Raw genomic sequence first — 56686 nt, 5'->3', positions numbered from 1 at the left:
ATGTGCTGGTACTTCCACCGGACGGGGTCGTGCAGCGTGTGCGTCCGCGCATCGCGCCAGAACCGATCGAGCCTCGTTCCGGCTGCGGCACTGCGGGTTCCGCTGACCTCGAACAGTGCCGACGCCACCGGCGTCGCGACCCGGTCGGCCACGGCCTTGGCACGCGCCACCGCGATCGATGCCTCCGCGACGAGTTCACGACTCGGCGCCCCGGCCGAAGCCTCGATCGCCTCGTCGACCTTGCGACCGGCGGCGACGAGCATCGCCTCGGCGGTCGCGACATCGACCTCGAGTTCACCGAAACGCTGGACCACCAGCGGATCGTCGACGGCGCGGTCGACGCCGGCCTCGAACCACGGACGGGCCTTGGTTCGCACGAACTCGACGGCCTCGGTCAGCGCGCCGCGGGCGATCCCGGCGTCGATGGCCACGTGCAGCAGCCGCGCATACGCCCCGTAGGCGGTCGGCGCGGCAGTCGCCGACGCACGGGCCACGAGATCGGCGGCCATGACCTCGACACCCGAGAGCCGTACGGTTCCCGAGCCGGTGGTCCGCTGCCCCACGGCATCCCAGTCGTCGACGATCTCCACGCCCGGCGAGTCCGCGGGGATGAACGCCACGTACTCGCCCGGCGCGAGGTCGACGGCCGGCGCATCGAGCTTCGCCAGGACGGCGAGCGTGTGCGCGAACAGCGAACCCGTGCAGTAGAACTTCTCACCGTCGAGGACGAACCGGGCTGCGTCGCCGTCGGCCGGGGTCAGCCGCGTCGAGATGTCCGCAATGGTCTTCCCGCCGCGCTCCGACTGGGCGTTGGCCACCCGGCCACCGGCGAGAACGTCGGTGAAGATGCGCTCCTGCAAGGCCTCTCCCGCGGAGAGGCGCACCAGGTTTAGATAGACGAAGTGGCTGTGCGGGATCTGCGCGATGCTCGGATCGGCGGCGGCGAGGATCGAGATGACCTCGGCCAGCACGCTCGGCGCCGCGTCGAGGCCGCCGAACCGTGCGGGCACGGTCAGCGCGAGAAGACCCGATTCCGACAGGCGATCGATCTCGGCGAACGGCAGCCGGCGGTCGCGATCACGCTCGACGGCACCTGCGGCGAACGACACGGCCAGTTCCCTTGCCACGGAGAGGGCTTCGGCGGTCGATCCGATCCGGCTCGCCAAATCGGGTCGGGCCTGACCGACAGTGGTCACGAAACCGCGACCGGGGTCTGCGATGCCTCGATCTCACGCACGAGCGGGAGCACCTTCTCGCCGAAGTACTCGATCTCCTCCTGGAAGTGGAGGAAGCCACCGAGGATCAGGTCGACGCCGAGGCGCTTGTAGGCCACGATGCGCTCGGCGATCTGCTCCGGGGTACCGATCAGCTGCGTCTTGAAGCCGTCGTTGTACTGCACGAGATCCTCGAATTTCGAGTCCGCCCACATGCCCTTCTTGTCGCCGGTCGAGTTGCCTGCCTGCTGCACGGCATCGCGGAAGCCTTCCACCGCAGGACGATTCGCCTTCTCGACGATCTCGCGCAGGGTGTCGCGGGCTTCCTTCTCGGTGTCGCGCGCGATGATGAAGCCGTTCAGACCGAACTTCACCGAGCGGTTGTGTGCCTGGGCGACGGCGCGCAGGTCGTCGATCTGCTCGGTGACGCCGTCGAAGTCCTTGCCGTTGGAGAAGTACCAGTCGGCGAAGCGGCCGCCGTTGTTGCGGGCCGCGGTCGAGTTGCCGCCCTGGAAGAGCTCCGGGTTCGGACGCTCGGGGGTGTTGAGCGGCTTCGGTTTCAGGGTGAAGTCGTGGATTCGGTAGAAGTCGCCGCGGTAGTCGACGTTGTCCTCGGTCCAGATCTTGCGGATGACCTCGAGGAACTCGCCGCTGCGGCGGTAGCGCTCGTCGTGCTCGAGCCACGGCTCACCGAGGTGGGTGAACTCGTCCTTGAACCAGCCGCTTACCACGTTGATGGCGAAACGACCCTTGGACAGGTGGTCGGCGGTGGCGCCGAGCTTGGCGAGGACCGCCGGGTGCCACAGTCCGGGGTGAACGGCGGCGATGACCTTCAGCCGCTGCGTGGCGAGGAGCAGCGCGAGGCTGAAACTCGTCGACTCGTGCTGGTTCTCGGCGCCATAACTGGCCTCGTAACGGACCTGTGAGAGGGCGTATTCGAAGCCGTTGTCCTCGGCGGTCTGGGCGAGCTTGATGTTGTAGTCGTAGCCCCAGTCGGTGCGCTGTTCGATGGTGCTGGTGACCAGGCCGCCGCTGACGTTCGGCACCCAGTAGGCGAACTTGATCTGGTCCGCGATGGATTCGGTGGACATGGTGTTACCTCCGGAGGTGATTTCTCAGGTGGAGCGTGGGTCGATCAGGACGATGCGGCCTGCAGGCGCGGCAGGAACGCGGTGCGGACCTCTTCGCTCGGGCGGGCGTCGGCCGCGTCGAGCAAGCCACGTCGGGCGAGCGCCGGCCGGACGCCTTCACCGAAGTGGTAGGCCTCCTCGAGATGCGGGTAGCCGGACAGGATGAAGTGGTCGAGACCGAGTGCGGCGTACTCACCGATGAGTTCGGCGACCTCGTCGTAGGAACCGACGAGCGCGGTGCCGGCACCGCCGCGCACCAGGCCGACGCCCGACCAGACGCCCGGATGGATCTCCAGCGAACGCGGGTCGGGCGAACCCTCGAAAGCGGCTCCGCGGCCATGCAATTCGGACATACGACGCTGCCCCTCGGACTCCGACTGGGCGAGGTTCCGCTGCGCTGCGGCGACCTGTTCGGGATCGAGGTTGCCGAGGAGGCGTTCGGCCTCGGCCCAGGCCTGCTCGGAGGTCTCGCGGGCGATGACGTGGAAGCGGATGCCGTGATCGAGGGTGCGGCCCTGGGCTGCGGCGAGTCCGTTGATCCAGGCGATCTTCTGGGCGACGGCCTCGGGACGCTCACCCCAGGTGAGGTAGGTGTCGGCGTACTTGGCGGCCACATCACCGGCAGCAGGCGACGATCCACCGAAGAAGACCGGCGGGGCCGGGGTGGGGCGACGGCCGAGCAGGGCGTTCTCCACGCGCAGGTGCTTACCGACGAAGTCGACGGGCTCGTCCTGGGTCCACAGCCGACGGATGATCTCCAGGTATTCGCCGCAGCGCTCGTAGCGCGCGTTCTTGGCCAGGAAATCGCCGAAGGCACGCTGCTCGCTCGACTCACCGCCGGTGACGACGTTGATCAGCAGACGACCCTCGGAATGCCACTGGAAGGTCGCCGACATCTGCGCGGCGAGCAGCGGCGAGATGAGGCCGGGACGGAAGGCGATCAGGAACTTGAGGCTCTCGGTCGAATCGATCAGAGCCGCGGTAGTCAGCCACGCGTCCTCACACCACAGTCCGGCCGGGGTCAGGACGGCTTCGAAGCCGTTCACCTCGGCCGCACCGGCGAGCTGCTTGAGGTAACGAAGGTCGGCCGGCCGGTCCCCGTTCATCTGGCTGCCGTGCCCGCCCGCGATCAGGTTGCGGGAGTCACCGTAGGTGGGCAGGAACCAGTGGAAATGCAGAGACACCGCGAAGGCACCTTTCGTCGTAGAGCATCGGGGGTGGAGCGGCAGGCATGATCGGCAGTGCAGGTCGAAACCCGTGCTGCGACACACATGTCGGCCCCAAGTGTCTGGCACCGGCGAGACACGAGGCCACCATTGAAATCTCCGTGACGCCAAGTGGACATTGGTCCGCCCGGTTCGGTAGAGGCACCGTTTCCACAGGTCGGCATCACGACGGGGAGTCGGCAGGCGGCGTCGTATCGCACGCGCCGCCCATGGATCCGGCGAGCAGATCCCGATCACGCCAGACCCCGTCGCACTCTTCGGAGGGGCCCGGTCGGGACCCGTTCAGCGGGTCGAGCTCACTCGGACGGTCGCCACTGGCCCATTCCGAGGAAGACCATCACCAGTTGGCGTTCGGTGCGCTCGACGATCTCCTGCTCGGCACCGCGTCCGCGGTACTCGCCGTCGAGGAGATCGGCCACGGCGGTCAGCATGATCGTGACGATGAGCTCGGCCGCGATCTCGAGGTCTTCGGGCTGCCACGGGGCGAGGTCCGGGATCCGGGCGAGGTCGATCGTCAGCTCCTTGGAGAAGAGCCGGAGTTCGGTGTCGATGGCACGCCGGATCTCCGCGATGCCGCCGTGCTGTTCGCGGATGAGGAATCTGAACTGCGACTCGTTCTCGCGGACGTGACGCAAGAGGATGTCGAGGGAGTTCTTCGCGGTCGGCATCGCCTGACGCGCGGCGAGATCACGCCGACCCTCGCGGAGTGCGCGTCGCAGGACACGCATCGAGTCCTCGACGACGGTGACGCCGAGATCCTCCATCGAGGCGAAGTGTCGATAGAAGGCCGTGGGGACGATGCCCGCGCCGCGGGCCACCTCGCGCAGGCTGATGCTGCCGAAGCTGCGCTCGCCGACGAGGGACCTCGTGGTGTCGAGGAGCGCCTGCCGCGTCTGGTTCTTCTTGTCCGCACGCGTCTGCGCATCGCGCTGGTTCGAACTCCGCGTGCGTGTCACAGACCCGAGTGTATTCGCCACGACCTCCGGTCCCGGCCACGACCTCCTCGAAGACAGTGACAGCCGTCACACAGATCCACGCTTGACGACCCAGGGCGCCGTCATGTCACACTCGTTTGTGTACACCTGTACACCGAAATCATGTGAACGGAGCCCTTCCATGAGCATCCGCACCTCCCACAACCCGACCCCGCGCACCTCCGCCGGCAGCCCCGGCCGCTGGAATCGCCTGGTCGGCTCGATCGTCGAGGCGGCACTGTCCCCGCATCCGGTCGACCGTTATCTCGAACTGCTCGACCCGATGCTCACCTGGCGCGACCTGCGCGGCGAGATCGTCCGGGTCGAGCACCCGACGCCCCGCACGGTGCGTCTCACCATTCGTCCGACACGACAGTGGCGCGGACACCAGGCAGGACAATACGTGCAGCTCAGCGTCGTCATCGACGGCGTACGGCACACCCGTTGTTTCTCGCCGGCCAACGCCGCCGCCGGCTCGGACGGCGCCATCGAGCTGACCATCACCGCCAACGACGACGGCCTCGTCTCCAAGTACCTTGCCGCCGAGGCCCGGACCGGCGACGTCGTCGGACTGTCCCAGGCCGACGGCGACTTCGCACTACCGGAGACCGACCCGACGTCGGCCGTCTTCATCAGCGGGGGCAGCGGAGTTACACCTGTGCTCTCAATGATGAGGACGCTCGTGGCCCGAGGCTACGCAGGACCGATCACGTTCGTGCACTACGCACGCACGGCGTCGGAGGTGGCGTACCGGGACGAGCTCGCCGCCCTGGCGGCCGGGCATCCCAACCTCGACCTCCGGATGCACCACACCCGCGAGGCCCACGACGGCCACTTCACCGCCGCGCACCTCGACAACATCCCCGGCCTGGCCGACGCCGACGTCTTCGTCTGCGGACCGCAGGCCTTGATGGATGCCGTCGCCGAGGCACATACCGAGCTCGGCATCTCGCAGCCATTGCACAGCGAGGCGTTCACCCTGGCCGCACCGACGGTCGTCGACCCCGATTCGGTCGAGGGCGAACTGACGTTCTCACGGTCGGGGGCAACGGCGACCAACGACGGTCGTCCGATCCTCGACCAGGCCGAGGCCGCCGGACTCACCCCGGAATCCGGCTGCCGCATGGGGATCTGCTTCTCCTGCACCGCCGTGAAGAAGTCGGGCTGCACCCGCAACGTCCTGACCGGCGAGACCGACACCGAGTCCGACACCCAGATCCAGCTGTGCATCAACGCCCCGGTCGGTTCCGTCGACATCGAGATCTGACGGTCGGCCACCACACGCCGACCTCCACCCAATCCACTCTCCTAACTAGCAGGAGGCACACCATGACCATCGACATCGCCAAGGACACCCGTCCCGCGCCCACCGAGAACCTGCCGGCCGTAGTCGAGGCCGAGAAGATCAACACCGGAAACACCGACCCCAACACCGTCGTCCTGTCCTATGAACAGGTCGAGGCGCTGGGGCGTGACCTGGACGAGCTGCGCTCCCGGATCGTCGCCGACCTCGGCCAGAAGGATCGCGACTACCTGTACGCGGTCATCCGCGCCCAGCGCGGCTTCGAGATCGGCGGCCGCGCGCTCATGTACCTCGGGTTCTTCCCGCCGGCCTGGATCGCCGCCGTGGGGGCGCTCTCCGTGTCGAAGATCCTCGACAACATGGAGATCGGCCACAACGTGATGCACGGCCAGTACGACTGGATGCGCGAGGACACCTACAATTCGCGCGAATTCGAGTGGGACACCGTGTGTCCGGCTGACCAGTGGAAGCACAGCCACAACTACCTGCACCACACATTCACCAACATCGTCGGCGAGGACCGCGACATCGGTTACGGCATCCTGCGGATGGCGCGCGACCAGAAGTGGAATCCCTACTACCTGGGCAACCTCGGCTATGCGACCGCCCTCATGCTCCTCTTCGAGTGGGGTGTCATGCTCCACGATCTGGAGGCGGAGAACGTGATCCAGGGCAAGCGCAAGTGGAGTGACATCAAGGGCCTGGTGAAAGGTATGTGGCGCAAGGCCGGTCGACAGGTCCTCAAGGACTACGTCGTCTTCCCGGCGCTGACCGGTCCGCTGTTCGTGCCGACCCTGATCGGCAACGCAACCGCGAACCTGGTGCGCAACGTATGGACGTACTCGATCATCTTCTGCGGCCACTTCCCCACCGGTGCACAGACTTTCACCCCTGAGGAATGCCAGAACGAGACCCGGGGCCAGTGGTACCTGCGCCAGATGCTGGGTTCGGCCAACATCACCGGCAGTCCGCTGTTCCACATCATGAGCGGCAACCTGTCCCATCAGATCGAGCACCATCTGTTCCCGGACATCCCTGCCGGCCGCTACCCGGAGATGTCGGCCGAGGTGCGCGAGATCTGTGATCGCTACGGCCTCCCGTACAACACCGGCTCACTCAGTCACCAGCTGGCGTCGACCTGGAAGAAGATCGCGAAGTTGTCGCTGCCGAACTGGATGACCCGCGACGACGACGACCTCACCGTCATCGTCGAGCGTGAGAAGCCCGCGTCGGTCGCCTGATCAGCTCCTCTCCGCACCGTTTCGCCGGCTGGTCCCGGGGGTATCCTCGGGACCAGCCGCGTCGGACGGGCGTGCGCACACTCTCATGTGGGGGCAACACCCTTCAGGAACCCAGGGGGTCTAGATGGTCGACAGCATCGAACGGAACAAGGATCTGATGCAGGAGCTGATCGAGTCCACGGCAACACACGTGGGTCGCATCGCCACGATCATCACCGGTGCCGTCGCCGGGGTGACCCGCGAGATCGGCGAGATCGTCACCGACGGGTTCGAGATGCGGGAGGCCGCCCGCAAGGCGAAGGCCGACGAGCTCGCCCGCGACCCGGAGTGGGGAATCATCGACGCCGAGTTCGCCTATGCGGAGTCGATCAACGACGTCGACCTGTCCGAACCGTTCTCCGAATCCGAGCAGGCGCGAGAAGTGACTGGAGTCGACATGGACGAGATCCCCGATCGCATCGACGTCGGTGAGCAGGCCGGCATCGACCAGGAGGGAGAGGTCTCCCGAGAGGCCGAACTCCCCAGCGACGGCGGCGTGACCGACCAGGACGAGCCCGACGTCGACGACCCGCGGGAGATCGCCGCGGAGGAGCCCCGGATCGCACCCGACATCGATCACTTGTGAGACCGCGCTCACCCTCTTGAGATCTGGGTGGATACAACCTTTGCCAAACGGCGGACTCACCCGTAGCTTGGTCCTGGTTTTCCTAGTTCATGGAGGTTCTGTCGATGTCGGTGCGTGAGGTTCTCACCTTTCCCAACCCCGTGAACGACTATGCGGCCCGCACGACTGCCGGCCTGGTCGTCGCCTTGGCCGTCATCGCGGTCGCGGTCAACAACCCGATCCTCTACGGCGTGCTGGCCCTCGGTTTCGCGCTGCGCGTGGCGTCGGGCCCGACGCTATCCCCGTTCGGACAGCTGTCGGTGAAGTTCATCGTCCCGAAGATCGTCCGCAAGGAGAAGCTCGTCCCGGGTCCGCCGAAGCGTTTCGCCCAGACCATCGGCCTGGTCGTCAGCGGCACGGCGTTCGTGCTCAGCCTCTTCGGTTTCGGTCTGGCCGCACAGATCGCCACCGGCATCCTGATTTTCGCTGCGACTCTCGAGGCCGTGTTCGGATTCTGCCTCGGCTGCACCATCTTCGGATTCCTGCAGCGTGCAGGCATCATCCCCGAGTCGGTGTGCGAGGCCTGCAACAACATCTCGCTGCGCAATCCCGCGGCCGTCTAGCGCCGACAAACCCTCCCTTTTTCCGTAGACCCACCCACCCGCGCGGGGGTGGGTCTACGGAAAAAGGGAGGGTTTGCCTTGCTCCCTGAGGAGCCCGGAGCTTGCGGAGGGCGTCTCGAAGGGTCAGTCGGACTTCACCGCGCGGTCGGGCACGGTCATCGCCATCATCATGATCTCGGTCTCGCTGTAGTCCCGGCCGGGGTGTTCGGCCGCGAGGTGGGCCTGGACCTTGGGGACGAAGTCGTCTTCGAGGGCGGTGATGGACTCGCCACAGGGGCAACGCAGGTTGTATGCCATGCGTCACATCCTATCGGGGCCGGACGGTCAGTCCAGGATTCCCAATGCGATCCCGTCCAGGATGTCGTGCTCGCTGACGACGAGTTCGGTGATGCCCGCACGCTCGGCCAGCACCCTCGCCAGTTCCAGCGTGACCAGCGATCCCCCGCCGATGACGTCGACGCGACCGGGGTGCATCGGCCCCAGGGCGGCGCGGTCGGCGCGCGTCATGTGGACGAGGTCCCAGCACACGCGGTCCAGGTCGGCCAGCGAGATGCGGGAGAGGTGGATCTTCTCCGAGTCGTACTCGGTCAGCCCGGCGCCGAGCGCGGCGAGCGTCGTCATCGTCCCGGCGACGCCGACCCACGTCCGTGCAGGTTCGACGGGCACCCGCGAGAAGGCCTCGGCCAGCCGCTCGGCGGCGAACGCCCGGGCGGCGGCGATCTCCTCGGCGGTCGGCGGATCCGACGGCAGGGTGCGTTCGGTCAGGCGCACGCACCCGATGTCCGCCGAGTACGCCGCGTGGACACCGTCGGTGTCGCCGAGCACCACCTCGGTCGAGCCGCCCCCGAGGTCGGTGACCACGAAAGGTCCGGTGGCAGGGTCCAATTCACCGACAGCCCCGCGGAAGGACAGCCGCGCTTCCTCGTCCCCGGAGATGACCTCGGCGATGGCGCCGTCGGAGACACAGCCCAGCAGGTCGGCGGTCATCGCGAAGAACTCGTCGCGGTTCGACGCATCACGCGTCGCCGATGTCGCGACCATCCGAACCTTCACGACGCCGAGCGATTCCATCGTCTTGACGTAGTCGGCGAGCGCGATGCGGGTGCGTTCAATCGACTCCGGTGCGAACTGACCCGTGGCGTCGACGCCGTAACCCAGTCGTACGACGCGCATCTCGCGATGCAGGTCGACGAGGCGACCGTCGTCGCCGGCCCGGGCGACGAGGAGACGGATCGAATTGGTACCGCAGTCGACGGCGCCGACGACCGTCACGCGTCGTCTCCGGTGGCCTCCGTGGGCGGAAGCGTGTCGGGCCAGTCGGTCGGGATCGCGGTGCCCCGCAAGCCGTTTGCAGCGGCGAGAGCCACCGCCTCGTCGCCGAACGGGTTGAGACCCGGCCCCTTGGCGAGCGAATGCGCGATCAGCACGTGCAGGCACTTCACCCGGTCGGGCATCCCGCCGCCGGTGAAGTCGGTACCCAGCGACTCGATGGCGTCGCGTTCGGCGAGGTAGTCCTCGTGCGCACGACGATAGGCAGCCGCGAGCTCCGGATCGGACGACAACCGGGCGGTCATCCCTCGCATCACGCCCGCCGATTCCTGACGGCTGGCCTCGGCGGTGAGCCGCGGATCGGTCAAGTAGTACAGCGTCGGGAACGGCGTGCCGTCGGGCAGCCGCGGCGCGGTCTTGACGACGGCCGGCTGCCCGTCAGGTGTGCGGTAACTGATCTCGATGACGCCCCGCGGTTCGCGCCCCAGCTGGGCTGCGACGGTGGCGAGGTCTTCTTCTGACACGCTCACGGTCTCTGACCTCACTGCGCGGCGGGCGGAGTCGACAGGGTGTCCCAGAGGTTGCCGTACCAGGGTGCGCGGGCGCGCTCCTCGGCACGTTCGGCGGCCTCGCGGCGGGCCTGGTCGGCGGGGAACAACATCACGAGCGGGATCTCTCCTGGCTTGACGAACTGCAGACGCGTCCGCGCCTGGGCCTCGATGTAGGCGGGGTCGTTCTGCTCGTTGACCTTCTGCTGGTAGTCGGCGACCTCGCGCCGCAGCTGTTCGTTCGACGCGGTCAGTTGACGGAACTCCGACCGCTGAGTGAAGTAGGTCCGCAGCGGCATCGCCAGCGTCAGGGCGACGACGCAGACCACGACGACCGTGATGACGAGTGTCGCCACGGTCGCCGGGGTCATCTCGAAACGACGCAGACGAGCACTCAAACCGGACCGCATCCGGCTGCGGGACGCGTTCGGCCGGGGACGACGAACCGGTTCGGCCGGCGGGGCGGCTGTGTCGGCCGCGGTCCTCTGGGCTTCGTCGGCGGTGTCCTTGGTGGCGTCGGTGATCAGCTCCTGCTCACCGGTCTCGACGACCGAGGCCGGTGCGACAGGTCGGGCCGGACGTCCGGACCGATCGTGCCGTCGCGTGCGACGGGCGTCGCGTACGCGCGGATCGGCCTTCCGATCACGCGCACGCTGACGCCCGTCACCGCGGTGACGTCGCTCCGAACCCATGAAGACAGCTAATCACGAACCAAACGAGAAACGCGGGAAGGCGAGGTCGCCCGCGTAGCGTGCCGCATCGCCGAGACCCTCTTCGATGCGCAGCAGCTGGTTGTACTTGGCGACACGCTCGGAACGAGCGGGCGCGCCGGTCTTGATCTGGCCACAGCTGCAGGCGACGGCGAGGTCGGCGATGGTGGTGTCCTCGGTCTCACCGGACCGGTGGCTCATCATCGACTTGTAGCCGTTGTTGTGCGCGAGGGCGACGGCATCGAGGGTCTCGGTCAGCGTGCCGATCTGGTTGACCTTGACCAGCAGGGCGTTGGCGATGCCCTTGGAGATGCCCTCTTCGAGGCGCTCGGGGTTGGTGACGAACAGGTCGTCGCCGACGAGCTGCACCTTGTCACCGATCGACTCGGTCAGCTTGGCCCAACCGGTCCAGTCGTCCTCGGACAGACCGTCCTCGATCGAGACGATCGGGTAGTCGGCGATGAGCTTCTCGTAGAACGACACCATGTCGTCGGCGCCGAGCTCCTTGCCCTCGAGCTTGTAGGCGCCGTTGGAGTAGAACTCGGTCGACGCGGCGTCGAGCGCGATGACGACGTCACGGCCGAAGTTGTAGCCGGCCTTGCCGACGGCCTCGCCGATCACGGCGATCGCAGCCTCGGTGTTCGGCAGGTCGGGGGCGAAGCCGCCCTCGTCGCCGAGCGCGGTGTTCAGGCCCTGCTTGTGCAGCACCGACTTGAGCGCGTGGTAGACCTCGGCGCCGCAGCGGAGGGCTTCCTTGAAGGTGGGAGCGCCGACCGGGGCGATCATGAACTCCTGGAAGTCGATGCCGTTGTCCGCGTGCTCACCGCCGTTGATGATGTTCATCATCGGGACCGGCAGGATGTGGGCGTTGGGGCCGCCGATGTAGCGGAACAGCGGCAGACCGGCCGACTCGGCCGCGCCCTTGGCCACCGCGAGCGACACACCGAGCAGCGCGTTGGCGCCGATGCGGCTCTTGTCGGGGGTGCCGTCGCAGTCCAGGAGTGCCTGGTCGACGAGACGCTGTTCCTCGGCCTCGATGCCGATCACCGCGGGTGCCAGCTCGCCGAGGACACCCTCGACGGCCTTGGTGACCCCCTTGCCCAGGTACCGCTCGCCGCCGTCACGGAGCTCGACGGCCTCATGTTCGCCGGTGGAAGCGCCCGACGGAACGGCGGCGCGGGTGAAGGTGCCGTCGTCCAGGACGACCTCGACCTCGACCGTCGGGTTTCCCCGCGAATCGAGAATCTCGCGCGCACCTACCTGCTCGATGATTGCCACGGCTGAACCCCAATCTCGGTGGACGTGCCGGCTGTGATGCCGGTCGGTAGGTCAAAGAGTAGTGGCTGCACCCACGGTCCACGAGACAAGGTCTCGTGCCACGGCCGGAACCGTCCGGCTCCCGGGTCAGAAACGGACGTTGATCGAGTAGGCGTTGGCGTGATCGCGCACGTCGAGGACGTAGGCCATCGAATTGTTGTACCTGCGGACCGCCTTCTCCCAGCCCTCGGCGACGGTCATGTCGTTGCCCGAGGAGACGCACAGGTAGCGGGCGGCGGACAGCGCCGCGTCGTCGATGTTGTCCGGGTCGGGGACGCCGTCGCCGCTGGCGTCCACGCCGTAGCGCTTCCACGTCTCCGGAATGAACTGGAACGGTCCCATGGCGCGGTCGTGGGTGGAGTCGCCGTCGAGGCTGCCGCCGTCGGTGTCGCGGATCTCCATGTTGCCCTTGGTGCCGTCGAGCTGAACCCCGCGGATCGGCGGGCTGACGTCGCCGTTGGCGGCGACACTGGAACCCCGATAGTGCCCGTGCTTGCTCTCGACGCCGGCGATGCCGGCCAGCGTCGTCCACGCGATGCCGCATTCGGGGTGCTGCTGCCGCTGGATCTCCGCGGCGTTGCCGTATGCCTGCAGGGACACGACGGGGATGCCGGTCGACTCGGAGATGGGGTCGGCCCACTCGCGCATCTTGTCGGCGGTGCGGCCCGGTGCGTTGATGTCGATGTAGGGCTGCGGCACGCCCGCGCCGGGCGGGATGCCCTCGGGGATGTCGGGCCTGTTCAGCGACGGGAGGTCGATGCATGCGGAGAGCAGCACCGTCGAGGCGACCGCCACACAGCCCGCCACCAGCCCGTTCCTCCACGAGCGACGGTTCCGCCCCCGGCCCAACACACGCATTCCCCGTTCACTCCTGTCTCAGGTCTGTCGAATAGATCTGGGGCGAGCCGATGCCCGCCCGAGCGACCACGATCGCACATGCCGCGGCGTGCTCGCCTCGGCAACACACAGCGACCCGGTCACAGGGGACAACTGCCGGCGGTCGCCTTCGGTTCCCGATGGTCGGTCGGGACTTCGACGCGGCGTCGCCCACCGTGCGGAATCCGATGCTCGACGCCGATCCCGACATACCGGTCACGGCACCGGCGGAGGTCTGGAAATCACAGTGCGTCGAATCCCGCTGATCAGGCCCCCTCTGGCAGGGATCCGGCCCACCGGTGGGGCGATGTGCCCTATGCGACACACCCTCTCCGGTCTAACGTTCCTATGGCTAGCCTCACCACACACGTCGCCGCTGGGCGTCGAGGAGATGGACCACCGGGAATGTATTACGTATCGGCACTCGCCTCGAGCGGCATTGCGGTCCTGGCTGCCGACGGACCGTCGGTCTGGACGCAGATGGTAGGGAGCGCGCTCATCGGTCTGCGCGAAGGCCTCGAGACCGGGATCGTGGTCATGGTCCTGATCGCCTTCGTCGTCAAGACCGACCGCCGAGACGCCCTCAAGTGGATCTGGGCGGGCGTGGGTGCGGCGGTGGCGATGACGCTCGTGGTGTTCCTCGTGATCCACTTCGGCACATCGACGATGACGCCGCTCGCGGCGGAGACCATCGCCGGCGTCGCGTCGCTGGTGGCGGTCGGGATCGTGACGTTCATGGTGCTGTGGATGAGCGAGGCCTCCTCCCACATCTCCGCCGATCTCAAGAGCGGGATGTCGAAAGCGCTTCTCGCCGGCGGCGCCTCGGTGCTGGGTCTGGCGTTCCTGGCCGTCGGCCGCGAGGGCTTCGAAACGGCGCTGCTGATGGTCGGTTACGCCGAGAGCGTGTCGGGCGGACTGTGGCCGTTGCTCGGACTCGTGATCGGCATCCTCGCCGCCGTCGCGCTGACAGTGCTGATCTACCGCGGAGCGATCCGCATGAACCTCTCGGTGTTCTTCACCTACACCGGCCTGTTCCTGATCGTCGTCGCCGCCGGAATCCTGACCTACGGCATCCGGGCCTTGCAGACGGTCGGCTGGCTGCCCGGCCTCGGCAACACCGCCTTCGACATCTCGGCGACCTACGACGCCTCCTCCTGGTACGGCACGATCCTCGGCGGCATCTTCAACGTGCGCCCGGATCCGACAATCCTGCAGGTGATCGCCTGGATCGTCTACGTGGTGGTCGTGACCACGATCTTCTTCCGTCGACAGCGCGCCGGCCATCGGGCCCCCACCTCGAAGACCCCCGCCGCCCGGAAGAGCGCAACGCCCGACGAGAGCTCCGCGCCCGCGGAGCCCGCCCCCGAAAGGAATCCTCAGTGACTCGTAGACCCGTGGTGGCCGCAGCTGCGGCCGCGGTGGTGATCTCCCCTGTGCTCCTCGCCGGTTGTACCGAGAAGGGCAGCTCCGAGGGCGCGATCGCGGTGACCTCGACCGCCGACGCCTGCGATCTCGCGACCACCGAAGCGACGACCGGCAACGTCGATTTCGCGATCACCAACTCCGGCGACAAGGTCACCGAGTTCTACGTCTACGGCAACAACAACCGCGTCCTCGGCGAGGTCGAGAACATCGGCCCCGGACTGTCCGGCAATCTGACCGTCGAGATCGTCGAACCCGGCACCTACACGGTGGCGTGCAAGCCCGGCATGGTCGGCACCGGCATCCGAACCGAACTCAACGTCGGCGGCGAGCGCAAGGAGAAGGCCGACGTACCCGCAGACGTGACCGCCGCCAAGGCGCAGTACCTCGAGTACGTCCGCAATCAGCTGAACACCCTGCACGCCCAGACGACGTCCTTCGTCGACAGCGTCAAGAAGGGCGATCTCGACGCGGCGCGTGCGCAGTTCGGTCTCACGCGTACCCCGTACGAACGGATCGAGCCGGTCGCCGAGTCCTTCCCCGATCTCGACCCCGCCATCGACATGCGATGGGACGATACCGAGGACGGCACCCAGCCGTTCACCGGCTTCCACCGTCTCGAACGGTTCCTGTGGCCGCCGCAGCCCGCCGAGATCGGCGATGCAGCCGGCCAGATCACGCCGTCGGATGCCGCGAACGCCAAGGCGACCGACAATCCGCAGGCCATCGCCGAGATCGCCGACGGTCTGCTCGCCAACGTGACCAGGCTCCGCGACTCGGTCAGCAAGCCGGACTTCGAGTTCGAGACCCTCTCGTTCGTGAAGGGCCCGCAGGCCCTCATCGACGAGGTCGCCGCCACCAAGGTCGACGGTGAAGAGGACCGGTACTCCCACACCGACCTGTGGGACATCGCCGCCAATCTCGACGGGTCGGAAACCGCGATCGCGACGATGCAGCCGATCATCTCCGCCAAGAACCCGGCACTGATGGACAAGATCACCGCGCAGTTCACGACCGCGCGCGACTCGGTGAACAGATACCGTAACGGCGACGGCTACGTGTCCTACATCGAGGTCACGCCCGAACAGCGCAAGGAGCTGTCCACTCAGATCGACGCGCTGTCGGCCACCCTGTCCCAGGTGCCGGGAATCGTGTTGCAGCAATGAGTGATCCGGCCCGCCACCCCGACGACGCGCAACCAACCGAGCCCGTAGGCCGCACGACGCGACGTGGTCTCTCGCGTCGTGCGATCCTCGGCGGCACCGGTGCCGGACTGCTCGTCGCCGCGGGCGGGATGGCCGTCGGCCGTGCCACCACGCAGGCCCCGGCGACCGACCACATCGTCGAATTCCGGGGTCCACGGCAGGCCGGGATCATCACCGCCGCACAGGATCGGCTGCATTTCGCGAGCTTCGACGTCGTCACCGACAACCGAGACGAGCTCGTCGCGGTGCTGCAACGCTGGACCGACGCGGCCGACCGCATGACCCGCGGCGAGGAGACCGTCCCCGACGGCGCCACCGGCCTCGGTGAGTACACACCACCCGCCGATACCGGGGAAGCGTTGGGGCTGAGCGCTGCTCACCTCACGCTCACGATCGGCTTCGGTCCCGGGCTGTTCGGTCCCAGCGCGTCGGCTCCCGACCGCCCCGACCGGTTCGGTCTCGCCGACCGTCGACCGCCGGCGCTCGTCGACCTGCCGATGTTCGCCGCCGAGAAGATCGACCCCGCACGGTCGTACGGCGACATCTGCGTGCAGGCCTGCGCCGACGACCCGCAGGTGGCGGTCCACGCCATCCGCAATCTCGCCCGAATGGCGGTGGGCGTCATGGCCGTCCGCTGGTCGCAGCTAGGGTTCGGCCGCACGTCGTCGACGACGCAGTCCCAGGACACTCCCCGAAACCTGTTCGGGTTCAAGGACGGCACCGCGAACCTGCGCGCCGAGGACACCGACCTCCTCGACCGCTGGGTCTGGGTCGCCCCGGAGGACAATCCACCGTCGGCGCAGTGGATGACCGGCGGGACCTACCTCGTCGCCCGGCGGATCCGGATGGACATCGAACCGTGGGACCGCGCCAACCTCTTCGAGCAGGAACAGATCGTCGGACGCACCAAGCGATCCGGCGCACCGCTCGGGAAGGCCGGCGAGTTCGACGACCCCGACTTCGCGATCACTTCCGGTGGGACCCCGATCATCGCGCGCAACGCCCACGTGCGGCTGGCACATCCGGACAACCTCGGCGGGGTGCAGATCCTCCGCCGGGGTTACAACTTCACCGACGGGACCGACGGCTTCGGCCACCTCGACGCCGGGCTGTTCTTCATCGCCTTCAACCGCGACACCGGCAAGCAATTCGTGCCCATGCAGCAGGTCCTGTCCCGGCAGGACGCGATGACCGAGTATCTGATCCCCAACGGCTCGGCGAACTTCGCCATCCCACCCGGCCTCGGACCCGGCGAATGGTGGGGGCAGCGGCTCTTTGAGTGACCTTCCGCGACGGCGGTCGCTCACCATCAGTCCGGGAGCACGCTCTCCCAAGCTGCACGCGAATCCAGTTCGATGCCCAGCTCTTTCGCGCGCGCCTCGGCGTCCCGGACCGACGCCATCAGCGCCAGGGCCTTGTCTCGGGTCTGCGCCTCGACGCTGTCGTCGCTCGGGGCGACGGTGACCGTCCACGTCTCGGCCGGAATGGTGTCCACCGGATACGACGCCGCGGTGAGCCGTTCGAAGATCTTCTGCAGCAGGGCGAGCGACGGCTGCGTGGTGGCAACGCCGTCGAGGACGGAGCCGCGCTTCTTCTCCGCGGCCTTGCGTTCCTCCCACTCGCGGATCTGGGTCTCCAGGTCGGAGTGGGCGCCGGACAGCACGCCGGGGGTGCGGCCCATCACCTTGGAGGTGAAACTGCGTGCGACGTCGTCGATGTCGAACGGCGCGTCCGGGTCGTCGGCGGCGATGCGCGCGTGGAAGAGCACCTGCAGCAACAGATCCCCGAGTTCTTCCTTGAGCTCGAGCTGATCACCGGCCTCGATGGCGTCGAGCAGCTCGTAGACCTCCTCGAGGAGGTAGCGACGCAGCGAGTGATGGGTCTGGGTGCTCTCCCAGGGGCCGTCGCGGCGCAACGTGTCCATGAGCGCGACGGAATCGAGGAGCGCCATCCCCGAGACCTTCTGCGTGGCGATGACCTGCTCACCGCGGGCGGCGCGGGCACGCACGAGGGGGTGATCGGCGTCGGTGCTCACCAGCACGGAGTCGACGGGCGTCTCACCGAGCACCTCGTCGAAAACCGGTTCGACACGGTCGAACTCCCAGAGCAGGGCAGCGGGCACGTCCTCGGTGACCTTGACCGATCCGGTGAGCCAGGCGCGCGCCCGGATGGGGATCAGGTCGGGCCGTGCCGGGTCCAACAGCACCACCGTCATTCGTTGTACGCCCTCTCTCGACCCCCGTGGATTTTCCTGCCCCGCTGAGTGGTGTTCTAAGCGTTCGGCTCCGGCTTGAGCTGCGTGAGGAACGTCGTGAGGTACTCGATGAGCTCGTCGTCGCGCAGACGTGCCGAACCGACTCCCCCGGTCCGCGGAATCGGGAGCGTGACCACCGACGTCGTCGCGCGGAAGGTCGCCGAGGAGTAGAGCCTGCGGAGACGCACCTGCTCGCTGTCGAGGAGCGGCAGCGGCGAGATCTTGACGCCCTGTCCGGCCAGTCCGATCTCGGTGATGCCGCGCTCGCGGCAGCGCAGACGCAGGCGGGCGATCGACGCCAGACGCGTCGTCTCGACCGGCGGCGGACCGTAGCGGTCGTTGAGTTCGACGAGCACCGCGTCGACCTCGGCGTCGTCGGTGGCCGACGCCAGCTTGCGGTACGCCTCCAGACGGAGACGGTCCGAGTCGACGTATTCGACCGGGATGTGCGCATCCACCGGCAGGTCGATCCGCACCTCCCCGGTCTCCTGGGTCTCGACGGGCTTGCCGTCGGCCGCGGCGCGATACGCCTCGACGGCCTCGCCAACGAGCCGCACGTAGAGGTCGAAACCGACGCCCGCGACGTGGCCGGACTGTTCGGCGCCGAGAACATTTCCGGCGCCACGCAATTCGAGGTCCTTGAGCGCCACCGCCATACCGGCGCCGAGTTCGTTGTTCTGCGCGATCGTCGCGAGCCGGTCGTAGGCGGTCTCGGTCAGCGGCCGGTCCGGGCTGTAGAGCAGGTAGGCGTAACCGCGTTCACGACTACGTCCGACTCGTCCGCGCAGCTGATGGAGCTGCGAGAGACCGAGGTTCTCGGCGCGGTCCACGATGAGCGTGTTGGCGTTGGAGATGTCGAGACCGGTCTCGATGATGGTCGTACAGACCAGCACGTCGTACTCGCGGTTCCAGAACCCCGACACCGTGCGCTCCAGCTGATCCTCACCCATCTGACCATGCGCGACAACGACTCTCGCCTCGGGGATCATTGCGGCGATGTCCTTGGCCGTCTTGTCGATGGTCGAGACGCGGTTGTGCACGTAGAAGACCTGGCCGTCGCGGAGCAACTCACGACGGATCGCCGCGGCCACCTGTTTCGGCGCGTAGGCGCCGACATAGGTCAGCACCGGGTGGCGCTCCTCGGGTGGGGTGAGGATCGTCGACATCTCGCGGATGCCGGCCATCGACATCTCCAGGGTGCGCGGGATCGGCGTCGCCGACATGGTCAGCACGTCGACGTGGGTGCGCAGCGACTTGATGTGTTCCTTGTGTTCGACGCCGAATCGCTGCTCCTCGTCGACGATCACGAGGCCGAGGTCCTTCCACGTGATACCGGTCTGCAGGAGGCGGTGGGTGCCGATGACGATGTCGACCTCGCCCTTGGCCATCGCCTCGGTGATCTCGCGGGATTCCTTGGCATCGGTGAAGCGCGACAGTCCGCGTACCCGCACCGGGAAACCGCTCATCCGCTCGGTGAACGTCTGCAGATGCTGTTGCGCGAGAATGGTCGTCGGCACGAGGACGGCGACCTGTTTGCCGTCCTGCACCGCCTTGAACGCGGCGCGCACCGCGATCTCGGTCTTGCCGTAACCGACGTCGCCGACGATGACGCGGTCCATCGGGACCGGACGTTCCATGTCGGACTTGACCTCGGCGATGACGGTCAGCTGATCGACCGTCTCGGTGAAGTCGAAGGCGTCTTCCATCTCCTGCTGCCACGGGGTGTCGGGCCCGAAGGCGTGGCCCGGGGCGGCATGACGCGCGGCGTAGAGCTGCACCAGCTCGCCGGCGATCTCGCGAACGGCCTTGCGCGCCTTGCGCTTGGTGTTCTGCCAGTCCGACCCGCCCAGCTTGGACAGCGACGGCTGCTCGCCACCGACGTACCGGGACAACTGGTCGAGCGCGTCCATCGGCACGTACAGCCGGTCGGCGGGCTGGCCGCGTTTGCTCGACGCGTACTCGAGGACCAGGTACTCGCGACGCGCACCCGAGACGGTGCGTTCGATCATCTCGACGAACTTGCCGATGCCGTGCTGGTCGTGCACGACGAGGTCGCCGGCGGCCAGCGCCAGCGGGTCGACCTGGTTGCGGCGCTTGGCCGGGAGCTTGCGTCCGTCACGGACGTTCGCGACGCGCGTACCGGTGAGATCCGCCTCGGTGACCACGACGAGTCCGGCGTCGGCACAGACGATTCCGGCGCGGAGCGTGGCCCCGAAGACCGTGACCTCGCCCGGTTCGGGACGATGCCCCGGCTCGGCGATCACGTACGGCACCTCGGCCTCGGACAGCCGCTCGCCGACTCGCTGGGCGGTGCCCTTGCCGGTGACGACGATCGCGGCGGTCTTGCCGTCGGACACATGCGCCCGGAGCTGGGCGAACGTGGCCGCGATCTCGCGCTCGTCGCCGCGCGGTGCGGGTCCGGGGGTGAGGTCGAGTTCGAGTTCGTTCCCGCTGCCGGTGGACAGCGGTGACAGCGTCCACCACGGGCGTTTGGCCTGTAGTGTCGCTTCGCGCACGTCGCCGAGCGAACGATAGGCGCTGGCCTGCAGGTCGATGCCGGTTCCTGACCGCGGGTCGATCGGGGCGTTCGCGCCCATCGCCGCGGCCGTCCACGACGCCTCGAGGAACTCCGCACCGGTCTTGGACAGGTCCGCGGCGCGGGTCCGGACCTTCTCGGGGTCGAGGATCAGCACGCGTGTCCCGTCGGGGACGACCTCGGTGAGGAGTTGCATCTCGCCGTCGACGAGCGCCGGGATGAGCGCTTCCATTCCCTCGACGGGGATGCCCTCGGCCAGTTTGCCGAGCATCTCGGTGAGTGCGGTGTCGTCGGGGTTCTTCGCCGCGAGATCGCTTGCGCGCGTGCGCACCTTCTCGGACAGGAGTAGTTCACGACCCGGGTGGATGCGTACCTCGGACGCGTCGACCTCGGGCTGGCTGCGCTGGTCGGCGACCGAGAACGCCCGGATCTCGGTGATCTCGTCGCCCCAGAACTCGACGCGGACCGGGTGGTCGGCGGTCGTCGGGAAGACGTCGAGGATGCCGCCGCGGACCGCGAACTCGCCGCGGCGTCCAACCATGTCCACCCGTTCGTAGGCCATCTCGACGAGCTGCGCCAGCAGTCCGTCGAAGTCGACCTCGATGCCCTCGCGCAGCGTTACCGTGGCGACCTCGCCGAGGCCCGGCGCCATCGGCTGCACGAGCGAGCGGACCGTGGTGACCACGACCCGCAGCGGGTTGTCGCCGGGATTGGCGAGACGGTGCAGCACCGCCAGTCGCTGGCCGACGGTGTCCGCGCTCGGCGACAGCCGCTCGTGCGGGAGGGTCTCCCACGAGGGGAACTGGGCCACCGAGTCGGCGTCGTCGAGGAGTTCGGCCAACTCGGCCGTCAGGTCATCGGCCTCGCGACCGTTGGCCGAGACGACCAGCAGCGGGGCCTCGGCGCCGGCGGCCAGACAGGAGACGAGGAACGGCCGGGCGGCGTCGGGTGCGGTGATGTCGAGGCGACGTTCGGCACGGCGTTCGTGCACCTCGCGGAAGGATTTGTCCGCACACGCGAGCGCGGCCAGACCGGACAGGGCACGGGGCGTCGACACTCCGCCGATTGTATGTGCCGCGCCTCGTGCCCCCTCAGGCCGGTCGATCAGCCCAGCAGGCCCTGCCCCAGTACCTCTCCTCGACGAGCCCCGGGAAGGACGGCGTAGACCGCCGATCCGATGGGCGTCGTCCATTGATTCAGCGCGTCGTGTTCGGCCAGCCGCGCCTGGACCGGCACGTATTGGGCGTCGACATCGCGCTGGTAGGCGGCGAACAGGAGGCCGCTGTTGGAGATGGGGATGGTCCCGTCGGCATCGGGTTCCGGCGGGTCGTCGTAGTTGTAGCCACGCCGCAGGAATCGCTCCGTCGGTGTCCGGTGACGGGCGCGGGCGATGTGCGACGACGCCGGGATGGCGGGCAGCCCGTCGACGATCTTGTCGAAGTCCGGGTCGTCGTGTTCACCTCCCCCGCTCAGCGGCGCACCGTCGGTGAGGGTGCGTCCCACCGACAGTTCCTGGCTGCGCGGGTCGACCTCCTGCCATCCGTCGAGATCCATGGCGATCCGACGCAGCACCATCGACGTCCCGCCGGCGAACCACGGCTGTTCGGCGCCGTCGTCCCAGACCAGGGTGTCCGAGTCGGCGGGCCCGAGGTTCACGGTTCCGTCGACCTGCCCCATCAGGTTGCGCATGGTCACCTTCTCGTCCTGGCTGCCGCGGGAGTTGCGGAAGCCGCGCTGGACCCATCGCAGTCGGACCCGTCCCGCCACGTTCGCCGTCAGGACCCGGGTCGCGTGGGCGACGGTGACCGGGTCGTCGGAGCAGATCTGCAGCAGCAGGTCCGTCTGTCCCCAGCGCCGCTCGTCGAGTCGGTCGATGGGGTACGCCGGAAGCGGATGCAGCCACCGGGGCCGTCGGCCCTCCAGTCCCGTCGCGGTGAAGGCGCCGGGGCCCAGGCCGACCGTGACGGTGAGCCTGGCGGGCAATCGGGCGAGTTCCGGTTCGCTGTCGGCCAGCGCCGGCGTACCCCTCGTGAGCCGGGCGGCGTCCTCGGTCCAGACCCGGAGAATCCCGGCGAGCGCCTCCCGCGCCTGCGGCCCCCGATCTGCCGAGAGATCGAGTCCGACGTAGTTGACGTGCGCGGTGGGCGGGGTCGTCACCCCGGCCTGGTGCACGCCGTGGAACTCGACGACGTCGCCGCCGTGCGTGGCGTCCCCGGCTGCGTCCGTGGACCGCGCTGCGATCGCCGTGGCTCCGACACCGAGACCGGCGGCTCCCGCGACGCCTGCGATCAGGCTGCGTCGCGAGAGGGCCGGGCCCCGGCCCCGTCTTCTGCCGTCACCGTGGCTGGTGGACTCAGCCATCACTGCCGGTGTCCGACGAGCCGTGGCCCGGCGTGTACTCCTCGTTGGCTCCACGGAAATCGCGTGCGTGCGCGACCATCTCGCGTGTGGAACCGTCGCCGAAGCGCAAGGTGATGGTGACCGTCTGACCGGCCTCGATCGGCCGCTTCAGGTCCATCAGCATGATGTGGTTCCCGCCGGGTTCGAGCGAGACCGTCTGACCGCCGGCGATCTTCAGGCCGCCGTCGACCTGGCGCATGGTCATGGTGCCGTCGCCGGCCGGGGCCATCTCGTGCACCTCGACGCGGTCGGCGACATCGGTGTCACCACCGGTGAGGGTCACCTCGCGGTCGGAGGTGTTGGCCACGGTGCCGAACGCACCGGTCATCTGCTTGTCGGATGCCTTTACCCACTGGTCGGTGATGGTCACCGAGTCGGCCTGGGTGGCGGGGGTGTCGTCGGAGGAGCATGCGGTCGTGACGGCCAGCGGAAGTGTCAGCGCGGCGAGGATCGCCAGCGGGCGACGAGCCCGGCGGGTCGTGGAAGTGCTTGAGAACATGGATGTTTCGCCTTTTCGGGTACGCGAGTCACCACCGGGGCTCCTGGGCGCCGGCGGGAAATGGAGGAATCAGGGGTCAGACCGGGAGGACCGGCGGACCCCGAGTCCAGATACCCCTGCGACCGAACAGCGGTCGCAGCGGATCGACCGCACCCGCGACCACGAGGACATCCCCGACCGCGATCAACGGAGGCGTCGTGGACGCCAGGATGCGTGAGCCGACACGGCGTGCACACTCCTGCGCGCCGACGAGCAGACCTGCGGAGATCAGCAGCGCCGCAACGTGAAAACCGATCATCGTCGGGCCGGGTAGCAGCGGCGTCGACGCGTGGTGGCCGCCGGTGTGCATCGCCAGATGCCCGAGAAGCTGCGCGACGGTGAGTGCCGCACCGACGGAGAGGATCTCGGTCGCGCGTCCCCGCGTCCCGCCCACCGCCCCGCTCACCCAACCGAGTCCGGCACTGATGGCGACCAGAAGGACAACGTGCGACGACGTCGGGAGGCCTCCCCCGGCGAGCGCGTGCGCCCCGACGCTCAGCGACCCGGACGTCATGGCGGCGACGACCGACCAGTGCACGCGCACAAGTCGTTCGGCCGGATCGGACGCCACAGGCATACCCCCGAGCGTACGCCCGCTATTACGCGGAGTAGTAGCCAAGTGGTGGCCCACACACCACTAGTCTCGTCAGAATGCAGGGAGCCCGGACCGACGACATGGGGGTGACGGTGCGCGACGCCGTCGAGACCGACCTCGCGGGCGTGGCGGACATCTACCGCCACTATGTGGAGAACACCGTCGCCACCTTCGACTACGTGGTCCCCTCGCACACCGCTTGGCTGGCGAAGTACCGCACGATCCGCGAGGCGAACAGGCCCTTCGTGGTCGCGACACTGTCTGCGGAGTCCGACCAGCACATCGTCGGCTACGCCTACCTGGGCACATTCCGCGCCATGCCGGCCTACGACCGCTCCACCGAGGACTCCATCTACGTCCGCCCCGGCCTGGGGGGCCGCGGCGTCGGATCGGCGCTCATGGCCGGGCTGCTCGATCGGGCCGATCCTGAGAACGTGCGACAGATCGTGGCGGTGATCGCGGCGACCGGTGGCGAGGGATCGGTCGCCCTGCACTCGCGGTTCGGGTTCACCGAGGTCGGTCGCCTGCGGTCGATCGGCCACAAGGCCGACCAGTGGATCGACTGCGTCTACATGCAGAAGGACCTCTGGGAGCCGTCCTCGTAGTCGGATCTCAGCGGTCGAGGCCCGCGGCCTCGGCGGCGGCGTCGGCCAGACCGACGCCGGTGCCCTCGTAGATGTGGAAGGCGACGTCGGCACCCCGCCCGAGCAGTTCGTCGCGTTCGTCGTCGTACTGCGCGACGACGGCGATGGTCCCCTCGAATTCACGCTCCTCGACTCGATCCAGTGCCACCAGGTTGGACCCGTGGAACGGCATGGCGAACACGAGGATGTCGAGGTCGGAGACGCCCTCGCACCGTTCCCAGAACCCCGTCTCGGTCGCGTCGGCCTCGATCACCCGTAGTCCGCGCGCACGAAGATCGGCGACCTTCAGCGGATCGTTCTCGACGCCGACGACATTCAGCCCGTACTCGTCGACGAGACGGTTGTAGACCGAACTGCCCACCCGGCCGAGACCGAAGACGACGGCACGGGCGGGAGCGAGGTCGATCGCCGCGTCGTCGGGATGGGCGCTCGCGGCGGCTGTTCTCGGGACGTAGGCCGAGAGCCGGGCCACCAGCCCGGACCCCCGACGGTTGACGAGGGTCGAGAACACGAAGCTCGCCGCGACCGCGACCGAGGTGACCACCAGCCAGTCGTCGTCGAGCAGGTCGTTGCTCACGCCGTTGGAGATGACGATGAGGCCGAACTCGGAGAAGTTCGCCAGCGCCAGACCTGCCAGGATCGAGGTGCGCCGACGTAGGCCGAACATGGCCAGCACGAGGGTGAACAGGGCCGCCTCGAGCGGCAGGAGGACCACGAGGACCAGGCCGAGGAGCACGGTGTCGAGGGTGGGCGTGACGTGGAGTCCGATCGAGACGAAGAAGCCCACCAGGAGCAGTTCTCGGAGACCGAACAACGTGCGGGACAGCTCTCCGGCACGCGGATGCGAGGCCAGCAGCACGCCGACGACCATGGCACCGAAGTCGCCTTTGATGCCGACCGATTCGAACAGCCAGTATCCCGGTACGAGCGCCATCGTCACGCCGAAGAGGGTCTGGAGTTCGCCGTGTCCGAGGCGGTTCCACAGTCGCCGGACCACCCAGGCACCCGGGATCAGCAGGACCAGCGCGAACGCCCAGGGACTCGGCGGTTCCCCGCTCATCGACGTGAGGTAGGCGACGGCGACGACGTCCTGGAGGACCAGGATGCCGATCGCGATTCGGCCGTACAGCGAGCGGGACTCCGAGCGTTCGTCGAGCACCTGGACCACGAACACCGTGCTCGAGAAGGACAGCGCGAAACCGAGGAGCGCGAGCGTCTGCCAGCCCTCACCCATGAGCATCCGGACGCCGATGGTCGAGAGCAGTCCGAGGAAGCCGGTGGTGAGACCCATGATCACCGCGAGGTTGATGGCGGTGGTGAGGAAGACCTCGCGCCGGAACAGCATCCGGAGGTCCAGCTTGAGGCCGATGGTGAACAGCAGGATCGTCACGCCCAGATCTGCGAGCGTGTCGATGATCGGCAGGTCGTCGATGCCCGGGGCGTGCAGGATGAATCCGGCCGCCAGGTACCCGACCAACGTCGGCAGACGGACCAGTCGAGCGAGGAATCCGCATCCGAAGATGACGACGAGATAGATGCCGACTGTCTCCACGCGCCGGGAGTCCCTTTCTCTCTGGGCCGCGAGCGGCCGACGGGGATGTCTGGAACGTTATAGCCGCACGCGAGACGACGTGCGGCGGCCACGCCGATTGCCCGACCAGAGCGGGCATCCTGGGCCTCGGGAACAAAACGGACCACAGTCCGGTTAAGATCGGGTATGTCCAGCTCGAACTCCCCCACCCGGCAGCCGGCCCTGTTCCTGTCCCACGGCGCCCCACCCCTCGTCGACAGTCCCACCTGGGTCCGCCAGCTGAAGAAGCTCGCCGGCGGCCTCGCACGGCCGACAGCGATCCTCATCGTGTCGGCGCACTGGGAGGCGGCGCCCCTCACCATCGGCTCCACCGACTCCCGGACGCCGCTGACCTACGACTTCGGCGGCTTCCCGGAGAAGTACTACCGCGTCCAGTACCGGTCGCCGGGCGCCCCGGACCTGGCCCGACGCGTCGCCGCGATGATGCCCGACGGCGAGACGATCGCCCACGACCCCAACCGTCGCCTCGACCACGGCGCGTACGTGCCGATGACCGTCATGTACCCCGAGGCGGACATCCCGGTCCTGCAGATCTCCCTACCGACCCTCGACCCGGAGCGGCTGCTCGACCTCGGTCGACGCCTCAAGCCGCTGCGCGACGAGGGCGTGCTGATCATCGGGTCCGGTTTCACCACCCACGGCCTGCCGTTCCTGCGCGACTGGCGACCCGAGGCGACTCCCCCGAGCTGGTCGGCCGAGTTCGACTCGTGGGCCGCCGAACGATTTGCCGCGGGAGATGTGGAGTCGCTCATCAGGTTTCGCCAGACCGCGCCCGGGATGCCGTATGCGCATCCGACGATCGAACACTTCGCGCCGCTGTTCGTCGCGCTCGGTGCCGGCGACGACGTCGAACAGCGTCCGGATCAGGTCATCGACGGGTTCTGGATGGGACTCTCCAAGCGGAGCCTGGTACTGGCTTGACTGCTGCCTCAGGTGCGAGGAAGCCTCGAAGCGTCAGGAGTCCTCGGCGGTGGTCCGTTCGCGGGGCTCGACGTAGTCGGGGCCGACGAGATCGGGCGACGGGTCGAGGCGGGTGAGCCCGTTCCAGCAGAGGTTCACGAGGTGGGCGGCCACGACCTCCTTCGACGGCTCGCGGACGTCGAGCCACCACTGCGCGGTCGACGACACCATGCCCACCAGGGCCTGGGCATACAGCGGGGCGAGGGCGGGGTCGAAGCCGCGGCGCTCGAAGTCGCCGGCCAGGATGTGCTCGACCTGGCTGACGGCATCGTTGAGAAGGCTTGAGTAGGTGGCCGTCTCGCCGGTCGCCGCGGTGCTGTCGCCGCGGACGAGGATGCGAAACCCGTCCGTGCGCTCCTCCATGTAGGTGAGCAACGCGAGCGCGACCTGCTGGATGCGGTACAGCGACCGGTTCTTCGACAGCGAGGCGGTCACCATCTCGAGCAGCGTCTCCATCTCGCGGTCGACGACGACCGCGTAGAGACCCTCCTTGCCGCCGAAGTGCTCGTACACGATCGGCTTGGAAACGCCTGCGCGCTGCGCGATCTCCTCGATGGAGGTGCCCTCGAAACCGCGTTCGGCGAACAGCCCGCGCGCCACCTCGATCAGCTGTAATCGCCGCTGCGCACCGGTCATCCGCGCCCGGGGCGCGCGCTGCACCTCGGTCGCACCCTCCGCCGGACGTCCGATCGCCATGGGCCCAGCCTAGGACGAGTCGTCGCGGAATCAAGAATGTTGCGCCATTTTTCGCTCCCTGAGGTGCGAGGAGCGTAAGCGACGAGCCACGAAGGGTCCCCGCCCTCAGTACAAGCTCGACCAGTACGACCAGAACCGGATGGCGATGAGCACGATCACGAGCCCCACGGCGAGGACCAGGATCAGGGCGTGGCTACGGGCGACCGCGAGCGCCGCCCCGGATCGCGAGGTCAGTCCGCTCGCATGGAGGTTGCGCACGCTGACGAAGACGAAGATCGGCAGGGTCGCCGCCCACACGACCATGCAGTACGGGCACAGTGCGCCGATCGAGTAGAGGCTCGAGTAGATCAGCCAGCAGATGAAGGCCATCGCCAAGGTCACACCGACCTGCAGACCCGCCCAGTACCAGCCCGCGAGACGTGCACCCGCGAGGATCGCCACGCCGGTGGTGATCACCACCGCGAATCCCGCGATGCCGAGCAGCGGGTTCGGGAACCCGAACAGGGCAGCCTGCGGCTTGGCCATCACCGAACCGCAGCTCAGGACCGGATTGAAGTTGCACGACGGCACGTAGTCGGGGTTCTTGAAGAGTTCGATCCGTTCGACCGTCAGCACGAACGACGCCACGAACCCGATCGCGCCGCCGACGCTCAGGACCCAGGCGACGATCCGCGTCCAGGAACGGACGGCTTCGGCCAGAAGGGCCCGGTCGTCCGGATCGAGCTCTGCTGTGGTCGGTGTTGCATCGGCGGGGGCGCTCTCACTCACCCATCCAGGATGACACTGCCCGACGTGGTCACCGACGGTCGGCGTGCACCGAATCGTGCCGACTCTGCACCGGCCGCAACCGGTGGAGGGTTATCCGCCCACGGTGAGGGTAAAGGCACGCGTGATCGGACAAACGTCGGCACCGGCCCACGCCGATGCGTAATGTCGGATTCACCAACGGGGATGGGAACACAACCGTGCAATTGTGGGATTACATCGGCGACAACGCTCGCTCTCTCACGTTCTTGACATATCAACACGCGTCGCTGTCATTCCAGACCGTGCTCGTCGGCACCCTCGTCGCCATCGCGGTCGCCGCGCTCGTCTACCGGCTTCCGCTGGCCGCCGCGCTCACGCTGACGTCTAGTCGTGTGGCACTGACGATTCCGTCGCTCGCCCTGCTCGCGCTGCTGATCGTCCCGTTCGGGCTCGGCGTGACACCATCGTTCCTGATGCTGGCGTTCTTCGCGATGCTGCCGGTGATCGGCAACGCGGTGGTCGGCTTGCGGTCGGTGCCGCCCGCGGTCGTCGAATCGGCCCGCGGGATCGGGCTTTCGCGGTGGCGCATCCTGCTGACGGTCGAACTACCGATCGCCTGGCCGGTGATCCTGACCGGAATCCGGGTGTCCACACAGATGATCGTGGGCGTCGCGGCGATCGTCGCCTACGTCCTCGGCCCCGGCCTCGGATCACTGATCTTCAACGGGCTCGCACGGCTCGGCGGCGCAAACGCCCTCGAATCAGCGCTGGCCGGAACGCTTCTCATCGTCGTCATCGCGCTCGTCTTCGACGCTCTCCTGGTTCTGCTCGGCCGACTCACCATCTCCAAGGGACTCTCATGACCGACTCCACCACCGCCCCGCCGTCGAAATCCTCGGCAGGCCAACCGTCGTCCGGCGCGAACGGTCGCGTCGTCACCGGCGAATCGATCCGTCTCGAAGGCGTCGTCAAGCGCTACCGGGGCCAGACCAAGCCTGCGGTCGCGCAACTCGACCTCGAGATCGACGCCGGTGACATCGTCGCCTTCGTCGGCCCGTCGGGCTGCGGCAAGACGACGACCCTGAAGATGATCAACCGGCTCATCGAGCCCACCGAGGGTCGTATCTACATCGGCGGGCGTGACGTGACCGCGGAGAACCCGGACAAGCTGCGCCAGTCCATCGGTTACGTCATCCAGTCCGGCGGGCTCTTCCCCCACTGGTCGGTCAGCAAGAACATCGGCACCATCCCGCGAATCCTCAAGTGGGACAAGAAACGCATCGCCGAGCGCACCGAATACCTCATGGACCTGGTCGGACTCGACGCCGCGACCTTCGCCGACCGTCTGCCCAAGGACATGTCGGGCGGTCAGCAGCAGCGCGTCGGTGTGGCCCGTGCTCTGGCGGCCGACCCGCCCGTCCTGCTGATGGACGAGCCGTTCGGTGCCGTCGACCCGATCACGCGAGCCCGCCTGCAGGACAAGCTCATCGCCATCCAGCACGAACTGGGCAAGACGATCGTCATCGTCACCCACGATTTCGAAGAGCCAACCAAACTCGGCGACAAGGTCCTGATCCTCTCCGAGGGCGGGCACATCGAACAGTTCGCCCCGCCAGAAGAGATCCTCGCCAACCCGGCCAGCCCGTTCGTCGAGGAGTTCGTCGGTTCCGGTGCGACACTGGCTCACCTGACCCTCACCCGCGTACGCGATGTCGAGATCCGCCAGGTGGTCACCGCCCGCGTCGGCGAAGGGTCCGGCACCGTGGTGAACCGCGCCCGAGCCGCCGGCGAGGACTGGCTGGTCGTCGTCGACGAACACGGCCGGCCGCGAGCCTGGCCCAGCATCGCGGAGGTCTCCGCCAAACCCGAGGTGTCGGATTACCTCGACCCGCGCCTACCGGTCGTCGCACAGTCGTCGACGCTCAACGACGCGCTCGACTCGATGCTCGCGACCAGCCAGGGCGGCGTCCTCGTCACCGACGGACGCGGCGCGGTCATCGGCGCGCTGAACATCGCGTCCGTGATGGAGGCCATCCGCGGACAGCTCGCGGATGTCCGCGACGACGACCACGTCGGCTATCTCGACCACACCGAGGGGTCCGCACCTGTCGACACACCGGTCATCGCAGCCGAGGACGAGTCGTCCGCCGCCGACACGGCCGACGAACCGAGCGCCGAACGATGACCTCCGTCGCCGACGAGTCCGCGCGGGTCACCGCGGCAGCAGAGGCACCGGTCCAACCACCTCGGAGCGGTTTCCGACGCCGGTTCGCGAAGCTGCCCATCGACGTCTGGTTCGAACCGCTGGTCATCATCGTCATCGGCGTCGGGTTCCTGATCTGGTATCAGCGCACGACGTTCACCTCCACCGAGAGCGCCTCGATGGCATGGCCGGCGCTCCGAGCGACCATCCTCGACCACATCGAGCTCACGCTCGTCGCCACCGTGATCGTCGTGTGTATCGCCATCCCGCTCGGCATCGCACTGACCCGACCATCCCTCAAGTGGCTCAACCCGATTGCGGTCAACATCGCCAACATCGGGCAGGCCGCTCCCGCCATCGGCCTGCTGGTGCTGTTCACGTTCTGGCTCGGCACCGGTTTCAACACGGCGGTCATCGGTCTCGTCGTCTACGCGGTGCTCCCGATCCTGCAGAACACGATCGTCGGCCTCCGGCAGGTCGACCAGCGCACGGTCGAGGCCTCCCGCGGCATCGGATTGTCCGCGGTGCGAACGCTTTTCCAGGTCGAGTTGCCGCTCGCGGTGCCGGTCATCCTGAACGGTGTGCGCACGGCGCTGGTGATCCTGGTCGGCACGGCGACCCTGAGTACGTTCATCGGCGCGACGAGCCTCGGCACGCTCATCACCACCGGTATCACCCTGTTCCTGCCGAAACTGCTGGTCGCCGGCGCGGTGCTCGTCGCACTGCTGGCGATGACGATCGACTGGCTCGGACGGCTCGTCGAGTTGGCCGCGACACCGCGGGGGATCTCATGAGAAAGTCCGTCCTGGCCGTCTTCACGGCGATACTCATGGTCGTGGTCGCAGGCTGCGGGCTGGTCAGCTCGTCGGGCACCTTCCGCGAGGCATTCCTCGCCGACGGCTCGACGCCCTTGGAGGGTACCGAGATCCGGGTGACGTCGAAGAATTTCAGTGAATCGGTGCTGCTGGGCAAGATCACCGCGACCTACCTCGGCGCGGCGGGGGCGTCGGTCAAGGATCTGACGAACGCACCGGGTTCGATGTCGTCGCGCCAGGCACTCCTCAACGGCGACGCCGACATCCTCTGGGAGTACACCGGAACCGCCTGGCAGACCTACCTCGGCGAGACCGAGACGATCTCCGACCCGAACGAGCTGTGGAAACGGGTCCGCGACGCCGATCGCGCCAACGGCGCCGAGTGGTTGCCGCCCGCGGCGTTCAACAACACCTACGCGTTCGCGGCGTCGGCACCAACGGCCAAACGTCTCAACGTGAAGACGATGTCGGACATCGCGAACCTGCCGGTGTCGGAGCGGACGTTCTGCATCAACGACGAGTTCCTGAGCCGCGCCGACGGAATGATCCCGATGCTGGAGGCCTACGGAATCCCGCTGGGCACGCCCGATGGCGTACCGAAGGACAACGTGACAGTCATGGACTCCGGGGTCGTCTACACCTCGACGGCGCGCAGCGAACCGTGCAACTTCGGCATGGTGTATTCCACCGACGGCCGGATCAAGAACCTCGATCTCGCGGTACTCACCGACGACCGGAAGTTCTTCCTGCCGTACAGCGGTTGCGTGGTCTTGAGCACGCGCCTCAACAAGGAGGCTCCCCAGATCGCCGAACTCATGGCACCGGTGTCTGCGAAGCTCACCGACTCGGTGATGCAGGAACTCAACGGCCGCATCGACATCGACGGTGAGGACCCCGCCGACGTCGCCTACGACTGGTTGCAGGCCGAGGGCTTCGTCGCCTAGCGGCGCACACACTTCGCAAGAGCTCCCCCACCAGGACTCGAACCTGGAATGCCTGAACCAAAATCAGAAGTGTTGCCGATTACACCATGGGGGAATACTGCGCTGACGATTGTGCCACAGCGCTCCGGCGGCGACGTGACGCCACCGGTCGACCTCATTCCGACTCCCAGACTTCGATCGAAGTCTGGGAGTCGAGACGACGTCTGTAAGTCGTCAGTCCTTCGGGCCGCCGGCGACGTAGACGACCTGACCGGAGACGAAGCCCGCACCCTCGCTGATGAAGAACGACGCGGTGTGGGCGATGTCCTCGGGGACGCCGACGCGGTTCACCGGGATCTGGCTGGCCGCGGCCTTCTTGAAGTCCTCGAAGGGCACGCCGACACGCTCGGCGGTGGCGGCGGTCATCTCGGTCTCGATGAAGCCGGGAGCGATGGCGTTGGCGGTGACGCCGAACTTGCCCAGCTCGATGGCCAGCGTCTTGGTGAAGCCCTGCATGCCGGCCTTGGCGGCCGAGTAGTTGACCTGGCCGCGGTTACCGAGGGCCGAGGTGCTCGACAGGTTGACGACGCGGCCCCAGCCGGCGTCGACCATGTACTTCTGGGCGGCCTTGGTGACGTTGAAGGCACCTCGCAGATGGACGGCCATGACGGCGTCCCAGTCGTCGACGGTCATCTTGAACAGCAGGTTGTCGCGGGTGATGCCGGCGTTGTTGACGACGACGGTCGGCGCACCGAGCTCGGCGGCGACCTTCTCAACGGCCGCGTTCACCGACGCCTCGTCGGCGACGTTCGCGCCCACGGCGATGGCCTTGCCGCCCTTGTCGGTGATGGCCTTGACGGTGTCGGCGCAGGCATCGGCGTCGAGGTCCAGGACGGCCACGGCCAGGCCGTCGTCGGCGAGTCGCTTGGCCACGGCAGCACCGATGCCCCGTGCCGCGCCGGTGACGATCGCGGTCTTCTGCGTGCTCATTAATACCTCCGTTGGTCAGGTGTGCGGGCCGGGTCACCCGGCCCGCGCTGGTCCGCTCCCCGCCTGCGCGTCGAAGCCGAACGCCCATGGCGCACCGATCGAACGCTCGGGGAATCGCGGTCCCTTGTGTTCTATCAGGTGACGTCGACAGACGTGTGTTCCATCACGTGACAGCGTCGCATTCAGCGAGAACGGTACGGCGCGTTATTACACCGCCGTACCGGTGCGTAGGATCGCACCCGACGTGAACACCGATGAAGGAAGAGGGTGGGCATTCGATGTCGGGAACGTCGCCATCTGTGGCCGTGATCGTGCTGGCCGCGGGTGCCGGTACCCGGATGAAGTCCAAGACCCCCAAAATCCTCCACACGATTGCCGGCCGATCCCTCCTGGGTCACTCACTCCACGGCACGTCGGGTATCGATCCCGAGCACCTCGTCGTCGTGGTCAGCCATGAGCGTGAACGGGTCTCCGCGGCCGTCGCCGACATCGCCGCCGCGCTGGGCCGCGACATCGCGATCACCGAGCAGGACGAGCCGCGCGGAACCGGCGACGCCGCCCGCGTCGGACTGACCGGACTCCCCGAAGACTTCGCCGGAACCGTCATCGTCACCGCGGCCGACGTCCCGCTCCTCGACGCCGACACCCTCCGCGGGCTCATCGACACCCACACCGCCGACGGCGGCGCCGCGGTCACCCTCACCAGCTTCATCGCCGACGACCCGACCGGCTACGGGCGGATCATCCGCGCCGACGACGACTCCGTGCGCGCCATCGTCGAGCACAAGGACGCGACCGAAGAACAGCGTGCGATCACCGAGGTCAACGCCGGTGTCTACGCCGTCGACGCCGCCGCGCTGCGGGACGGGCTCTCGAAGCTGTCGACCGACAACGTGCAGGGCGAGTTCTACCTCACCGACATCGTCGAGATCGCGCGCGACGCGGGCCAGGCCGTCCGCGGTTTCACCGTTGCGGACCCCGTCCTCGTCGCCGGCTGCAACGACCGCGCACAGCTCGCCGACCTCGGCGCCGAACTCAACCGCCGGATCATCCGCCGCCATCAGGTCGACGGCGTCACCGTCGTCGATCCGGCCACCACCTGGATCGACGTCGACGTGACGATCGAGCCGGATGTGCGGATCGAACCCGGCACGCAGCTCTACGGCCGCACCCACATCGCCGCCGACGCGGTCGTCGGGCCCGACACCACGCTCACCGACGTCACGATCGGCGAAGGCGCCCACGTCATCCGCACCCACGGCAGCGACGCCGTCATCGGCGGCAACGCCTCGGTCGGCCCGTTCGCCTACCTGCGACCGGGAACCGTGCTCGGCGTCGCCGGCAAGATCGGCACCTTCGTGGAGACCAAGAACTCGACGATCGGCGACGGTTCCAAGGTCCCCCACCTCACCTACGTCGGCGACGCCACGATCGGCGAGCACACGAACATCGGCGCGTCGAGCGTCTTCGTCAACTACGACGGCGTGAACAAGTACCGCACGGTGATCGGCGACCATTGCCGCACCGGCTCGGACAACATGTTCGTCGCCCCGGTGAGCATCGGCGACGGGGCATACACCGGAGCCGGAACCGTCGTGCGGCAGAATGTACCGCCGGGAGCCCTCGCGGTCTCGGCGGGAACACAACGTGTCATCGAGGACTGGGTCGTGCGCAAACGGCCCGACACCGCGGCGGCACGCGCGGCACTCGAGGCACGCGACAAGAACTCCGGGTCCGCATAACGGACCCGAGCAGTCCTGCCGTTCACGGCAGGTAGCCCAACTGATCGACCCATAGATCGACCGAACGGACAGAAGAGTTTCATGACCTGGACCACCGACAACCAGAAGAACCTGATGCTGTTCTCTGGTCGTGCCCACCCCGAACTGGCTGAAGCAGTCGCCGACGAACTGGGCATCAAGGTGACCCCCCAGACGGCACGCGACTTCGCCAACGGCGAGCTGTTCGTCCGTTTCGAGGAGTCCGTCCGCGGCTCGGACGCGTTCGTGCTGCAGAGCTGCCCCTACCCGCTGAACCAGTGGGTCATGGAAGCCCTGATCATGATCGACGCACTCAAGCGCGGTTCGGCCAAGCGCATCAGCGTGATCCTGCCGTTCTACCCCTACGCCCGCCAGGACAAGAAGCACCGCGGACGCGAGCCCATCTCGGCCCGCCTCATCGCCGACCTGCTCAAGACCGCGGGCACCGACCGCATCATCACGGTCGACCTGCACACCGATCAGATCCAGGGCTTCTTCGACGGTCCGGTCGACCACATGCACGCCCTCGGCCAGCTCGCCGGCTACGTCTGCGACAACTACGGCACCGACAACATCACCGTCGTCTCGCCCGACTCCGGTCGTGTGCGCGTCGCCGAGAAGTGGGCCGACGCCCTCAGCGGCGCTCCCCTGGCCTTCATCCACAAGACCCGCGACCCGCTGGTTCCCAACCAGGTCAAGTCGAACCGCGTGGTCGGTGAGGTCGAGGGACGCACCTGCGTCCTGATCGACGACATGATCGACACCGGTGGCACCATCGCCGGCGCGGTCCGCGTGCTCAAGGAGGCCGGTGCCGGCGACGTCATCATCGCGACCACCCACGGCGTCTTCTCCGACCCGGCGGCCGAGCGTCTCGCCGGCTGCGGCGCCAAGGAGGTCATCGCGACCGACACGCTGCCCATCCCGGCCGAGAAGCGTTTCGAGAACCTCACCGTCCTGTCGATCGCCCCGCTGCTCGCGCAGACGATCCGCGAGGTCTTCGAAAATGGTTCGGTCACAAGCCTGTTCGACGGCATCGCCTAGTCTTTCGATTCCCTCTCACCACGGCGCCCGGATGTTCTCACGAACATCCGGGCGCCGTGGTTTTTGTCGTCGTCGGCTCCTTAGGCACCCGCCATCCGCCGCGTCTCCGACGGCGCGACCCCGTACTTGCGTCGATACGCGGCGGCGAAGCGGCCGGTGTGCATGACGCCCCACCGGGTGGCGATGTCGGTGACGGTCGAGGTCCCGCCGCGAGTCAGCAGGTCGTTGTGGATGCACTCGAGCCGAACGTCGAGCACGTACTCCATGGGACTCATCCCCACGCACTCGCGGAAGCTCTGCTGCAGGCGTCGAGCGCTGACCGCCCCGATCTCCGCCAGCTCACCCGCGGTCCACGGTCGCGCCGGGTCGGCGTGGATGGCGTGGATGGCGTCGATGACGCGCTTTACCATGCGCGGGCGGGTTCCGGCCATCGGCTCATCACTCTCGGGCAGTGCGGCCAGCACCAGGGCCGTGGTGAGCATGCCGCCCAGCTGCTCCGCCATTCGCGGGTTGCGCAACAGGATGCCCTCGCACTGCGCGACCTGCTGACGCGCCGACCTCAACAGCCCCAGCCATTCGGCGCCGGCACCGGTGCGCAGATCGAGCTGGCGGGTCAATGACCGGCCCGGGCGGCCGGCGATCCGGTCGATCTCGCGCTGCAGGTAGTCCCGCTCGACCTTGAAACCGATGATCTCGCAGGTCTTGCTCCAGTTGGTGATGACCGTCGAGGTGTCCGGCGGGTTGAGCGTCGCCTGACCTGGTTCGGAGACGATCTCCCGGCCGTCGGTGACCGACGCGATGCTGCCGGACAACGGAACGTTGATGGCCCATGCCCCTGGATGGTCGGTGTCGATCGACACGTCTGCGCCGAAACCGATCCGCGCGAGCACCGTCGGACCGATCGCCGTCGACTCCAGGCGGTAGTGGGAGGCGTCGTCACGGGACAGCGGCCGCAGCTCATGGGGGAAGTACGCGTCCGCGACGACTTCGTGGACCTCATCCCAGTCCGCGATCCCCGACCCCACGACACGACGGGGCGGCGGCGTCACCTGCGACACCGACACCCGCGGTTGGTTGGTCCCCGAAATGGGCGGCCCTGCGCTCACGTCGTCCAGCGTAACTGTGACCGCTGTCACTAACTGCCGTCGGGAGCGATCCAGATCGCAACGTTGCGCACATCGGATCGACGGTTCGCAATGCGGATCGACGGGATGTGATCGCGGTCATACGTTTGGTCGCACCGTCACACCAGACACCCCACCAGCCACTGCCAGAGCAAAGGAGCTGATCCCCATGGACCAACGCACGATGCGCAACATCTTCGGACAGTTCGCCACCGGCGTCACCGTCATCACCTGCGCGAACGACCAGGGCACCCCGCACGGCGCGACGGTCACCGCGTTCACCCCGATCTCGATCGAGCCCCGCCTCTGCCAGGTCACGCTGACCCGCAAGTCGAAGGCCTGCGGCTACCTCGACGACGCGCCGTTCGCGGTCAACATCCTCAAGTCGGATCAGCTCGACACCGCCATGCACTTCGCCGGCAAGCCGCAGGAACACGGGCCCGAATGGAGCTCGGAGTGGCTCGTCCCCGCGCTGGCCGGCAACGCCGCGACCCTCATCTGCAACCCCTGGGCGTCCTACGACGGCGGCGACCACGTCATCTACGTCGGCGAGATCGTCGGCGCCCACGTCGACACCGAGGCGGAGCCGCTCCTGTTCTACCGCAGCAAGTTCCACGACCTCGGCGAGACCTCCGGCGCCGCCGCCTACTGCGGCAGCCTCGACGATCCGCACAGCCGCTGGTTCGACGCGACCGCGCGGTTCACGCCGAGCTGCGTACCGCTATCCGCAGTCTCTTGACCGACCATCCGTCCACCGATCAACTCTACTGTCGCACAACCGAAGTGAGGATAACCATGACCGCAACCGACATCGCCCCCGACACCGAGACCACCGAAGCGACGATCGTCGACCGCTCGAAGGTGAACGTCGCCGCCGACAGCGAGGCGAACCGCACCGAGAACTTCGCCTCCAAGCCGATGACCGGCGACGAGTACATCGAGTCGCTGCGCGACGACCGCGAGATCTGGCTCAACGGCGAGCGCGTCAAGGACGTGACCACCCACGAGGCATTCCGTAACCCGATCCGGATGACCGCCCGCCTCTACGACGCCATGCACGACCCGGCGACCAAGGACAAGGTCACCGCCCCCACTGACACCGGCAACGGCGGCGTGACCATGCCGTTCTTCCGCGCACCGAAGTCTGCCGACGACCTGCGCGCCGACCGCGACGCCATCGCCACCTGGGCGCGGATGACCTACGGCTGGATGGGCCGCAGCCCCGACTACAAGGCCAGCTTCCTCGGCACCCTGCACGCCAACTCCGAGCTGTACGCACCGTTCCAGGCCAACGCCGAACGCTGGTACAAGGAGTCGCAGGAAAAGGTTCTGTACTGGAACCACGCGATCATCAACCCGCCCGTCGACCGCCAGCTGCCGCCGGACGAGGTCGGCGACGTGTTCATGAAGGTGGAGAAGGAGACCGACGCCGGTCTCATCGTCTCCGGCGCCAAGGTCGTCGCGACCGGTTCGGCAATCACCAACTACAACTTCATCTCCCACTACGGACTCCCGATCAAGAAGAAGCAGTTCGCCCTGATCTGCACCGTCCCGATGGACGCCCCGGGCGTGAAGCTCATCTGCCGCTCGTCGTACACCCAGCAGGCCGCTGTGATGGGCACGCCGTTCGACTACCCGCTGTCGAGCCGCATGGACGAGAACGACACCATCTTCGTCTTCGACAAGGTGCTCGTGCCCTGGGAGAACGTCTTCATGTACGGCGACGTCGACAAGATCAACGCCTTCTTCCCGCAGTCCGGCTTCCTGCCCCGCTTCACCCTCCAGGGCTGCACCCGTCTCGCGGTCAAGCTCGACTTCATCGCCGGCCTGCTGATGAAGGCCCTCGACTGCACCGGCGCCGGCGGGTTCCGCGGCGTGCAGACCCGCGTCGGCGAGGTCATCGGCTGGCGAAACCTGTTCTGGTCGTTGAGCGATGCCATGGTCAACAACCCCGAGCCGTGGATCGGTGACACCGTCATCCCGAAGCTCGAGTACGGCCTGACCTACCGGATGTTCGCCCAGCAGGGCTACCCGCGCGTGAAGGAGATCATCGAGCAGGACGTCGCCTCCGGCCTGATCTACCTGCCGTCGAGCTCGGCGGACTTCAAGAGCCCCGACGTCCGTCCGTACCTGGACAAGTACGTCCGCGGTTCCGACGGCATCCTCGCCGTCGATCGCGTGAAGGTGATGAAGGCGCTGTGGGATTCGATCGGCAGCGAGTTCGGCGGCCGCCACGAGCTGTACGAGCGCAACTACGCCGGCAACCACGAGGGCGTGAAGGCCGAGCTTCTCATGTTCGCCGACGCCCGCGGCACCGTCGGGGAGATGAAGGGTCTCGCCGAGCAGTGCCTGTCCGAGTACGACCTGGACGGCTGGACCGTGCCGGACCTCATCGGCAACGACGACGTCAGCTTCTTCCGGAACCGCTGACCGACCCTCTCGCACAGCCCTTTCGAACAGGAGACATCATGACCACCATCGAGCGGCCCGCCCCGGTCGCATCAGCGACCACCGTCGAATCCCCGACCGCCGCCGGTTCCGGAAGTGCGGCCACCGCAGCGTTTGCGGGCCATCGGTTCACCGCCGACACCTCACCGGAACGTCTGTCGGCCATCGCATCCGAGGCCTTCGCCGGTTTCAGCGCGCTCATCGACAAGTACGAGATCACCTACGACGAGTACCGGGTCCTCAAGCAGTGGCTCATCGACGTCGGTGAGGGTGGTGAGTGGCCGCTGCTCCTCGACGTGTTCGTCGAACACGACATCGAGGAGGTCAACTCACGGAAGTACCAGGGCACCAAGGGAAGCATCGAGGGTCCGTACTATCTGCCGGATTCCCCGCTGCTGCCCGCACGCTGCACACTGCCGATGCGCAGCGTCGACGCCCGCGAGACACCGTTCGTGATGCACGGCCAGGTCACCGATCTCGACGGCAACCCGATGGCCGGCGCGACGATCGAGATCTGGCACGCCGACGCCGAGGGCTACTACTCGGGATTCGCGCCGCACATCCCCGACTGGAACCTGCGGGGCACGATCGTCACCGACGGTCAGGGCCGCTACGAGATCACCACCATCCAACCCGCGCCGTATCAGATCCCGACCGACGGTCCGACCGGCAAGTTCATCGAGGCCGCCGGGTGGCACCCGTGGCGACCTGCGCACCTGCATCTGCGCGTGGCGGCGAAGGGCCGGCATCCGATCGTCACCCAGCTGTACTTCACGGGTGGGGACTGGCTCGACAGCGACGTCGCCTCGGCGACCAAGCCGGACCTGCTCCTCGACCCGAAGCCGGACGCCGACGGCCGGAACGTCGTGCAGTACGACTTCGCACTCGACCCCGAGTAGCGATCCCCCGCGGAACGGGTACGCGAGCGGTCCGGGTTCTCCCCCTCTGGGGCCCGGGCCGCTTTGCGCTGGGTACGGTGTCTTCGTGGACGCGACGATCTATCACAACCCGAAGTGCTCGACCTCGCGCAAGGCGCTGCAGGCTCTGCGCGACGCCGGCATCGAGCCGACCGTCGTCAAGTACCTCGACGAGCCGTACACCCGTGAGCAGCTGGTGCAGCTGTTCGCCGACGCCGGGCTCACCCCCGCACAGGCCGTGCGCAAGCGTGAGGCCCTCTACAAAGAGCTCGACCTCGCGTCGGCCACCGATGAGGCGATCCTCGACGCGATGGTCGAACACCCCATCCTCGTCGAGCGTCCGATCGTGGTGACCCCCAAGGGGACCCGCATCCCGCGGCCGTTCGAGAAGCTCGACGAGATCCTCTGAAGGGGCGTCGGTCCCCCGACACCCGGGACTTTGGTCGCGCCGATCGGCAGACCGATGACCGATGGGTACAGCTGTGTGCCAGAACGCGTTTCAGACGCTTCGGTCACCGGCGATCGCGACTAGCATCATGCACATGAGCTACGAAGCCAAGATGATCATCCTGTCCACCGAGAACCTGGACGAGTCCATCGAGTTCTACACCGAGACGCTGGGCATGTCGCTGAAGTTCCGCGACGGCGCCCACTTCGCCGCCCTCGACGGGGGGCCGGTGACGATCGCTCTCGCCACTGCGGTCGACCACCCGATCCCCGGCAAGGTCGTCGTCGGTATCAAGACCGCCGACGTCGACGCCGCGGCGAAGGCGATCGAGGCCGACGGCGGCGCCATCGTGAAGGGCCCGTACGACGACGCGCACGAGCGTCGTGCCGTGGTGTACGACAACCAGGGCAACGGACTCGTGTTCTACAGCCCGCTGAACCGCTAGGCCGCAGCCGGCAGCGGTTTCTGCACCGACGGCAGGGCCAGTGCCGCGATACCGCGCAGCAGCTCCTTCGTCATGTCGAAGTAGTCGAAGTAGTCGCGCCACACCACGATCCGTCCCTCACGGATCTCGAAGCGGCCGCACACCCAGAACTGCAGATGCAGCCGCCCGAAACGCAACTCGTCGACGCGTTCGGTGAGCACGACACCCGCCTCGTCGGAACTCACGTTGAGCATCCGGTAGTTGAAGCCCACCCACGACTTCTTCGCGACACCGCCGAGCACACCGGCCACCTTGCGCTTGCCGTTGATGGTCGGCAGCGAGACGTTGGTGTACGCGATGTCGTCGTCGATGGTCTCCAGCGCGCCGGCGATGTCCTCGCGCGCGAATGCGTCGAGCAGGGCCGTCACGATCTCGATCGGGGTCTGTGAGGTCATGGCAGCCCAGTATGCCGGGACCGCATCCGGCGAGGGGTGCGATGTGACATCTCGGCAGGTCCTCGACTATCCTTGCCACCGTTGTCTCGGCGAGGGTGACCCAGTCACCGTGATCGGCGCGACCATCGCAGTCTCCTCGGGTGCCCACGTGTGGCCCGGTGGGTGTCCGCGGTCGGAATGCGTGCCCGTTGCTCGTCGCGACGGACGAACGACCGCAACCACCGATCAGAGGAGATCCTCATGGCTACTCAGACCTCCAAGCTGTCTGTCAGCACCCGCACCGAGAAGGGCAAGGGCGCCGCTCGCCGCGCTCGCCGCGAGGGCAAGGTTCCCGCCGTGCTCTACGGCCACGGCACCGACCCGCAGCACCTGCACCTCCCGGCCCGCGACTTCGCCGCGATCCTGCGTAACAACGGCCTCAACGCCATCATCGAGCTCGACATCGAGGGCACCAGCCAGCTCGCGCTCACCAAGCAGGTCGACGTCCACCCGATCCGCAACTACATCGAGCACGCCGACCTGCTCCTCGTCCGTCGCGGTGAGAAGGTGACCATCGAGGTCGCCATCGTCGTCGAGGGTGACGCCGCCCCGGGCACCCTGGTCGTGTCCGACGCCAGCGTCGTCGAGGTCGAGGCCGACGCCCTGTCGATCCCCGAGCAGATCGCCGTCAGCGTCGAGGGTGCCACCGCCGGCACCGCCATCCACGCCTCCGGTCTGGACCTGCCGGAGGGCGTCACCCTGATCGCCGATCCGGAGACCCTGATCGTCGCCGTGAACGAGGCCCAGGCCGCGGCCACCGAATCCGACGCCGACGCCGCCGAAGGTGCCGAGGGTGAGGCTGCCGAGGCTCCCGCGGAGTCGGAGTGATCCGACCCCCGACTGCTCTACTCGAGTGGTGAAAATCGTTGTCGGACTCGGTAATCCCGGGTCCAAGTACGAGAAGACGAGGCACAACGTCGGCGCGATGGTCGCCGACGGCCTCGTCGACTCGGCAGGCGAGCGCTGGAAGGTTCACAAGAAATCCGGTGCGGAGGTCGCCGAGGTTCGCCTCGGCGGCCAGTCTGTTCTCGTGGCCAAGCCACGCGTCTACATGAACGAGTCCGGCCGGCAGATCGGCCCGCTGGCCAAGTTCTATTCGGTCGCGCCCGCCGATCTCATCGTCGTGCACGACGAACTCGACATCGACTTCGGTCTCGTGCGCCTCAAACGCGGCGGCGGCGAGGGCGGCCACAACGGGCTGCGTTCGATCAGTCAGGCCATCGGCACCCGCGACTACCTGCGCGTGCGGATGGGTATCGGCCGTCCGCCGGGGCGTCAGGATCCCGCCGACTTCGTGCTCAAGCCGTTCCCGTCCGCGGACCGGGCCGAGGTCGAGCTGATGATCCGCAACGGCTGCGACGCCATCGAACTCCTGGTCTCCCAGGATCTGGAGAGCGCACAGAACACCGTGCACGCCTGGTAACCCGACAATCGATCGGTAACGATGTGCCACGGGAATGCGGTACTTCCCAGTAAGTGGCCGGGTGAGTACCGTCGTATGTCGGGTCACATAATCGGAAGGAAGACCATGGCAGTCATCGCGGACACCTCAGGGATCAACAACATCGGCATGCTCGGGATCGGCGCCTATCGCCCTGAGCGTGTGGTCACCAACGACGAGATCTGCGAGCACATCGACTCCTCCGACGAGTGGATCTACACCCGCACCGGCATCAAGACCCGCCGCTTCGCGCGCCGCGACGAGAGCGTCATGGAGATGTCGGTCAACGCCGGACGCAAGGCCATCGCCAACGCGCTGCTGCAAGGCTCCGACATCGACGCGGTCATCCTCGCCACCAACACGCACCTGCTCCTGACCCCGGCCGGCGCGACCAAGGTGGCCACCGAACTCGGCTGCAACGGCGTCCCCGCCTTCGACGTCACCGTCGGCTGCGCGGGCTTCGGTTACGGCATGGCCCTCGCGTCGGACATGATCCGCGGCGGCAGCGCCACCAACGTGCTGGTCATCGGCGCCGAGCAGCTCTCGGTGGCCCTCGACATGACCGACCGCACCAACTGCTTCATCTTCGGCGACGGCGCGGGCGCCGTGGTCGTCGGACCCACCGAGGAGCAAGAACTCGGCCCGGTGGTCTGGGGTTCGGACGGCTCGCAGTTCAACGCCATCCGCCAGGACTTCGACTGGGTGACCTTCCTCGACGGTGACCGCGTCCAGCGCCCCTACCTCCGCATGGAGGGCACCGCGGTGTTCCGCTGGGCCGCCTTCGAGATGGGCAAGGTCGCCGTCCGCGCCCTCGAGGCCGCCAAGATCGGCTCCGAGGACCTCGACGTCTTCGTCCCCCACCAGGCCAACGCGCGCATCAACGAGCTGCTCGCCAAGAACCTCAAGCTCCGCGACGGCGCCGTCGTCGCCAACGACATCGAGTACACCGGCAACACCTCCGCCGCGTCGATCCCGCTGGCCATGGAGGATCTCCTCTCCACCGGCAAGGCGCAGCCGGGCCAGACCGCCCTCCTCCTCGGCTTCGGTGCCGGACTCTCCTACGCCTCCCAGGTCGTCAAGCTTCCGCCGGTGCCGTTCGAGTAAGTCTCCTTCTTCCAGTTGCGGCAGTTGGTTCCGGTTTCCGGAACCAACTGCCGCATCTGTTTTCAGGCACCGAGCGCCTGACGTACGCGCTCGACGACGTAAGCCGGACGTTCCCTGAGGTCCGCCCAGGTGTAGTTGAGGACCGTCCACCCGAGCGCGATGAGGTCGTTGCGACGACGCCGGTCACGCTGGAAGGTCTCGGCGTCGCGATGAAAGGCCATGCCATCGATCTCGACGGCGAGCATCCTCTCCGGGAACGCGACGTCAACGTAGTAGCCGCCGACCGGATGGTTGCACACGAAGCCGTCGACTCCGCCCTGCCGCAACAGGTCGACCGCGAGCCGCTCGGCCTCGGACCGCGCTCCGGCCTCGACCCCGGCAACCAACGCCGCGATCTCCGTCGCGTCCTCCTTCCTGCGACGACGCTCGGCAGCGGTCCGCAACTGCTCGATCGACACCCGACGCAACAGCAGCGCGGCGTCGAGGATGCTGCTGCCGCTCTCGACCGAGGCCTCCAGCACCGACAGGGGCAGCGAGGTGACGACGAGGTGGTCACGGGTGACCGTCTCGGCATCTGCGAGAGCCCGGTAGCGCACCTGGACTCCATCGACAGGCGATCCGTGCCGAGATCGCGGCGCAGTGACAGTGAACCTCTTGGGTGGCTCGTCGACGATGCCGTGCCACCACGCGGCACCGACGCCGGACAGCGCCGCGTCGTTGCCGACCGCGGCCACCGCGAGTCGGGCCCGGGTCCGCGGCGTAAGCGGATGATCAGCCAGCGTGTACACACCACGCGATTGCGGCGTCCACACGCCGGCCCCCACACGTCGGTGGATACCCGACTTGGTCAGCCCGAACTCCAGAGCTTCGGCGATCGTCACGACCCCGTCGCGCGTGAGCGCGTGGCGTCGGAGGCGGGGTGGCGTCTGCACGTCGATTGGACGCGACGACCCTCCCGCCGGTTCCCAGATCGTGGGTTTGCGGCAGTTGGTGCCGACTACCGGCACCAACTGCCGCATAGTCCGAACGCCATCAGTTTGGAGCCCCCCGACCAGCCGAGTAGCCTCGGATCTCGTGAGTTCTGACGTCGCAACCGAGGTCAAGCGCCGACGTACCTTCGCGATCATCTCCCATCCGGACGCCGGTAAGTCGACGATGACCGAGGCCTTGGCGCTGCATGCGCGCATGATCAGCGAGGCGGGTGCGATCCACGGCAAGGCAGGACGCAAGTCCACCGTCTCCGACTGGATGGAGATGGAGAAGGCCCGCGGCATCTCGGTCAGCTCCACCGCGCTGCAGTTCAACTATGCCGCCGAGCACAGCGACGACGGCATCCCGAGCGTGATCAACCTGGTGGACACCCCCGGTCACGCCGACTTCTCCGAGGACACCTATCGCGTGCTGACCGCGGTCGACGCGGCGGTGATGCTCATCGACGCCGCGAAGGGCCTCGAGCCGCAGACGCTCAAGCTGTTCCAGGTCTGTCGCCACCGCGGCATCCCGGTGATCACGGTCATCAACAAGTGGGACCGTCCCGGCCAGACGCCGCTCGAACTGATCGACGAGATCACCGAGCGCATCGGCCTCACCCCCACCCCGTTGTTCTTCCCGGTCGGCATCGCCGGCGACTTCCGCGGCCTGCTCGACCGCCGCACCGGCGAGTACGTGCACTTCACCCGCACCGCCGGCGGCGCCAAGATCGCCCCCGAGGAGATCATGAGCGCCGACGACGCGGCCGCGCGTGAGGGCGACGAGTGGACGGCCGCCGTCGAAGAGAGCGAACTGCTCTCCGAGATGGGCCAGGACCACGACCAGGAGATGTTCCTCGCCGGCCAGACCTCGCCGATGATCTTCGCCTCGGCGATGCTGAACTTCGGTGTGCGGCAACTGCTCGAGGTGCTCGTCGAGCTCGCTCCCCCGCCCGCCGGCCGCGTCGACGTCGAGGGCAGGGAACGTCCGGTCACCGACCCGTTCAGCGCCGTCGTGTTCAAGGTGCAGGCCGGAATGGACTCGAGCCACCGAGATCGCCTGGCGTACATGCGGATCGTGTCCGGCGAGTTCGAGCGCGGCATGGTCGTCACCCACGCGCAGACCGGAAAGCCGTTCGCCACCAAGTACGCCCAGGCCGTCTTCGGCCGGGACCGTTCCACCGTCGACACCGCCTACCCGGGCGACGTCGTCGGCCTCGTCAACGCGACCGCGCTGGCCCCCGGCGACACCCTCTTCGACGGCCCGAAGGTGCAGTTCCCGCCGATCCCGTCGTTCGCGCCGGAGCACTTCTCGACGCTGCGCGCGACCACCGCCGACAAGTACAAGCAGTTCCGCAAGGCGATGGACCAGCTCGACAGCGAAGGTGTGGTGCAGGTACTGCGCAATGACACCCGCGGCGACATGTCGCCGGTGCTGGCCGCGGTCGGCCCCATGCAGTTCGAGGTCGTCACCGCCCGCATGAAGGCCGAGTTCAACGTCGACACCATCATCGAACCGCTCGGCTACACACTGGCCCGACGCACCGACGCCGAGAGCGCACCCGAACTCGACCGGCAGCGCGGCGTCGAGGTGTTCACCCGCACCGACGGTGCGATCCTGGCGCTCTTCAGCGACAAGTGGCGCCTGCAGTACATCGAGAAGGAACACCCCGACCTGACGCTGCAACCCCTTGTCGCCGCGGCGGATTGAGCCGATGAGGCGTCCCCTCGTGCGCACCTCCGGTGTCGGCGCGCTTGCCGCGGTGTCCGCGGCTGCGCTCCTGATGTCGGGTTGCGCCGGAAATCCGGCACCGGCACCGACGTCGACAAGCACAGCCCCCACCCCGACCGCGCGCCCGATCGATCCCGCGAAATGCGCGGAGAAGCCGCCGCAGGGCAAGGTCGACCGCGGCGGGCACGACCTCCGATTCCGTTCCGGCGACATCCGGATCGCGATCACCGAGCCGGCGGCCACGACGTCCGGACTCCCGGCCGCCGGAAGCGGCGCGAGCGCCGACAAGGCGACGAGCTGCTACGAGTTCAACCGCTGGGGCCCGGAACGACCCGACGTCCCGCCGGACTCATTGTTGTTAGTGTTCAAGGGAATCGGGACCGACGGCGCCCAGATCGAGTTTCCCATCAGCGAATTGACCGGCGGCACGGTGCCACCCGTGGGCGGCGGACCGCGCCCCACCGCGGGTCCGCTGACCAAGCCGATCAACGCGCAGATCGGCGTCTCCGTCGACGGTGTCTACCACCAGTCCTCGGCGTGCCAGCTCAGCATCAGCGGGATGTCGGGCAAGCTCGCGGCCGGGTCGTTCACCTGCTCGGAGGCCTCCCGCGTCGACGCCAACCCGTTCGCCCCCGACGACGACGTGGCCTACGACGCCGACGAGTCGTCGACGAGCCCGCGGCCCGACACCGGCACCCCGCCGACCGTCGTACTGTCCGGGCGGTTCCAGCTCACGCCGTAGGTTTCGACACGGCTCGTCGCACGCGCTCACGCACCCACGATCCGCGCGACGACCGCCGGATCGACGTCGTCGATCGCGGCGGGGTCGAAGACCGGGTTGCGGTCCTTGTCGACCAGCACCGCCCGCACTCCTTCACGGAAGTCGTGGGTGGCGGTGATCTGTTCTGCCGCATGCAGTTCGCGGTCGAAGCACTCGTCGATCCCGGACTGCGCGCCGGCGTTGATCATCGCGGCCGTCACCCAGAGGCTAGTGGGTGAGGCCTTCTCGAGCAGGCCGATCATCTCCTCGGCCCACTCGTCGCCGATCGCTCCGCGCAGACCGCCGACGATGGCGTTGATGTTGTCGTCGGCGAAGTACTCCCCGACCTTGCGGAGGGGGACGTCGCTGGTTTCCGTGGTCCCCGAAGTCGCCAGCGCATCGGCCAGCGGATCTCCGGAACGGATCGACTCGGCGACGCCGGCGATATCGGCCGATGCCACGAAATGCGTTGCCAGGCCGACGGCCACCGCGTCGATGCCACGGATGCGCGCACCGGTGAGACCGAGCCACATGCCGACGCCCTCGGGCAGCCGCGGCAGGAAGTAGGTGGAACCGATGTCGGGGAAGAAGCCGATCGCGGTCTCGGGCATCGCGATCATCGCCTTCTCGGTGACCACGCGGATCTCGCCGTGCACGCTGATGCCGAGTCCGCCGCCCATGGCCGCGCCGTCGATGAGGCTCACGTACGGCTTGGGATAGTCGGCGACCATCTGATCCAGCCGGTACTCACTGCTGAAGTAACGGGTGATGGCCGCGGTGTCGCCGTCGAGCGAATGCTCGCGGATCGCCCGGATGTCGCCGCCCGCGCAGAAGGCGCGGTCGCTCGCGGAGGTGACGAGGACGGTCTCGATCGAGTCGTCGTCACCCCAGTCGCCGAGCGCGGCGTACATGTCGTCGATCATGGACTGGTCCAGCGCGTTCAGGGCTTTCGGCCGGTCGAGGACGATCTCGCCGACACCGTTGGACACCGAGGTGCGAATGAAGGACATGCCCCCAACCGTAGCGGTGAGGGAAGACAAGCCGGAGAAAACCCGTTGGCAGACCCGGACGCGTCCACTACCGTGGACCCCGCACACGCAGCCGACCCGAGGAGTGATCCCGCACGATGAAGAACTGAAGTGGCCCCGGCCGGCGCGCGATGTCGTTGCGACACCCGTCGGTGAACCCGAACCACTTCAGGAGATCTCGTGTCTACTCCCCTGCCCCTTTCTTCCCAGCCGTCGGTGGTGCTGTCCGATGTCTCATTCGTCTGGCCCGACGGCACCGCGGTCTTCGATCGCCTCAATCTCGCGCTGGGAGCGTCCACCTATTCGCTGATCGGCGCCAACGGCGCAGGTAAGTCGACGTTGCTCGGCCTGATCTCGCAGCGTCTCCGCCCGGCGTCGGGCAGTGTCAGCATCTCCGGGGCCACGTCCGCGCCGGAGGTGGGGATCGTTCCGCAGGACCCGCAGTCGGATCCGGAGTCGACGGTGTCGGCAGCTCTCGGCATCGACGGCATCCGCAGTGCGATCGGTCTCATCGAGGGCGGCTCGGTCGACGCCGACGACTTCGATGCCGTCGGTGACGACTGGGATGTCGAGGAGCGGGCGATCGGACTCCTCGCCCAGATGGGTCTCCCCACCGACCTCGACCGTCGGGTCGGCGCCATGTCCGGCGGCGAGGCGACGCTGCTGTCGATCGTCGCCGCACTCATGCGCCGACCCTCGGTCCTGCTGCTCGACGAGCCGACGAACAACCTCGACACCAGCTCACGGGCAAGGCTTTTCGACGCCATCGGCGCCTTCGCCGGCACGGTGATCGTCGTGAGTCACGATCTCGAACTTCTCGAACGCGTCGACGCGACGCTCGAGTTGTACCGGGGCCGGGTCCGGGTGTTCGGCGGCCCCTACTCGCATTACCGCGAGATCGTGGACGCCGAGCAGGAGGCGGCCGAGGCCGCGGTGGCAACTGCGGCCGGCGATCTCCGCAAGCAGCGTCGGGAGCTGGTCGACGCCCAGATCAAACTCGACCGGCGCGCCCGCACCGCGTCGACCGCTGAACGGGAGAAGCGGGTGCCGAAGATCATCGCGCACTTGCGTCGCGGTGAGGCGCAGGTGTCGGCGGGGAAGCTGCGCAACGCCCATCAGGACGACGTGGCTGCGGCCGCCTCCCGCCTCGACGGGGCGCGCGAGGAGGTTCGGAAAGATCGCACCGCCCGGATCGTGGTGCCGGAGGCCGACCTGGCCTCGCGGACCCAGGTCGTCACCGACGACCGGCTGCGCATCAACGGCCCGGAACGGATCGCGCTGGTGGGGCCCAACGGTTCCGGGAAGTCGACACTCATCGCCGACCTCGTCGCGCGCGAGGCGATCGTGGTGCCGTATGCGTATGTGCCGCAACAGATCGTCTTCGACAACCCGTCGATGTCGATCGCCGGCCTGGTGTCGGCACATCATCCGGACATCAGCACGCAGGAGGTGCGTTCACATCTGGCCCGGTTCCTGTTCCGGGGTGCACGTGCCGACCGCGCGCTCGAGGAGCTCTCCGGCGGCGAGCGTCTGCGTGTGGGTCTCGCAGACGCACTACTCGGCGATCCCACCCCGAAGCTGCTGATCCTCGACGAGCCGACCAACAACCTGGATCTCGACACGGTCAGCCAACTGGTCGCCGCGCTGGAGCTTTGGAGTGGCGCGCTGCTCGTCGTCTCCCACGACGCGGGATTCCTGGATCGGATCGGGATCGACCGTCGCGTCGAGGTGGGCGGGTCGTCACCAGAGCTGGCCCCCGACACATAGGCAGTTCCTCAGGGCGCCTGAGCCGCCCCCACTTTGAGCATGACGGGGCTCGCATGATCGGATGACTGTTGCGCGTCGCAACTCTTCGTCCGATGCGCCGGGAACGATGACGGCTCAGGAGGTCAAGGATGGCCACGATCGAGGTGACCGGTCGGCGTCAGCAGCAGGCTTGGGCCGACAAGGTGCTCCCCCCTGTCGAGGAGGTGCGCCCGGGTCTGTGGTCGATCCCGGTGCCGATGGGCCCCAACCCGTTGCGCTACGTCCTGGTCTACGCCCTCGCGCTGCCCGACGGCGGCCTGGCGCTCATCGACGTCGGGTGGCCGTCGGACGAGTCCTGGCGAGCCCTTGTCGACGGCATCCGCAGCACCGGTCACGACGTCACCGACGTGCGATCGGCGGCCATCACCCACTTCCATCCCGACCACTTCGGCTTGGTCCCGCGCCTGCTCGAACAGACCGACGTGGAACTGTTGATGCACCGCGCCGACGCGTGTCACCTCCGCTATCACTCCGACGACGAGGTGGAGAGTCAGCTCGACGACGCCCGGTGGGAGTTGCGGGTGCTGGGTGCACCGGCCGACGTCGCCGGGCTCGGGCTCGTCGACTTCGTGCGGCTGCCCGACGGCCGGACCGTCGACCGGGAGCTGACCGCCGACGCCCCGCTCGACATCCCCGGCTGGAATCTGCGCGCCATCTGGACGCCCGGTCACACACCTGGCCATCTGTGTTTCGCCGACGACGACGCGGGGATCATCTTCACCGGCGATCACCTGCTGCCGCGCATCAGCCCCAATGTCTCCACGAGTCCGATGCAGACGGAGAGCCCACTCGCGGACTATCTGGTGTCGCTGGCCAACACCGAGAAGATGCGGGACCACGAGGCCCTGCCATCGCATGAATACCGCTTCCGCGGTCTGGGCGCCCGGGTGACCGGACTCCTGTCGCATCACGAGGATCGTCTCACCGAGATCACCGAGGCGGTCGCGGCCCGGCCCGAGTCCACGGCGTGGGAGATCACCCAGGCCGTGAGCTGGTCCCGGCCGTTCAGCGACCTCAACCTCACGATGAAGCGGCTCGCGCTGCGCGAGACCGACGCTCACCTGCTGGTCTTGAGCGAGCGCGGAATACTCGCCTCGACACCCGCCCCCACCCTGGCCGATCTCGCCGACGTCACCGTCGAGCCGGTCCGGTGGTCGCTCTCGCCGGTGTCCGAACACCGCACCGCGTCGAGCCTGTCGCTACCGAACTGACCGCGACCCGTGTCCCCGCCGGTGGACGTCCCACCGGCGTTCCCCACCGATCAGAGGAGGATCCCCCATGAGCGCCGTGCTCACCGAGTTCGCCGACGGAGTCGCCGTCATCACGATCAACCGGCCCGAGGCGAAGAACGCCGTCAACCTCGAGGTGTCCGAGGGAATCGCGGCCGCCATCGACGAGCTCGAGTCGCGCGACGACCTCACCATCGGCATCCTCACCGGCGCCGGCGGCACGTTCTGCGCGGGAATGGACCTCAAGGCGTTCTCGCGCGGCGAGCAGGTCTCGCTGAAGGACCGCGGTTTCGGCGGTCTCACCGAGGCCCCGCCCAGTAAGCCGCTGATCGCGGCGGTCGAGGGCTGGGCCCTGGCCGGTGGCTGCGAGCTCGCACTGTCCGCCGACCTCGTCGTCGCCGCCGAGAACTCCAAGTTCGGCATCCCCGAGGTCAAGCGTGGTCTCGCCGCGGCCGCAGGCGGTCTACTGCGTCTGCCGAAGATCCTCCCCTACCAGGTCGCGATGGAACTGGCCCTGACCGGAGACCCGCTGTCCGCCGCGCGCGCCCACCAGTTCGGCCTGGTCAACAAGGTCACCGCGCCCGGCGAGGCCCTCGCCGGTGCTCGTGAGCTCGCCGCGAAGATCGCCGCCAACGGACCGCTCGCCGTCAAGGCCACCAAGCAGGTCACCTCGATGGCGATCAACTACACCGACAAGGACCTGATCAAGAAGCAGTGGGAGTACCTGACCCCGGTCTTCTCCTCCGAGGACGCCCAGGAGGGTGCCAAGGCATTCGCCGAGAAGCGCGCACCCCAGTGGAAGGGCCGCTGATCCAGACAGTGGAAGGGCCGCTGATCCGCGAAAAGGTCGGTAACTAGAGTGGCTGAGGTGGACCTGCACCTCGTGACCTACTTCGTCGCAGTCGTCGACCACGGAGGGATCACGAAGGCCGCCCAGTCGCTCTACATCTCGCAACCCTCCCTGTCGCAGGCCATCCGGACGCTCGAGAAGCGTCTCGGAGTCACGTTGTTCGACCGGACCGGACGCCGCCTCGAACTGACCGAGGCCGGCCGCAAGCTCGACGACGCGGCGCGGCGCATCCTCGCCGACGTCGAGCGCGCCAAACGGAAGGTCGACGCGGTCCGGGAGCTCCGGTCCGGGCGCGTCGACGTGGTGACGTACGCGGCGTTCAGCATCGATCCGCTCGTGAACGTCGTCCGACTCTTCCGGGAGCGCTTTCCCCGGCTCGCGGTCCGCGTCCTCGCGGCCGACGGTCCGGCCGGTGTCCTCTCCGCGTTGCGGTCCGGCGACGCGGAGATCGGGGTCATCGACTCCTCCGCCGAACACGCGACGTTCTCGGCCATCCCGATGACGGAGCAGGAGCTCGTGGTGGCGTCCCCCGACGCCCTGGTCGCGGGACTCCCGGACACCGTGCCGCGCAGCGCCATCCGGTCGGTCCCATTGGTGATCGATCACAGCGATCAGCACACCGCGGCCTTGCTCGCCGATCTCCTCGACGACGCCGCCGGCAATGTGGTCGTCGATTGCCCGTTGCCCGCGGCGGTCTGGAATCTCGTCGAACGCGGTACGGCCGCAACGGTTGTCCCGCGTACCGTGGGCGACACACAGCTCGCCGGTACCCGGCAGCTCCTACTCGATCCGCCGTTGACGCGACCCTGGGGACTCGTGCTGCGTTCGGGTCTCCCCTCGCCTGCGGCGCTCGCGTTCATCTCCGCGGCCCGGGCCCACTCCGGCCTGAGCCAGGAGCCGACCGAACTCCCGGACTGGTAGGCCACCATGGAATTACGCCAGGTCGAATACTTCCTCGCGGTCGTCGAGAACAAGGGCATCGGCGGCGCCGCCTCCGCGCTGGGTGTCGCGCAACCGACGGTCTCACAGGCGTTGCGGGCACTCGAACGCGAACTCGGCGTCCAGCTGTTCCACCGCATCGGTCGCGGCATGGTGTTGTCGGCGGCGGGCCGCACGATGGTCGGCCCGGCCCGCCAGATCATCCGCGACGTCGACGCCGTCGGCGATCTCCTCGCCGCCGAGGAGGACGAACTCACCGGACACCTCGATCTGCTCGCGTCCCCGGCCACGGCCGTCGGCCCGGTCGTCGACCTCGTCGCCCGCTTCCGTGCCACCTATCCGCGAGTGTCGGTGCGGCTCGGCGACCTGCGTGACGAGACGCGGGCCGCGTCCACCATCGAGGACGGGCACTGCGAGTTCGCCGTCGCCCACCTGCCGATCGCCGGCGACGCGCTCGAGGTCATCGAACTCGGCGAGCAGGAGTACGTACTCGTCTATCCCGAGGGATCCGAGGTCCCGGACGGACCGATCCCGCTGGGGAATCTCCCGTCACTCCCGATGGTGTTCGTACCGCGCGGCCAGTCGGTGGCCGACGAGCTCGAGGAGGCCATGCGGGTCGGAGGCGCCCGGCCACCGGTCGCCGTGCTCTCCGAACATCGCGAGGAACGGCTTCCCATGGTGCTGGCCGGGATCGGCGGCAGCCTGCTGGAACGTTCGATGGCCGAGTCTGCTGCGGACCGCGCCGTCATCCGCGAGACCGAACCCCGCTTCGTGCGGCCGTTCGCGATCGCCTTCGATCCCGCGTCCCTGTCGCCGGTGGGTCAGGCTTTCGTGGAACTCATTCGCGCGCAGGTGGATGAGAACGTAACGGCGCCCCCCACCCCGCCGGCCGAGTAGCGTCGCCCCAGCAGAGCAACGCGACGCCCCACCCCCGTCGGCCGAGTAGCGTCGACCGAGCGAAGCGAGGGCGCCGCGTATCGAGGTCCGTCAAGCAACCCGCTCGAAGACCGCGGCGAGACCCTGGCCGCCGCCGATGCACATCGTCTCGAGGCCGTAGCGACCCTCGCGGCGCTGCAGTTCGCGGGCCAGCGAGGCCAGCATGCGGCCGCCGGTCGCGCCGACCGGATGGCCGAGCGAGATGCCCGAGCCGTGGACGTTGGTGCGGTCGAAGTCGCCTCCGGAGCCGAAACGGCCGAAGCCCCATTCGCGAGTGACGGCGAGCGCCTGGGCGGCGAAGGCCTCGTTGAGTTCGATGAGGTCGATGTCGGCCAGGGTCAGACCGGCCTTGGCGAGTGCCTTCTCGGTGGCCGGCACGGGGCCGATGCCCATGGTGCGCGGCGGGACGCCGGCGAGACCCCACGAGACGAGCTTGACGAGCGGGCGCAGGCCCAGCTTCTCGGCGACCTCGGTGGTGGTGACGATGGCCATCGACGCGGCGTCGTTCTGGCCGCTGGCGTTGCCCGCGGTGACGGTGGCCTCGGGATCGGCCTTGCCCATGATCGGCTTGAGTTTGGCCAGCGACTCCAGCGAGACGTCCGGGCGGGGATGTTCGTCGGTGTCGATGATCGTCTCACCGTTACGTCCGGGAACGGTGACCGGGATGATCTCCTCGGCGAGCACGCCGTCCTTCTGGGCACGGACTGCCCGCGTGTGGGATTCGACGGCGAGCTCGTCCTGCTCTTCGCGCGAGATCTCGTACTCCTTGCGGAGGTTCTCGGCGGTCTCGATCATGCCGCCGGGCACCGGGTAGTGCCTGCCGCCGGCGGTCGAGCGGGCGCGGACGAGGCTGTCGTGCATGGCGATTCCGGTGCGCGCACCACCCCATCGCATGTCGACGGAGTAGAACGAGGCGTTGCTCATCGACTCTGCGCCACCGGCGACGACGAGATCGTTGTCGCCGGCGGACACCTGGTAGGCCGCCTGGATGACGGCCTGCAGACCCGAGCCGCAGCGACGGTCGATGTGCATGCCGCCCACCGTGATCGGCAGCCCGGCGTCGAGTGCGATGACGCGACCGAGGGCCGGCGCCTCACTGTTGCCGTTGCAGTGCCCGAGGATCACGTCCTCCACCTTCTCCGGGTCGATACCCGTACGCTCGATCAGACCCTTGAGCGCGGTGACGCCCAGGTCGACTGCCGTGAGGCTCTTGAACATCCCGCCGTAGCGGCCGATGGGGGTACGGACCGGTTCGCAGATGACGACGTCGCGCATGGGTGAGACCTTTCGCAGATCAGAGTGGAAGTATGTGCGTGAGAACAGGTCTCACATGAAGCGACCGCCGGTCACCTCGAGCACGGTGCCGGTCATGTACGAGGACATGTCCGAGGCGAGGAACAGCGCGACGCTGGCAACCTCGCCGACCTCGCCGGCGCGGTGCATGGGGATCTCCGACATCTTCTGGTCCCAGGCCTTCTGCGGCATCGCCTCGGTCATCGCCGAACGGATCAGGCCGGGCTGGATCGCGTTGACCCGCACGCCGTGGTGCGCCATCTCCTTGGCGGCAGCCTTGGTCATGCCGACGATGCCGGCCTTGGCGGCGGAGTAGTTGGTCTGGCCGACCATGCCGACCTTGCCCGACAGCGAGGAGATGTTGACGATCGCGCCGGACTTCTGCTCGCG

General features: G+C 67.8%; 55 protein-coding genes and 1 tRNA gene (2 of these 56 cut by a window edge). 30 read left to right on the top strand and 26 right to left on the bottom strand.

Annotated features, from left to right (window positions below):
* From PWF70_RS07365 to PWF70_RS07350, 4 genes are all read right to left on the bottom strand, one after another.
* A protein-coding gene (locus PWF70_RS07365) for an SfnB family sulfur acquisition oxidoreductase (RefSeq protein WP_280088652.1) crosses the window boundary here: on the bottom strand, nt 1-1196 show its 5' portion. It extends 52 nt beyond the left edge of the window; 1196 of the gene's 1248 nt are visible here — the first part of the coding sequence; it begins with the start codon at nt 1194-1196; the stop codon falls past the left edge of the window.
* Entirely contained in the window at nt 1193-2305 is a 1113-nt protein-coding gene (sfnG, locus tag PWF70_RS07360; protein WP_035750440.1) for a dimethylsulfone monooxygenase SfnG, read from the bottom strand. The genes PWF70_RS07365 and sfnG overlap by 4 nt, the downstream gene beginning before the upstream one ends.
* Before the next feature lie 44 nt (nt 2306-2349).
* Nucleotides 2350-3528, bottom strand: a complete 1179-nt coding sequence (locus PWF70_RS07355; RefSeq protein ID WP_035750437.1) for an LLM class flavin-dependent oxidoreductase — start codon at nt 3526-3528, stop codon at nt 2350-2352.
* Nucleotides 3529-3866: 338 nt separating this feature from the next.
* The gene (locus PWF70_RS07350) at nt 3867-4526 is read right to left on the bottom strand and encodes a TetR family transcriptional regulator (protein WP_035750435.1); all 660 of its coding nucleotides are present in this window, start codon (nt 4524-4526) and stop codon (nt 3867-3869) included.
* A gap of 160 nt (nt 4527-4686) precedes the next feature.
* Here PWF70_RS07350 and PWF70_RS07345 point away from each other — a divergent pair, with 160 nt between their 5' ends.
* The 4 genes from PWF70_RS07345 to PWF70_RS07330 all read left to right on the top strand — a co-directional run bounded on the left by PWF70_RS07345 (nt 4687) and on the right by PWF70_RS07330 (nt 8315).
* Nucleotides 4687-5811, top strand: a complete 1125-nt coding sequence (locus PWF70_RS07345) for a ferredoxin reductase (protein WP_042375946.1) — start codon at nt 4687-4689, stop codon at nt 5809-5811.
* A gap of 62 nt (nt 5812-5873) precedes the next feature.
* A complete protein-coding gene (locus tag PWF70_RS07340; RefSeq protein ID WP_035750430.1) occupies nt 5874-7088 on the top strand; it encodes a fatty acid desaturase family protein in 1215 nt (404 codons plus the stop codon).
* Nucleotides 7089-7212: 124 nt separating this feature from the next.
* The gene (locus PWF70_RS07335; protein ID WP_035750429.1) at nt 7213-7713 is read left to right on the top strand and encodes a hypothetical protein; all 501 of its coding nucleotides are present in this window, start codon (nt 7213-7215) and stop codon (nt 7711-7713) included.
* Between the two features lie 104 nt (nt 7714-7817).
* On the top strand, nt 7818-8315 hold the full coding sequence (locus tag PWF70_RS07330; protein WP_035750883.1) for a DUF4395 domain-containing protein: 498 nt from the start codon (nt 7818-7820) through the stop codon (nt 8313-8315).
* 123 nt (nt 8316-8438) lie between these two features.
* Here the strand turns inward: PWF70_RS07330 and PWF70_RS07325 are convergent, their stop codons facing one another.
* The 6 genes from PWF70_RS07325 to PWF70_RS07300 form a co-directional block, all read right to left on the bottom strand.
* Nucleotides 8439-8612, bottom strand: coding sequence for a hypothetical protein (locus tag PWF70_RS07325; RefSeq protein WP_006867454.1), 174 nt, complete (start codon nt 8610-8612; stop codon nt 8439-8441).
* 27 nt (nt 8613-8639) lie between these two features.
* Nucleotides 8640-9587: a Ppx/GppA phosphatase family protein gene (locus PWF70_RS07320; protein ID WP_035750427.1), complete on the bottom strand. Its 948-nt coding sequence runs from the start codon at nt 9585-9587 to the stop codon at nt 8640-8642.
* Nucleotides 9584-10114 (bottom strand): DUF501 domain-containing protein, encoded by a 531-nt coding sequence (locus tag PWF70_RS07315; RefSeq protein WP_035750424.1) that lies wholly within the window; start codon nt 10112-10114, stop codon nt 9584-9586. The genes PWF70_RS07320 and PWF70_RS07315 overlap by 4 nt, the downstream gene beginning before the upstream one ends.
* Nucleotides 10115-10125: 11 nt before the next feature.
* Entirely contained in the window at nt 10126-10824 is a 699-nt protein-coding gene (locus PWF70_RS07310) for a septum formation initiator family protein (RefSeq protein WP_035750422.1), read from the bottom strand.
* Nucleotides 10825-10836: 12 nt separating this feature from the next.
* On the bottom strand, nt 10837-12120 hold the full coding sequence (gene eno, locus PWF70_RS07305) for a phosphopyruvate hydratase (RefSeq protein ID WP_035750420.1): 1284 nt from the start codon (nt 12118-12120) through the stop codon (nt 10837-10839).
* A 126-nt stretch (nt 12121-12246) separates the two neighbouring features.
* Nucleotides 12247-13017 carry a lytic transglycosylase domain-containing protein gene (locus tag PWF70_RS07300; protein WP_035750419.1) on the bottom strand — a complete coding sequence of 257 codons (771 nt, stop codon included), beginning with the start codon at nt 13015-13017 and terminating at the stop codon, nt 12247-12249.
* Nucleotides 13018-13440: 423 nt separating this feature from the next.
* On the opposite strand from PWF70_RS07300, the gene efeU reads away from it, so the two are divergent.
* The 3 genes from efeU to efeB are packed head-to-tail and all read left to right on the top strand — an operon-like array spanning nt 13441 to nt 16945.
* Nucleotides 13441-14418: an iron uptake transporter permease EfeU gene (gene efeU, locus PWF70_RS07295; RefSeq protein WP_035750417.1), complete on the top strand. Its 978-nt coding sequence runs from the start codon at nt 13441-13443 to the stop codon at nt 14416-14418.
* Complete coding sequence (efeO, locus tag PWF70_RS07290; RefSeq protein ID WP_035750415.1) at nt 14415-15623, top strand: iron uptake system protein EfeO; 1209 nt, start codon at nt 14415-14417, stop codon at nt 15621-15623. Before efeU ends, efeO begins: the two co-directional genes overlap by 4 nt.
* Entirely contained in the window at nt 15620-16945 is a 1326-nt protein-coding gene (gene efeB / locus PWF70_RS07285; protein WP_035750412.1) for an iron uptake transporter deferrochelatase/peroxidase subunit, read from the top strand. Before efeO ends, efeB begins: the two co-directional genes overlap by 4 nt.
* Before the next feature lie 26 nt (nt 16946-16971).
* On the opposite strand, the gene PWF70_RS07280 is transcribed toward efeB, so the two are convergent.
* The 5 genes from PWF70_RS07280 to PWF70_RS07260 all read right to left on the bottom strand — a co-directional run bounded on the left by PWF70_RS07280 (nt 16972) and on the right by PWF70_RS07260 (nt 23967).
* Nucleotides 16972-17877: a nucleoside triphosphate pyrophosphohydrolase gene (locus tag PWF70_RS07280; RefSeq protein ID WP_035750409.1), complete on the bottom strand. Its 906-nt coding sequence runs from the start codon at nt 17875-17877 to the stop codon at nt 16972-16974.
* A 56-nt stretch (nt 17878-17933) separates the two neighbouring features.
* Nucleotides 17934-21509 (bottom strand): transcription-repair coupling factor, encoded by a 3576-nt coding sequence (mfd, locus tag PWF70_RS07275; protein WP_042375942.1) that lies wholly within the window; start codon nt 21507-21509, stop codon nt 17934-17936.
* 47 nt (nt 21510-21556) lie between these two features.
* Nucleotides 21557-22813: a Dyp-type peroxidase gene (locus tag PWF70_RS07270; protein ID WP_006359490.1), complete on the bottom strand. Its 1257-nt coding sequence runs from the start codon at nt 22811-22813 to the stop codon at nt 21557-21559.
* A complete protein-coding gene (locus tag PWF70_RS07265; RefSeq protein WP_006359491.1) occupies nt 22806-23351 on the bottom strand; it encodes a copper chaperone PCu(A)C in 546 nt (181 codons plus the stop codon). The genes PWF70_RS07270 and PWF70_RS07265 overlap by 8 nt, the downstream gene beginning before the upstream one ends.
* Before the next feature lie 76 nt (nt 23352-23427).
* On the bottom strand, nt 23428-23967 hold the full coding sequence (locus PWF70_RS07260; RefSeq protein WP_035750405.1) for a hypothetical protein: 540 nt from the start codon (nt 23965-23967) through the stop codon (nt 23428-23430).
* Nucleotides 23968-24041: 74 nt separating this feature from the next.
* On the opposite strand from PWF70_RS07260, the gene PWF70_RS07255 reads away from it, so the two are divergent.
* Nucleotides 24042-24590 carry a GNAT family N-acetyltransferase gene (locus PWF70_RS07255; protein WP_006359493.1) on the top strand — a complete coding sequence of 183 codons (549 nt, stop codon included), beginning with the start codon at nt 24042-24044 and terminating at the stop codon, nt 24588-24590.
* Between the two features lie 7 nt (nt 24591-24597).
* On the opposite strand, the gene PWF70_RS07250 is transcribed toward PWF70_RS07255, so the two are convergent.
* Nucleotides 24598-26181, bottom strand: coding sequence for a cation:proton antiporter domain-containing protein (locus tag PWF70_RS07250; RefSeq protein WP_006359494.1), 1584 nt, complete (start codon nt 26179-26181; stop codon nt 24598-24600).
* 165 nt (nt 26182-26346) lie between these two features.
* Between PWF70_RS07250 and PWF70_RS07245 the strand changes: the two genes are divergently transcribed.
* Nucleotides 26347-27141, top strand: coding sequence for a dioxygenase family protein (locus tag PWF70_RS07245; protein ID WP_035750403.1), 795 nt, complete (start codon nt 26347-26349; stop codon nt 27139-27141).
* Between the two features lie 33 nt (nt 27142-27174).
* Here PWF70_RS07245 and PWF70_RS07240 read toward each other — a convergent pair whose 3' ends face one another.
* Nucleotides 27175-27876: a TetR/AcrR family transcriptional regulator gene (locus tag PWF70_RS07240; protein ID WP_006359497.1), complete on the bottom strand. Its 702-nt coding sequence runs from the start codon at nt 27874-27876 to the stop codon at nt 27175-27177.
* Between the two features lie 105 nt (nt 27877-27981).
* The gene (locus PWF70_RS07235) at nt 27982-28644 is read right to left on the bottom strand and encodes a vitamin K epoxide reductase family protein (RefSeq protein WP_006361225.1); all 663 of its coding nucleotides are present in this window, start codon (nt 28642-28644) and stop codon (nt 27982-27984) included.
* Nucleotides 28645-28841: 197 nt separating this feature from the next.
* On the opposite strand from PWF70_RS07235, the gene PWF70_RS07230 reads away from it, so the two are divergent.
* The 4 genes from PWF70_RS07230 to PWF70_RS07215 are packed head-to-tail and all read left to right on the top strand — an operon-like array spanning nt 28842 to nt 32585.
* Nucleotides 28842-29486, top strand: coding sequence for an ABC transporter permease (locus PWF70_RS07230; RefSeq protein WP_035750881.1), 645 nt, complete (start codon nt 28842-28844; stop codon nt 29484-29486).
* Nucleotides 29483-30808 (top strand): ATP-binding cassette domain-containing protein, encoded by a 1326-nt coding sequence (locus PWF70_RS07225; protein ID WP_286352915.1) that lies wholly within the window; start codon nt 29483-29485, stop codon nt 30806-30808. The genes PWF70_RS07230 and PWF70_RS07225 overlap by 4 nt, the downstream gene beginning before the upstream one ends.
* Nucleotides 30805-31620 carry an ABC transporter permease gene (locus PWF70_RS07220; RefSeq protein ID WP_006361222.1) on the top strand — a complete coding sequence of 272 codons (816 nt, stop codon included), beginning with the start codon at nt 30805-30807 and terminating at the stop codon, nt 31618-31620. The genes PWF70_RS07225 and PWF70_RS07220 overlap by 4 nt, the downstream gene beginning before the upstream one ends.
* A complete protein-coding gene (locus PWF70_RS07215) occupies nt 31617-32585 on the top strand; it encodes a glycine betaine ABC transporter substrate-binding protein (RefSeq protein ID WP_006361221.1) in 969 nt (322 codons plus the stop codon). Before PWF70_RS07220 ends, PWF70_RS07215 begins: the two co-directional genes overlap by 4 nt.
* Nucleotides 32586-32607: 22 nt before the next feature.
* On the opposite strand, the gene PWF70_RS07210 is transcribed toward PWF70_RS07215, so the two are convergent.
* Together PWF70_RS07210 and PWF70_RS07205 are read right to left on the bottom strand one after the other, a co-directional pair.
* Nucleotides 32608-32679: transfer RNA gene (locus PWF70_RS07210), tRNA-Gln, on the bottom strand.
* A gap of 119 nt (nt 32680-32798) precedes the next feature.
* Complete coding sequence (locus tag PWF70_RS07205; protein WP_006361220.1) at nt 32799-33554, bottom strand: SDR family oxidoreductase; 756 nt, start codon at nt 33552-33554, stop codon at nt 32799-32801.
* A 278-nt stretch (nt 33555-33832) separates the two neighbouring features.
* Here PWF70_RS07205 and glmU point away from each other — a divergent pair, with 278 nt between their 5' ends.
* Nucleotides 33833-35296, top strand: coding sequence for a bifunctional UDP-N-acetylglucosamine diphosphorylase/glucosamine-1-phosphate N-acetyltransferase GlmU (gene glmU, locus PWF70_RS07200; protein ID WP_035750880.1), 1464 nt, complete (start codon nt 33833-33835; stop codon nt 35294-35296).
* Nucleotides 35297-35377: 81 nt separating this feature from the next.
* Nucleotides 35378-36355, top strand: coding sequence for a ribose-phosphate diphosphokinase (locus tag PWF70_RS07195; protein WP_006361218.1), 978 nt, complete (start codon nt 35378-35380; stop codon nt 36353-36355).
* 80 nt (nt 36356-36435) lie between these two features.
* Here PWF70_RS07195 and PWF70_RS07190 read toward each other — a convergent pair whose 3' ends face one another.
* The gene (locus PWF70_RS07190) at nt 36436-37419 is read right to left on the bottom strand and encodes an AraC family transcriptional regulator (RefSeq protein ID WP_286352975.1); all 984 of its coding nucleotides are present in this window, start codon (nt 37417-37419) and stop codon (nt 36436-36438) included.
* Between the two features lie 229 nt (nt 37420-37648).
* Between PWF70_RS07190 and PWF70_RS07185 the strand changes: the two genes are divergently transcribed.
* From PWF70_RS07185 to PWF70_RS07165, 5 genes are all read left to right on the top strand, one after another.
* The gene (locus tag PWF70_RS07185; RefSeq protein ID WP_035750394.1) at nt 37649-38218 is read left to right on the top strand and encodes a flavin reductase family protein; all 570 of its coding nucleotides are present in this window, start codon (nt 37649-37651) and stop codon (nt 38216-38218) included.
* Nucleotides 38219-38274: 56 nt separating this feature from the next.
* The gene (locus PWF70_RS07180; RefSeq protein WP_035750392.1) at nt 38275-39909 is read left to right on the top strand and encodes a 4-hydroxyphenylacetate 3-hydroxylase family protein; all 1635 of its coding nucleotides are present in this window, start codon (nt 38275-38277) and stop codon (nt 39907-39909) included.
* A gap of 38 nt (nt 39910-39947) precedes the next feature.
* The gene (gene catA, locus PWF70_RS07175) at nt 39948-40826 is read left to right on the top strand and encodes a catechol 1,2-dioxygenase (RefSeq protein WP_006357897.1); all 879 of its coding nucleotides are present in this window, start codon (nt 39948-39950) and stop codon (nt 40824-40826) included.
* Between the two features lie 85 nt (nt 40827-40911).
* On the top strand, nt 40912-41253 hold the full coding sequence (arsC, locus tag PWF70_RS07170; RefSeq protein ID WP_006357896.1) for an arsenate reductase (glutaredoxin): 342 nt from the start codon (nt 40912-40914) through the stop codon (nt 41251-41253).
* Between the two features lie 133 nt (nt 41254-41386).
* Nucleotides 41387-41737: a VOC family protein gene (locus PWF70_RS07165; RefSeq protein WP_035750874.1), complete on the top strand. Its 351-nt coding sequence runs from the start codon at nt 41387-41389 to the stop codon at nt 41735-41737.
* Here PWF70_RS07165 and PWF70_RS07160 read toward each other — a convergent pair.
* Nucleotides 41734-42171: a limonene-1,2-epoxide hydrolase family protein gene (locus PWF70_RS07160; protein ID WP_035750389.1), complete on the bottom strand. Its 438-nt coding sequence runs from the start codon at nt 42169-42171 to the stop codon at nt 41734-41736. The genes PWF70_RS07165 and PWF70_RS07160 overlap by 4 nt on opposite strands.
* A gap of 240 nt (nt 42172-42411) precedes the next feature.
* Here PWF70_RS07160 and PWF70_RS07155 point away from each other — a divergent pair, with 240 nt between their 5' ends.
* The 3 genes from PWF70_RS07155 (at nt 42412) to PWF70_RS07145 (ending at nt 44755) form a co-directional block, all read left to right on the top strand.
* Nucleotides 42412-43038, top strand: coding sequence for a 50S ribosomal protein L25/general stress protein Ctc (locus PWF70_RS07155; protein WP_286352914.1), 627 nt, complete (start codon nt 42412-42414; stop codon nt 43036-43038).
* A 28-nt stretch (nt 43039-43066) separates the two neighbouring features.
* Nucleotides 43067-43633 (top strand): aminoacyl-tRNA hydrolase, encoded by a 567-nt coding sequence (gene pth, locus PWF70_RS07150; protein ID WP_040004037.1) that lies wholly within the window; start codon nt 43067-43069, stop codon nt 43631-43633.
* A gap of 105 nt (nt 43634-43738) precedes the next feature.
* Nucleotides 43739-44755: a beta-ketoacyl-ACP synthase III gene (locus PWF70_RS07145; RefSeq protein WP_006357891.1), complete on the top strand. Its 1017-nt coding sequence runs from the start codon at nt 43739-43741 to the stop codon at nt 44753-44755.
* Nucleotides 44756-44817: 62 nt separating this feature from the next.
* On the opposite strand, the gene PWF70_RS07140 is transcribed toward PWF70_RS07145, so the two are convergent.
* Nucleotides 44818-45687, bottom strand: a complete 870-nt coding sequence (locus tag PWF70_RS07140; RefSeq protein WP_035750870.1) for a type IV toxin-antitoxin system AbiEi family antitoxin domain-containing protein — start codon at nt 45685-45687, stop codon at nt 44818-44820.
* Nucleotides 45688-45829: 142 nt separating this feature from the next.
* Between PWF70_RS07140 and PWF70_RS07135 the strand changes: the two genes are divergently transcribed.
* Nucleotides 45830-47434, top strand: a complete 1605-nt coding sequence (locus PWF70_RS07135; protein WP_035750387.1) for a peptide chain release factor 3 — start codon at nt 45830-45832, stop codon at nt 47432-47434.
* Between the two features lie 19 nt (nt 47435-47453).
* A complete protein-coding gene (locus tag PWF70_RS07130; RefSeq protein ID WP_006357888.1) occupies nt 47454-48197 on the top strand; it encodes a hypothetical protein in 744 nt (247 codons plus the stop codon).
* 26 nt (nt 48198-48223) lie between these two features.
* On the opposite strand, the gene PWF70_RS07125 is transcribed toward PWF70_RS07130, so the two are convergent.
* Entirely contained in the window at nt 48224-49225 is a 1002-nt protein-coding gene (locus tag PWF70_RS07125; protein WP_035750385.1) for an enoyl-CoA hydratase/isomerase family protein, read from the bottom strand.
* 198 nt (nt 49226-49423) lie between these two features.
* On the opposite strand from PWF70_RS07125, the gene PWF70_RS07120 reads away from it, so the two are divergent.
* From PWF70_RS07120 to PWF70_RS07100, 5 genes are all read left to right on the top strand, one after another.
* Complete coding sequence (locus tag PWF70_RS07120; RefSeq protein ID WP_040004031.1) at nt 49424-51010, top strand: ATP-binding cassette domain-containing protein; 1587 nt, start codon at nt 49424-49426, stop codon at nt 51008-51010.
* A 128-nt stretch (nt 51011-51138) separates the two neighbouring features.
* Nucleotides 51139-52260 (top strand): MBL fold metallo-hydrolase, encoded by a 1122-nt coding sequence (locus PWF70_RS07115; protein ID WP_006357885.1) that lies wholly within the window; start codon nt 51139-51141, stop codon nt 52258-52260.
* Between the two features lie 67 nt (nt 52261-52327).
* Nucleotides 52328-53089, top strand: a complete 762-nt coding sequence (locus PWF70_RS07110) for a crotonase/enoyl-CoA hydratase family protein (protein ID WP_035750381.1) — start codon at nt 52328-52330, stop codon at nt 53087-53089.
* Nucleotides 53090-53146: 57 nt separating this feature from the next.
* Entirely contained in the window at nt 53147-54049 is a 903-nt protein-coding gene (locus PWF70_RS07105; RefSeq protein WP_035750379.1) for a LysR family transcriptional regulator, read from the top strand.
* Between the two features lie 6 nt (nt 54050-54055).
* Nucleotides 54056-54964 (top strand): LysR family transcriptional regulator, encoded by a 909-nt coding sequence (locus PWF70_RS07100; RefSeq protein WP_035750377.1) that lies wholly within the window; start codon nt 54056-54058, stop codon nt 54962-54964.
* Nucleotides 54965-55054: 90 nt separating this feature from the next.
* On the opposite strand, the gene PWF70_RS07095 is transcribed toward PWF70_RS07100, so the two are convergent.
* Entirely contained in the window at nt 55055-56278 is a 1224-nt protein-coding gene (locus tag PWF70_RS07095; RefSeq protein WP_035750375.1) for an acetyl-CoA C-acetyltransferase, read from the bottom strand.
* A 51-nt stretch (nt 56279-56329) separates the two neighbouring features.
* Nucleotides 56330-56686, bottom strand: partial view of a 3-oxoacyl-ACP reductase FabG gene (fabG, locus tag PWF70_RS07090; protein ID WP_035750374.1) — the end only. 402 nt of this gene lie beyond the right edge of the window; 357 of the gene's 759 nt are visible here — the last part of the coding sequence; its start codon lies off the right edge, out of view; it ends in the stop codon at nt 56330-56332.

The sequence above is a fragment of the Gordonia sp. Swx-4 genome (assembly GCF_030316175.1).
In the GTDB taxonomy this organism is placed as follows: domain Bacteria; phylum Actinomycetota; class Actinomycetes; order Mycobacteriales; family Mycobacteriaceae; genus Gordonia; species Gordonia alkanivorans.
The sequence above is the reverse complement of the archived record's forward strand: the minus strand, read 5'-3'. Positions and strand labels throughout refer to the sequence as shown.

Excerpts from the sequence above, each read along its gene's own strand:
- PWF70_RS07265 (WP_006359491.1), bottom strand. The coding sequence starts at position 23,351 with ATGTTCTCAAGCACTTCCACGACCCGCCGGGCTCGTCGCCCGCTGGCG.
- PWF70_RS07345 (WP_042375946.1), top strand. The coding sequence starts at position 4,687 with ATGAGCATCCGCACCTCCCACAACCCGACCCCGCGCACCTCCGCCGGC.
- PWF70_RS07215 (WP_006361221.1), top strand. The coding sequence starts at position 31,617 with ATGAGAAAGTCCGTCCTGGCCGTCTTCACGGCGATACTCATGGTCGTG.
- PWF70_RS07260 (WP_035750405.1), bottom strand. The coding sequence starts at position 23,967 with ATGCCTGTGGCGTCCGATCCGGCCGAACGACTTGTGCGCGTGCACTGG.
- PWF70_RS07100 (WP_035750377.1), top strand. The coding sequence starts at position 54,056 with ATGGAATTACGCCAGGTCGAATACTTCCTCGCGGTCGTCGAGAACAAG.
- PWF70_RS07255 (WP_006359493.1), top strand. The coding sequence starts at position 24,042 with ATGCAGGGAGCCCGGACCGACGACATGGGGGTGACGGTGCGCGACGCC.
- PWF70_RS07280 (WP_035750409.1), bottom strand. The coding sequence starts at position 17,877 with ATGACGGTGGTGCTGTTGGACCCGGCACGGCCCGACCTGATCCCCATC.
- PWF70_RS07155 (WP_286352914.1), top strand. The coding sequence starts at position 42,412 with ATGGCTACTCAGACCTCCAAGCTGTCTGTCAGCACCCGCACCGAGAAG.
- PWF70_RS07225 (WP_286352915.1), top strand. The coding sequence starts at position 29,483 with ATGACCGACTCCACCACCGCCCCGCCGTCGAAATCCTCGGCAGGCCAA.
- PWF70_RS07240 (WP_006359497.1), bottom strand. The coding sequence starts at position 27,876 with ATGGCGATCGGACGTCCGGCGGAGGGTGCGACCGAGGTGCAGCGCGCG.
- PWF70_RS07110 (WP_035750381.1), top strand. The coding sequence starts at position 52,328 with ATGAGCGCCGTGCTCACCGAGTTCGCCGACGGAGTCGCCGTCATCACG.
- PWF70_RS07310 (WP_035750422.1), bottom strand. The coding sequence starts at position 10,824 with ATGGGTTCGGAGCGACGTCACCGCGGTGACGGGCGTCAGCGTGCGCGT.
- PWF70_RS07340 (WP_035750430.1), top strand. The coding sequence starts at position 5,874 with ATGACCATCGACATCGCCAAGGACACCCGTCCCGCGCCCACCGAGAAC.
- PWF70_RS07220 (WP_006361222.1), top strand. The coding sequence starts at position 30,805 with ATGACCTCCGTCGCCGACGAGTCCGCGCGGGTCACCGCGGCAGCAGAG.
- PWF70_RS07165 (WP_035750874.1), top strand. The coding sequence starts at position 41,387 with ATGAGCTACGAAGCCAAGATGATCATCCTGTCCACCGAGAACCTGGAC.
- PWF70_RS07095 (WP_035750375.1), bottom strand. The coding sequence starts at position 56,278 with ATGCGCGACGTCGTCATCTGCGAACCGGTCCGTACCCCCATCGGCCGC.
- PWF70_RS07125 (WP_035750385.1), bottom strand. The coding sequence starts at position 49,225 with ATGTCCTTCATTCGCACCTCGGTGTCCAACGGTGTCGGCGAGATCGTC.
- PWF70_RS07185 (WP_035750394.1), top strand. The coding sequence starts at position 37,649 with ATGGACCAACGCACGATGCGCAACATCTTCGGACAGTTCGCCACCGGC.
- PWF70_RS07270 (WP_006359490.1), bottom strand. The coding sequence starts at position 22,813 with ATGGCTGAGTCCACCAGCCACGGTGACGGCAGAAGACGGGGCCGGGGC.
- PWF70_RS07160 (WP_035750389.1), bottom strand. The coding sequence starts at position 42,171 with ATGACCTCACAGACCCCGATCGAGATCGTGACGGCCCTGCTCGACGCA.
- PWF70_RS07115 (WP_006357885.1), top strand. The coding sequence starts at position 51,139 with ATGGCCACGATCGAGGTGACCGGTCGGCGTCAGCAGCAGGCTTGGGCC.
- efeB (WP_035750412.1), top strand. The coding sequence starts at position 15,620 with ATGAGTGATCCGGCCCGCCACCCCGACGACGCGCAACCAACCGAGCCC.
- PWF70_RS07335 (WP_035750429.1), top strand. The coding sequence starts at position 7,213 with ATGGTCGACAGCATCGAACGGAACAAGGATCTGATGCAGGAGCTGATC.
- sfnG (WP_035750440.1), bottom strand. The coding sequence starts at position 2,305 with ATGTCCACCGAATCCATCGCGGACCAGATCAAGTTCGCCTACTGGGTG.
- efeU (WP_035750417.1), top strand. The coding sequence starts at position 13,441 with ATGTATTACGTATCGGCACTCGCCTCGAGCGGCATTGCGGTCCTGGCT.
- glmU (WP_035750880.1), top strand. The coding sequence starts at position 33,833 with ATGTCGGGAACGTCGCCATCTGTGGCCGTGATCGTGCTGGCCGCGGGT.
- PWF70_RS07205 (WP_006361220.1), bottom strand. The coding sequence starts at position 33,554 with ATGAGCACGCAGAAGACCGCGATCGTCACCGGCGCGGCACGGGGCATC.
- PWF70_RS07300 (WP_035750419.1), bottom strand. The coding sequence starts at position 13,017 with ATGCGTGTGTTGGGCCGGGGGCGGAACCGTCGCTCGTGGAGGAACGGG.
- PWF70_RS07145 (WP_006357891.1), top strand. The coding sequence starts at position 43,739 with ATGGCAGTCATCGCGGACACCTCAGGGATCAACAACATCGGCATGCTC.
- PWF70_RS07245 (WP_035750403.1), top strand. The coding sequence starts at position 26,347 with ATGTCCAGCTCGAACTCCCCCACCCGGCAGCCGGCCCTGTTCCTGTCC.
- PWF70_RS07330 (WP_035750883.1), top strand. The coding sequence starts at position 7,818 with ATGTCGGTGCGTGAGGTTCTCACCTTTCCCAACCCCGTGAACGACTAT.
- PWF70_RS07180 (WP_035750392.1), top strand. The coding sequence starts at position 38,275 with ATGACCGCAACCGACATCGCCCCCGACACCGAGACCACCGAAGCGACG.
- catA (WP_006357897.1), top strand. The coding sequence starts at position 39,948 with ATGACCACCATCGAGCGGCCCGCCCCGGTCGCATCAGCGACCACCGTC.
- PWF70_RS07325 (WP_006867454.1), bottom strand. The coding sequence starts at position 8,612 with ATGGCATACAACCTGCGTTGCCCCTGTGGCGAGTCCATCACCGCCCTC.
- PWF70_RS07195 (WP_006361218.1), top strand. The coding sequence starts at position 35,378 with ATGACCTGGACCACCGACAACCAGAAGAACCTGATGCTGTTCTCTGGT.